This is a genomic window from Pseudomonas brassicacearum (assembly GCF_003732175.1).
Lineage (GTDB): Bacteria > Pseudomonadota > Gammaproteobacteria > Pseudomonadales > Pseudomonadaceae > Aquipseudomonas > Aquipseudomonas brassicacearum_G.
Genome location: NZ_MOBI01000005.1, coordinates 115,344 through 173,014 on the forward strand (window position 1 = coordinate 115,344; position 57,671 = coordinate 173,014).

The following is a 57,671-nucleotide window of genomic DNA, read 5'->3' on the forward strand; positions in this document are numbered from 1 at the left end:
CCGACTCGAAGCCCTCGCGGGTCGCCAGTTCGATGGCGGCAGCGGTGACGTCGTTCTGCAGGTCGACGAATTGCTTCGGCGCCCGTGCGGTAGCCTTTTCATGCGGCACCTGGAACAGCGCCAGGGTCGGTTCTTCCACACGGCTCAGGGCTTTTGGCAGGACGCCTTCGACCGCTTTGAAGCCGGCTTCACTGGCTGCGCGCACGCCGCCTTCAAAACCGTCGGCCAGGGAATCGCCGAGGCTGTAGACGCCATTGATGCCGCCCACGCAGACGCGTTTTTGCGGTGCTTCGCCCGGGATGAAACCGAGGATGTCTTCACGCCAGATCGGTTTGCCGCCCAAGTGCGACGCCAGGTGAACCACCGGGCTGTAGCCGCCGGAGCTGGCGACCAGATCGCATTCAAGCCATTCGCCAGGGCTGGCGACGGTGTGCGCCTTGACGTCGATCGCGGCAACACGAGCAGCGGTTACACGCTTGCTGCCGCGTGCTTCGATGACGGCACTGCCGGTCAGAATACGGATGCCTTTGGCGCGCGCTTCTTCTACCAGCGCACCGCGAGGATTGCTCCGCGCATCGGCGATGGCCACCACTTGCAGGCTCGCGTCGAGCCAGTCCAGCGCCACGCGGTAGGCGTGATCGTTGTTGGTCGACAGCACCAGTTTCTTGCCCGGTGCTACGCCGTAACGGCGTATGTAAGTCGAGACGGCACCGGCGAGCATGTTGCCCGGCACGTCGTTGTTGCCGTAGACCAGCGGACGCTCGTGAGCACCGGTCGCCAGCACCACGCGCTTGGCGCGAACCCGGTGGATACGCTGACGAACCTGGCCGATCGGTGCGCGGTCGCCGAGGTGATCGGTGAGGCGCTCGTGGATGGTCAGGAAGTTGTGGTCGTGGTAACCGTTGACGGTCGCGCGAGGCAACAGCAACACGTCAGGGGTGTTTTTGAGCTCGGCAATGACACTGGCGACCCACTCGGTGGCTGGTTTGCCGTCGAGGCTTTCACGGGAGTCGAGCAGGCTGCCGCCAAACTCTTCCTGCTCATCGGCCAGAATCACTCGGGCGCCGCTGCGCGCAGCCGCCAGGGCAGCCGCCAGACCGGCCGGGCCACCACCGACGATCAATACGTCGCAGTGCTGGTTCATGTAGTCATAGGTGTCCGGATCGTTTTCGGTCGGCGAACGACCTAAACCTGCGGCCTTACGAATGTACTTCTCGTAGGTCATCCAGAACGATTGCGGGTACATGAAGGTTTTGTAGTAGAAACCCGGTGGCATCAGCTTGCCGCCGACCTTGCCGAGAATCCCCATCATGTCGTTGTTCACGCTCGGCCAGCCGTTGGTGCTGGTGGCGACGAGACCCTGATACAACGCTTGCTGAGTGGCGCGCACGTTAGGAATTTGCGTGGCTTCGGTAGCACCGATCTGCAGCACTGCGTTCGGCTCTTCAGCGCCTGCTGCGAAGATCCCGCGAGGACGCGAATACTTGAAGCTGCGACCGATGATGTCGACGCCGTTGGCCAGCAATGCAGCGGCCAGGGAGTCGCCTTCAAAGCCCTTGTAGACCTGACCGTTGAAGGTGAAGCTCAGGACTTTGTTGCGGTCGATCCGTCCACCGTTGGACAGGCGATTGATCTGGCTCATACCTTCGCTCCCAGAGCCTGCGCGGCCGCTTTCGGACTTTCAGTCTTGTCGGTGAACTGCGGCTTGGTGCCGATCTTGTAGGTTTCGAGAATCACGTAGGTCACGGTGTCACGGGTGACGTTGAAATACTGACGGCAACCGGCGACGTGATCCCACAGCTCGTGGTGCAACCCGCGAGGGTTGTCACGGAAGAACATGTAGTCGCCCCACTCCTCGTCGGTGCAGGTGTTCGGGTCCAGTGGGCGCGGGATGTGCGCCTGGCCGGATGCATGGAATTCCTCTTCGGAGCGCAGCTCGCCGCAGTGAGGACAGAAGATGTGCAACATAGGGATTTCTCCTATCAAGCGCCGTGAAAACGTAGCGAGCGAAGGCAAGACAAGGCAAAAACAGGAGAGAAAGCGGAGCTTAGTTTACTAAGTGAGCATTTCGAGCCTGTTTTTAACGCCGTATTGCCGAGCGCAGTAGTTTTCATGGGGCCTTTGTTAGTGGGCGACCGCAGCAGCGCCATGTTCATCGATCAACGCACCGCTGTGGAAGCGGTCGATGGAGAAAGGTGCAGCCAATGGGTGCATTTCACCCTTGGCGAGGCTGGCGGCAAATACGTTGCCCGAGCCTGGAGTCGCTTTAAAACCACCGGTGCCCCAACCGCAGTTGAAGAACATGTTCGGCACCGGTGTTTTCGAGATGATCGGGCAGGCATCCGGGGTGGTGTCGACGATGCCGCCCCACTGACGGTTCATGCGTACGCGAGACAAGACCGGGAACATCTCGACGATGGCCTGGATGGTGTGCTCGATCACCGGGTACGAACCGCGCTGGCCGTAGCCGTTGTAGCCGTCGATACCGGCACCGATTACCAGGTCGCCCTTGTCGGACTGGCTGATGTAGCCGTGTACGGCGTTGGACATGATCACACTGTCGATAATCGGCTTGATCGGCTCGGACACCAGCGCTTGCAGCGGGTGGGATTCGATCGGCAGACGGAAACCGGCCAGTTTGGCCATGTGCCCGGAGTTACCCGCGGTGACTACACCGACGCGCTTGGCGCCGATGAAGCCCTTGTTGGTTTCAACGCCGATGCACACACCGTTTTCCTTGCGGAAACCGATCACTTCGGTCTGCTGGATCAGGTCCACGCCCAAGGCGTCGGCCGCACGGGCAAAGCCCCAGGCCACGGCATCGTGACGGGCCACGCCGCCGCGACGCTGGACGGTAGCGCCCATCACCGGGTAACGAGTGTTTTTCGAGCAGTCGAGGTACGGAATCTCGTCAGCCACTTGCTGAGCGGTGAGCAGTTCGCCATCGACGCCGTTGAGGCGGTTGGCGCTGACCCGACGCTCGGAATCACGGATGTCCTGCAGGGTGTGGCACAGGTTGTAGACGCCACGCTGGGAGAACATCACGTTGTAGTTCAGGTCCTGGGACAGACCTTCCCAGAGTTTCATCGCGTGTTCGTACAGGTGGGCCGACTCGTCCCACAGGTAATTGGACCGCACGATGGTGGTGTTGCGCGCGGTGTTACCGCCGCCCAGCCAGCCCTTCTCGACCACGGCCACGTTAGTGATGCCGTGTTCCTTGGCCAGGTAGTAGGCAGTCGCCAGACCATGCCCGCCGCCGCCGACGATGACCACGTCGTAGACTTTTTTCGGAGTCGGCGTGCGCCACATCCGCTGCCAGTTTTCGTGGTGGCTGAGGGAGTGTTTGAAGAGGCCGAAGCCTGAGTAGCGTTGCATAGTCATTTACTCCAAAACCGCGCTCAGCGATAAACCGGGAAGTCCGCGCACACAGCTGCCACATGCTTGGCAACATTGGCCTCGACATCGGCGTCGCCGAGGTTGTCGAGGATGTCGCAGATCCAGCCGGCCAGTTCAACGCACTGGGTAACCTTAAAGCCGCGAGTGGTGACCGCCGGGGTGCCGATACGCAGGCCGGAGGTGACGAACGGCGATTGTGGATCGTTCGGTACGGCGTTCTTGTTCACGGTGATGTGGGCACGACCCAAGGCGGCGTCGGCTTCCTTACCGGTCAGGCCCTGACGGATCAGGCTCACCAGGAACAGGTGGTTATCAGTACCGCCGGACACTACATCGTAGCCACGTTTGATAAAAACGCCGGCCATCGCCTGGGCGTTATCGATCACTTGTTGCTGGTAAGCCTTGAAACCAGGCTCCAACGCTTCCTTGAAGCACACCGCCTTACCGGCGATCACGTGCATCAGCGGGCCGCCCTGGGCACCGGGGAAGACTGCCGCGTTGAGCTTTTTCTCGATTTCTTCGTTAGCCTTGGCCAGGATCAGGCCGCCACGCGGACCGCGCAGGGTCTTGTGGGTGGTGGTGGTCACCACGTCGGCATACGGCAGCGGGTTCGGGTACAGGCCAGCAGCGACCAGACCGGCAACGTGCGCCATGTCGACGAACAGCAGCGCACCCACCTTGTCGGCGATCTGACGGAAACGTGGGAAGTCCAGAGTCTTGGAGTAAGCCGAGAAGCCGGCAACAATCATCTTCGGCTTGCATTCGACGGCCAGGCGCTCGACTTCGTCGTAGTCGATCAGGCCGGTTTTGGTGTCGATGCCGTACTGCACGGCGTTGTACAGTTTGCCCGAGGACGACACCTTGGCGCCGTGGGTCAGGTGACCGCCATGAGCCAGGCTCATGCCGAGAATGGTGTCGCCGGCTTGCAGCAGGGCCAGGTAAACGGCGCTGTTGGCCGACGAGCCGGAGTGCGGCTGGACGTTGGCGTAATCGGCACCGAACAGCAGTTTGGCACGTTCGATGGCCAGCGCTTCGACCTTGTCGACGTGCTCGCAGCCGCCGTAGTAGCGCTTGCCTGGGTAGCCTTCGGCGTATTTGTTGGTCAGGCCGCTGCCTTGCGCTTCCATGACGCGTTTGCTGGTGTAGTTCTCTGACGCGATCAGCTCGATGTGATCTTCCTGGCGCAGCTCTTCGGCATTCATCGCCGCCAGCAGTGCATCGTCGTAACCCTTGATCTGGTCTTGCTTGCTGAACATCGCGTCTCTCCCAGCGGCGGCTTGTGCGCCTTTCGTCTCGGTGAGGCACGTACCTTACGGCAGTGCCCTTTGGATGCGATGGTATGGCCGGCGCAGACAGGTCAAATGCCTATGGACGCCACGCAAAGGTGCGTTTACGACATACGCCCAAAGAGCGACCACTGACCAGCAGTCGCGACACACTCGACGTAGGAGCTGCCGAAGGCTGCGGCAGCTCCTATAGCAGGTTCAACGCACTGTCGCGTGTAGTCATGTGCATAATTGCCTAACGTCTTTGTATTTTTCTGGCAGACACATCGCGTGTGCTCCGCCACCAATCTTGGGTACAGTGCGCACCATCATCGACCACGGAGCCGGCCATGACCGACAAGAGCCAACAATTCGCCAGCGACAACTATTCCGGTATCTGCCCGGAAGCCTGGGCCGCCATGGAACAGGCCAATCAAGGCCACCAACGCGCCTATGGCGACGATGAGTGGACGGCACGCGCCTCGGACGATTTCCGCAAACTGTTCGAAACCGACTGCGAAGTGTTCTTCGCCTTCAACGGCACCGCGGCCAACTCGCTGGCGCTGTCGTCGCTGTGCCAGAGCTACCACAGCGTGATCTGCTCGGAAACCGCCCACGTCGAAACCGACGAATGCGGCGCGCCGGAGTTCTTCTCCAACGGCTCCAAGCTGCTCATCGCACGCACTGAAAACGGTAAGTTGACCCCGGATTCGATTCGCGAAATCGCCCTCAAGCGCCAGGACATCCACTACCCGAAACCGCGCGTCGTGACCCTGACCCAGGCGACCGAAGTCGGCAGCATCTATACCCCGGAAGAAATCCGCGCCATCAGCGCCACCTGCAAGGAACTGGGCCTGAACCTGCACATGGACGGCGCGCGCTTCTCCAACGCCTGCGCGTTCCTCAATTGCTCGCCTGCCGACCTGACCTGGAAAGCCGGCGTTGACGTGTTGTGCTTCGGCGGCACGAAAAACGGCATGGCCGTGGGTGAGGCGATTCTGTTCTTCAACCACAAGCTGGCCGAAGACTTCGACTACCGGTGCAAACAGGCCGGGCAACTGGCGTCGAAAATGCGTTTCCTCTCGGCGCCATGGGTCGGCCTGCTGGAAAACGACGCTTGGCTCAAACACGCCCGCCACGCCAACTACTGCGCACAGTTGCTGGCCGAGCTGGTGAGCGACATTCCAGGCGTTGAACTGATGTTCCCGGTACAAGCCAATGGCGTGTTCCTGCAACTCTCGGAATCGGCCGTCGCGGCCCTGACCGCCAAGAGCTGGCGCTTCTACACCTTCATCGGCAAAGGCGGCGCACGCTTCATGTGCTCGTGGGATACCGAGGTAGAGCGGGTACGGGAATTGGCGGCGGATATTCGGGAAGTGATGAGCGCCTGATTAGCCTGATCGTTCCCACGCGGAGCGTGGGAACGATCAAACCTCACAACTTTCCAAGACCTTTCCGACAACGTACCCTGTTGCCGCGTCTCAGCGTCGCTCCTATAGTTCGAGCTCGCGGAAAACTCCGCGAATGACCTTGGCCGGTCGAACTCAGGAGCGCATCAGCGTCCCCAACACCCTTGCAGACGCTTTTTTTATGTCTGAAAACTCGTGTTATGGCGGCTGTGCGCGGGACACCTTCGGGTGTGCCGGTGTTCCTGTGGCCGGTCGGCCAACCCTCGCACAGCTGCCACCTATTTCGTTTGGCCGCGAACGGTGAAGGCTCTACTTACAGGAGTTACACCCATGAATGAACAAGTCATGCCTCGCTACCTCCCCGTCGACACCTACGATTCTGCAAACCCCGTGCTCTTCATCAACACCCACAAAGAACTCAGCGACCTGGCCGCCTGCGCCGCACACCGTTTCACGGTGGTTCGCGACCTTATGGACACCTTGACCAGCCTGTCCCTCAAAGGCATTTCCGATTGCGACCTGACCCGCGTCACCCGTGGCGTGCATTTGCTCACACGTGAAGGGTGTGCGGTGCTGGAGGTGATTCAGTTGCGGGTGGGGCAGTTGGAGGAAGGGTACAAAGCCAAGGTTTAGTGGCGCGGCGACATTTCCCACCCATTTCTCCGCGCCCGTCTTCTAGCGCCACCGCCTCACTCCCCGCAACATGATCGTTCCCACGCTCTGCGTGGGAATGCATCCCCGGACGCTTCGCGTCCAGGCCGCGCCACAAGATTCACGGATGAACTCCATGGGCCGAAGCCGCTACACCATCACCGAACCCGACAAACCCCACTTCGTGACCTGCACAATCATGGAGTGGCTCCCGTTATTCATCCGGCCCTACATTGTCGATCACCTGCTCAATTGCTGGCGCTATCAACAATCCCATCAGAACTTACAGCTGTATGGCTACGTCATCCTGGAAAACCATCTGCACTTCGTGGCCGAAGCTCCGAACTTGAGCAAATGCCTCAGCCAGTTCAAGTCCTTCACCGCCCGACAAATCATCGACGATCTGCAAAGCAAAGGCGCAGAACGAGCCCTGCAACGCCTGCGTTTCAGCAAGCGCGCCCATAAGCACGATCGGGTTTATCAGCTATGGCAGGAAGGTTCGCACGCAGAGTTGGTTTACAGCGAAACAGTGATGCGCCAGAAACTGGACTACATCCATCAAAACCCGGTGAAACGCGGGTATGTGGATTTGGCAGAGCACTGGCGGTACTCAAGCGCTCGGAACTATGCAGGGATGGAGGGGGTGATCGAGATTCAGCGCTGGTATTGAAACGGACGACCGGACGACCGCGGCGCGACAGGAACGCGGAGCGTCCCGAGAGGCATTCCCACGCGGAGCGTGGGAACGAGAGTGTGAAACTTCCCAGCCAGTGATGTACTCGTTCCCACGCTCTGCGTGGGAATGCAGCCCGGGACGCTCTGCGTCCCTTCCCCCGGAGTAACGGCTTAGAACTCGATCCGTACATCCCCTTTCGGCACGCTGCAGCATGACAGGATGTAGCCCTCGGCTTCGTCTTCTTCGGTGATCCCGCCGTTGTGCTCCATCTCGACTTCCCCGCCCAGCTTCATCACCTTGCACGTTCCGCAGATCCCCATCCCGCAGGCTTTCGGAATCAGCAGGCCAAGCTTGGCGGCGGCGGCGTGGACGGTTTCACCCGGTGCCACGCGGATGCTTTTGCCGGACGCGGTGAATTCCACTTGATGCAGATCCGCCACGTCGATTTCCGGGGCGTCGGCCGCTTGTTCGGCTTGCTCCACTGCATCGGCACGGGCCTCTGGCGGTGTAGCACCGAAAGATTCTTCGTGGTAACGCTTCATGTCGAAGCCAGCGGCTTCCAGCAGGCGTTTGACCGCGTGCATGTAAGGGGTCGGGCCGCAGCAGAAGACCTCACGCTCAAGGAAGTCCGGTGCCATCAGCTCCAGCATTTTATGATTCAGGTAGCCGCGATAACCGGCCCAAGGCTCACCCAGTCCGTGCTTCTCACAGATCAGGTGCAGGCTGAAGTTATCGATCCGCGATGCCATGTGCTCCAGCTCGCGGTGATAGATGATGTCTTTCGGCGAGCGGGCGCTGTGGATAAACACCATGTCGACGTTGCCGTTGGTGTCGTAGAACCAGCGGGCCATGGACATTACCGGGGTGATCCCGACACCGCCGCTGAGATAGAGCACTTTCGGTGCGGTGAAATCCATCGCGTTGAACAACCCGACCGGCCCGTGCACCGCCAGTTCCTGGCCCTCGTGCAGGGTGTCGTGCAGCCAGTTGGAAACCTTGCCGCCCGGTACGCGCTTGATAGTCACCGAAAAGCTGTAAGGCACCGACGGTGAACTGGAAATGGTGTACGAGCGCATGATCGGCACACCGTCGATCTCCAGCTCCAGGGTGACGAACTGCCCCGGCTTGAAGAAGAACATGATCGGCTGGTCGGCCATGAAGCAGAAGGTCCGCACGTCCCAGGTTTCCTGGATGACTTTGACGCAACGGACAATGTGCCGGCCATTGGCCCAGGTCTGGGTGGTTACCGGGTTCAGGAAACTATTGGACATGCTGATCTCCACGGTCGACTGTCGACCTCATGTTGCCGATTCTGCGTATAGCGCAGATTGCCCATTTACCTATCTGCGACATTCACATGCTTATCGCGACCAGCCCACAACCACCGGGGGTTGAGCGTCGGGAACAGATTGGGCCATGTCGCCCATGGATAAGGTTCCAGCCTGCGCCGGGCCCACACTCGCTTCAACAGATAAACGCTGTTTTCTGCCTTGCGTAGCAACCCTGATTAGCCACTATTCGCCGGCCACACAGATGGTCATGAGGACTTAAACGATGGACGTCACCACTACCTTGAGCTTGGGCGATCCACTGGAACCCGCACGCAAGGCCACCGCGCAGATGCTGCAAGAGCGCGAGCGTACATTTTCACTGCCACAGCCGTTCTACTCTGATGAGCGGTTATTCGATATCGACATGCAGGAGATCTTCCAGAAAGAGTGGCTGATCGCCGGCATGACCTGCGAAATCCCGACCAAGGGCAACTACCTGACCCTGCAGATCGGCAAGAACCCGATCATCGTGATTCGCGGCGCCGAAGGCGTGGTTCACGCCTTCCATAACGTCTGCCGCCACCGTGGTTCGCGTCTGTGCACCAGCGACAAAGGCAAAGTCGCCAAGCTGGTTTGCCACTACCACCAGTGGACCTACGAGCTGGACGGACGCCTGTTGTTCGCTGGCACCGAGATGGGCGACGACTTCGACATGAAGCAGTACGGCCTGAAACCGGTAAACGTGAAGACCGCTGGCGGTTACATCTTCATCAGCCTCGCGGAAAACCCGCCGGCCATCGATGACTTCCTGTCGACACTGAGCCATTACATGGAACCGTATGACATGGAAAACACCAAGGTGGCGGTGCAAACCACCCTGGTGGAACAGGCCAACTGGAAACTGGTGCTGGAAAACAACCGCGAGTGCTACCACTGCAACGCGTCGCACCCGGCACTGCTGAAAACCCTGCTGGAATGGGACGACGTGACCGACCCACGTGCCGACCAGGCGTTCAAGGACCACGTAGCCGCTTCTGCCGCTGCGTGGGAAGCCGAGAAGATTCCTTACGCACACGCCAGTTTCGGCCTGCGTAACCGCATCGTGCGCATGCCGTTGCTCAAGGGCACCGTGTCGATGACCCTGGACGGCAAGCAAGCCTGCAAGAAACTCATGGGCCGGATCCAGAACCCGGACCTGGGCTCGATGCGCATCCTGCACCTGCCGCACTCATGGAACCACTGCATGGGCGATCACATCATTGTGTTCACCGTGTGGCCGATCAGCGCGCAGGAAACCATGGTCACCACCAAATGGCTGGTGCACAAGGACGCTGTCGAAGGCGTGGATTACGACGTCGAGCGCATGCGTGAAGTCTGGGATGCGACCAACAACGAAGACCGTCGCTTGGCCGAAGAGAACCAGCGCGGGATCAACTCCACGGCGTACCAGCCAGGCCCGTACTCCAAGACTTACGAGTTCGGCGTGGTGAACTTCGTGGATTGGTACAGCGAGCGTCTGCTGAGCAATCTGGGGGCCGAGCCTGCGCCTTACCTCAAAGGCGTGCCGGTTCACGGTTAAGATCCAAAAGCATCGCGAGCAGGCTCGCTCCCACATTGATTGATGTTGTTCGTAGCATGTGTGAACACCACCAATCCCCTGTGGGAGCGAGCCTGCTCGCGATGGCGTCCTACCTCACTACATCCCTCCCCCTGAATACACTCCCCTCATCTTTAGAACTGTACGAAATATGATCTATCGCGTTCCAGCCTATAAGGGACGTGGCGTACAGCCTTCCGCGAACAAGTTATCCACACCTCCACCCACAGCTAATGGGGACAACTGTGGAAAGACTGAAAACTTTCTCCACAGAAACTGAAGAAAATCCGTGACTTATTCAATTGACGGGTTTTCGATCGCCATTGTCTATTTTTTGACCAGACGCCTGTAAGCCACGTTATTCATGGCTCACAGAGGATCGCAAACACCTTATCCACAGAAGCGCCAACAGACTTTGGGGGCAACTGTGCAAACTATTCAGTGCGCTGTGGAAAACCACGTCCAGGCTGCATATTTCGTGGGTTTGAGCAGTCAGCAGAGGGCAAAATCCGGTATTTGGTTATTTATTAACCAGAAGCTTGAAAGCCACGATCTATATGGCTTACAGAGGACAGCAAACATCTTATCCACAGAAGCGCCAACAGAGATTGGGGGCAAGTCGTGAGCTACCAATGCCCTTACCCACTGAAAAAAGCTCGAAAAAACACGGGGTTAGCTTGGTCGTTTTTCGTACAAAGGCTTGCAGGGCTTGATCTGCATGGGGTGTAGCGAGGGGTGAACATGTTATCCACAGAAGCGCTAACAGGGATTGTGGGTAACCGCAGCGTGAACGCCCCTCGAATGGCTCGTTCCCACGCTCTGCGTGGGAATGCATCCCGTGACGCTCCGCGTCACCTATGGCCGATACATCAAATAGGCTTCACCCGTGACCCGAATCATCGGGTGGGGTGTGATCTGGCAGGTATCGACGACACGGAAGCCATGTCGCTCGTAAAACCGACGGGCGCCGGTGTTCGCCGCATAGTCGATCAGGCTCAAGCCGTTGAGCCCCAACTGGTTGGCACGGTCATAGGCGTAGGCGAGGAATTGCTGGCCCAAGCCCTGATTGCGCCAACCCTCATGCAGCGCCAGGCTTGAAATATAGAGGGTGTCGGGGATTTCCAGCTTGGCATACGGCGCCAGGACCGGATCGGTGACCGGAGCTGCCAGCGGATCGTGACGCATCACGTAGCTGTGCAGCATGCCAATGACCTTCCCCTCGGCCTGCGCGATCAGGCAGTTCTGATAGGAGAAATCCACATCTTCACGGGCGTAGCGACTGGCACCGACATCCAGCAGGTCCTGGCCGGGCTCTGCCAGCTGGCTCCAGATGTAATCCGCGGCACCTTCTGATGAAATCTGAAACAAGCGAGCAATCTCCCGCGCATCCGCGCGCAAGGCCGAACGAAATTCAACTGCCATTATTTTTCCTTGTGGGAGCGAGCCTGCTCGCGAAAGCGTTGGATCAGCCGACTTCGATGCAGAATGTTAGCCCCCATTCGCGAGCAAGCTCGCTCCCACATTAGATCTGCGCTGATTTTCTGTTAGCGAACCACGCCTTCTTCAATCAGCAACTTGAGAATCGCTTCAGCCCCGGCTTCGGCACTCAAGCCTTTGAGCACTTGCCCACCGCCACCGCTGGCCTTGGCCGTTGCAGCTTTCATCCGGTCGGCGCCGCTCTTGGCCTTGATCACTTTCAAGCGTTTTGGCCGTGGCTTGGCCGGCTGCAACGTCGCAACCGCCAGCAATTCATCATCGATGACCTCAACGTCTTCCGCCTGCAACACTCCGCGCCGCGCCGGGCCGAAGGCGCTTTGCCGTGGCTTGGGCGCCGCGTTATCCACAGTGGCGAGAAACGGCAGGCGCACCTTCAAGCGTCGACGTTGGCCACGGGGCAAGGCTTGCAGCACCAGGGCCGAATTGCCGTCGATGGACTCGACCTGCGCCAGCCCGACCACCAGCGGCCAGCCGAGGCTTTCCGCCAGCAGGAACGGCAACATGCCCGAGCCTTCACCGGTTTCCGCCTGCCTGCCGGTCAGCACAACCTGCGCGCCAGCATCGCGCAAATAAGCGGTCAGCGCTGGCAGCGCATCTGCGCCTTGGGGCTGTTCGAGCACATGCAGCTGTTCCAGGCCCATGCCCAGATAAGCCCGCAGCGCAGGCTCCTCGACATCACCGGCGTGCAGCACTTGCAGGTTATCCCCGGCCAATTGAAGACCGAGCTCAACCGCCCGCGCATCCTGCTCGGCGCGGCGTGGCCGGCCCGAGGTCGGGTGGGCGCCGATCGACACCAGGCTGATGACATTCGTACTCATAACCCTTTCCTTCTCTTAAGCCGCATCGCGCTTGGCGTCGTTGCGGTAAGCCTCTACCGCCGCGATCAAGGCCTGAAGAATTTCTGCGCTTTCACCTATCACCGACAGGTCGGCGCGCTTGATCATGTCGCAGCCAGGATCGAGGTTGATCGCCACCACCTTGTCGCAGGCACCAATGCCTTGCAGGTGCTGGATCGCCCCGGAAATTCCCACCGCCACGTACACCCGCGCCGTGACCCAGGTACCGCTGGCGCCGACCTGACGGTCGCGGGCCATGAAGCCATCGTCCACGGCCACCCGCGATGCGCCTTCGGTCGCGCCCAACGCCGCTGCCGTCCTGTGGAAAAGATTCCAGTCCTTGACCCCGTTGCCGCCCGAGAAAATGAACTCGGCTTCGGCCATCGGAATCGCTGCCGGGTCGACTGCTACCGCGCCCAGGTCCTCGATCCGCGACAGGCTGCGCGCAACCGCTGTGGATAACTCCACCGGCAACGCTTCATGACGGGTTTCGCTGACCGGTTCGGCGCATTCCACCGCCGCCAGAATCAAGCGTGCAACAGGACGCGCCAAGTCTTGCAGACCGGCACCGGCGCGGCCGATGCACTCTTGATCCTTGACCTGCCAGACCCGTGTGGCCGGGCGTTCGCCGAGTGCCGCGGCAAAGCGCCGACCCAGTTCACCGCCACCGGTGCGGCTGTCCGGCAGCAACCAGTGACGAGGGCTGAACTGGTTATCCACAGCCCGTAGACCCTGCACCCGCTGTTCCGGTGCATAACCCTCGAATTCTTCGCCATCCAGCACCAGCAGGCGGTCGACGCCCGCAGTAGCGAAGGCGTTTTCCTTGTGTTCGCCAAAGACCACCGCCAACACGGCACCGTCCTTGCCGGCCAATTGATGGGCCAGGCCCAGCAGGTCGCGGTCGTGGCTGCTCAAACGGCCGCCGACCATGTCCGGCACCACACTGATGTAGAACGCAGGTGTAGCCACCTGATGCAGCGGCAGTTGCACTTCAACGGCGGCCGTACGCTTGGTCGCCCCGCCCTGCTGTGCACCACTGCGGTCAATCCGCTTGATGCCATTGGGGCCGATGAAACCAATTCCATGAGGATTCTTGCGAATGATCCCGTTGGGACCCATCCAGCTGTGTTCCACCGGTTGCATGGCGGCATGCAGCGGATGCAGACGGTTGCGGGCGATCCATTCGGCGCGCGGATCGCGGCGGATAATGTCGCTCATCAGTGGGCCTCCGCGGGTTGACGTTTAGTCGGTGCCGGTGACTTGCTGGGCGCCGCGTCTTCGAGCAGCGCGTCGGCCACCAACTCGGCGATGTCCTTGATCAGCGGCCGTGGCTCGACCACGCCTTCGAGCATCGCAGTGCACTGTGGACAACCCACAGCCACCAGTTCAGCACCGGTTTCGCGGATGTCTTCCATGCGCATGTCGGGGATCCGTTGCTTGCCCGGAATGTCGGTGATCGGCGCACCGCCGCCGCCACCGCAGCAGCGCGAGCGGAAACCGGAACGTTGCATTTCCTTGACCTCGATCCCCAGCGCACGCAGTACCTGGCGCGGCGCCTCGTATTCGCCGTTGTAACGACCGAGGTAGCACGGGTCGTGATAGGTCACGCTGTTGCCTTTGTGCTGACCCAGATTGAGTGCGCCAGCGTCGATGATTTCCGCCATGTAGGTGCTGTGGTGCTGCACCAGGTAGTTGCCATCGAAGGCGCCGTATTCATTCTTCAGCACGTGGAAGCTGTGCGGATCGCAGGTGACGATGCGGTTGAAGCTGTATTTGGCCAAGGTCTGGATGTTGCGTTTGGCCAACAACTGGAAGGTCGCTTCGTCGCCCAGACGGCGTGCCACATCGCCGCTGTCACGCTCTTCAAGACCGAGCACGGCAAAGTCGACTTTCGCGGCTTTCAGTACTTTGACGAAGGCGCGCAAGGTGCGCTGGTTGCGCATGTCGAACGCACCGTCGCCAACCCAGAACAGCACGTCGGTGGATTTCTTCTCGCTGAGCAGTGTCAGGTTCAAGTCCGCCGCCCAGTTCATCCGCCCACCCGGGGCGAAACCGCCCGGGTTGTCGGTGGCAATCAGGTTTTCCAGGACTTCGGCGCCCTTGTTCGGCGTCGCGCCTTTTTCCAGGGTCAGATGGCGGCGCATGTCGACGATGGCGTCAACGTGCTCGATCATCATCGGACACTCTTCAACGCACGCGCGGCAAGTGGTGCAAGACCAGAGGGTTTCCGCGTCCACCAGACCGTTGACGATCGGCTGATGCGGATTACCCGCGTGTTCACCGATAGCTTTGCCTGGGTACAGACTGCCAGCGAACTTGGCATCGGTGCCGCCGGCCAGGCCGACGACCATGTCCTGAATCAGTTTTTTCGGGTTCAGTGGCTGACCAGCGGCAAACGCCGGGCACGCCGCTTCGCATTTACCGCACTGCACGCAGGCGTCGAAGCCGAGCAGTTGGTTCCAGGTGAAATCCTTGGGTTTTTCCACACCGAGCGGCGCGCTTGGGTCGTTGAGATCCAGCGGTTTCAAACCGGTGGAGCGACCACCACCAAAACGTTCGGCGCGACGGTGCCAGGCCAGGTGCAAGGCACCGGCGAAGGCATGCTTCATCGGCCCACCCCAGGTCATGCCGAAGAACAACTCGGATACGCCCCACAGCACGCCAACACCGAGGATCGCTGCCAACAGCCAACCGCCGAAGTTTTCCGGAAGGATGCCCGCCACCGGCAAGGTCACCAGGAAGAACGACGCCGAGAATGCCAGCAAGCTTTTCGGCAGGCGCATCCACGGACCTTTGGATAAACGCGCTGGCGGGTTGCGCCGACGCAGGTAAACAAAGATCGCACCGACGAACATCACTGCCGTCATCAACAACAACGCATAACCGAGGAAGCGGTTATGCAGGCCAAAACCGTGAACCAGGATCGCCAGCACGATGGACGCCACCGCGCCACCCGCCGTGGCGACGTGGGTGTTGGCGATGTATTTGTCCCGCGCCACCACGTGGTGCAGATCGACCATGTAGCGTTTGGGCATGGCCAGCAGGCCGCCGATCAAGTCGACCTTGGACGCACGGCCCCGGCGCCACATAGCCACCCGCCGCAACGCGCCCAGGACAGCCAGGCCCAGGGCGGCAAACAGCAGGATGGGAAGAAGGGTGTTTAGCATGGTGGAGCTCCCAAAGACCTCGGGGTCTATGATCGTTCCCACGCTCTGCGTGGGAATGCAGCCCGTGACGCTCCGCGTCACATCAAAAGCGGACGCGGAGCGTCCATTGAGGCATTCCCACGCGGAGCGTGGGAACGATCAATTCGGTACTTAAAAATCCTTGCAAAGCCGCAGTGCGTCGTAGATCGCCGCGTGCGTGTTGCGCTGGGCCACGCAGTCACCGATGCGGAACAGCAAGTAGCCGTCACCCGCCTGGCTCAACGATGGCTGAGGCTTGATCGCGAACAAGGCTTCGATGTCCATCTGGCCTTTGTTGCGCGAGCCTTCCTTCAGCGCGTAATAGATTTCTTCGTCCGGCCGCACGCCGTTCTCGACCACGACCTGGTCGACCACCCGCTCCTCTTTGGCGCCGGTGTATTCGTTCTCCAGCACCGCCACCAGCTTGTCGCCTTCGCGGTAGACCTTCTCCAGCATCATGTCCCCGGTCATGATCACTTCTTTCGGGTACATGCTGCGGTAGTACGTCGGGAACGATGTGCCGCCAATAGCCACACCCGGCTTGATGTCGTCGGTGACGATCTCGACCTGGCTGCCTTTGTCGGCGAGGAAGTCCGCCGTCGACATCCCGGTGAACTCGCAAATGGTGTCGTAGACCAGTACGTTCTTGCCCGGCGCAACCTTGCCGTCGAGGATGTCCCAGCTGCTGACCACCAAGCCTTCAGCTGCGCCCCAGTGTTCGTTCTGCTCAAGGAACGGATGACCGCCAACAGCGAGCACTACCACGTCCGGACGCAGGTCGAGAATGGTCGCTGCATCGGCCGCCACGCCCAGGCGCAGGTCTACTTTCAAACGCGCCAGCTCCAGCTGGAACCAACGGGTGATACCGGCGATCTGGTCCCGTTGCGGGGCTTTCGAGGCGGTAGTGATTTGCCCACCGATGAATTCTTTCTTCTCGAACAAAGTCACGTCGTGGCCACGTTCGGCCGACACGCGCGCAGCTTCCATCCCGGCAGGGCCGGCACCAACCACCACGACTTTGCGTTTCACACCGGTCGATTTCTCGATGATGTGCGGCACGCCCATGTATTCACGGGAGGTCGCGGCGTTCTGGATGCACAGTACGTCCAGACCCTGGTACTGACGATCGATGCAGTAGTTGGCGCCCACACACTGTTTGATCTGGTCGATCTGGCCCATCTTGATCTTGGCGATCAGGTGCGGGTCGGCAATGTGCGCGCGGGTCATGCCGACCATGTCGACGTAACCGCCTTCCAGAATACGGGTTGCCTGGTTCGGGTCCTTGATGTTCTGCGCGTGCAGCACCGGGGCCTTGACCACTTCCTTGATACCGGCCGCCAAGTGCAGGAACGGCTCCGGTGGATAACTCATGTTGGGGATAACGTTGGCCAGGGTGTTGTGGGTATCGCACCCCGAGCCCACGACGCCGATGAAATCGATCATGCCGGTGTCGTCGTAGTACTTGGCGATTTGCTTCATGTCCTCATGGCTCAGGCCATCAGGGTGGAATTCATCACCGCAGATACGGATGCCGACGCAGAAGTCCGGACCGACTTCCTTGCGCACAGCCTTGATCACTTCCAGGCCGAAACGCATGCGGTTCTCGAAGCTGCCGCCCCATTCATCGGTACGTTTGTTGACGCGCGGGCTCCAGAACTGGTCGATCATGTGCTGGTGCACGGCCGACAGTTCAACGCCGTCCAGGCCACCGGCCTTGGCACGCGCAGCGGCGCTGGCGTAGTTGCCGATCACCCGCCAGATTTCTTCCGGCTCGATGGTTTTGCAGGTCGCGCGGTGCACCGGCTCACGGATACCCGACGGCGACAGCAGGGTCGGCCAATGCTCGCCGTCCCAACGCGAGCGACGGCCCATGTGGGTAATCTGGATCATGATCTTGGCGCCATGCTTGTGCATGGCATCGGCCAGGTTCTGGAAGTGCGGAATAATCCGGTCGTCGGCCAGGTTGACCGATTTCCACCAGCCTTGCGGGCTGTCGATGGCCACGCTGGAAGAACCGCCGCAAATCGCCAGGCCGATCCCGCCCTTGGCTTTCTCTTCGTAGTACTTGACGTACCGATCGGTGGTCATCCCGCCGTCGGTGGCGTAAACCTCGGCGTGCGCGGTGCTGAGCACGCGGTTGCGGATGGTCAGTTTGCCGATTTGAATCGGCTGGAACATTGCTTCGAAAGCCATGGCAGGATCCTCGACTTACAACGGCTTGACGGTGAACAAGCCGTCGTCGTGGCCTTCTTCAGAGCCACCGTATACCTGTTCGGCGACGGTGCGAATCTTGCTGCCGCGCGCTTGCAGGATCTGGTCCATGGCACCGGCAAACCAGCCAGTGAACATGTAGTCGACCTTGCGTCCGACCTTGCCGTAGACGTAGACGAACGCCGAGTGTTCGAGCTTGACGCTGGCGGTGCCTTTTTCGAGGTCGATGTCCTGGATCTTGAACAGGCCCCAGCCACGTTGCGATAGGCGCTTCATGTAGTGCTCGAACACCGCAACGCCTTCCAGGCCGTGGCATTCAGCTTCTTTTTCACACCAGTGCCAGGCGGACTTGTAGCCAGCCTTGTAGAGGATCTCGGCATAGCCGTCAGCGCCCAGCACTTCCTCGATACCCATGTGGTTGTTGACGAAGAAGTGACGCGGCACATACAGCATCGGCAGGGCGTCAGAGGTCCAGACACCGGTTTCGCTGTCGACTTCGATTGGCAATTGAGGGGCGATTTTGGCCATGGAAACTTAACTCCGGAAAATTCGTTTTTAGTACCTAGCAAAGCCTTGGCTTTGCATTAATAAAAAGCTGTGTGAATGCCTTTGGAGCCGTAGCGAGCACGTCGAGAGCAAGGAAGGACCGGAGCGACAAGCGAGACAGTACGGGACGTACGGCGAGCTTGGCGCGAGGACCTGACGCAGCTATCGGCGAGCGGAGTAGGCTCCAGAGGTATTCACTCGCCCCAGACGTCTTTCAGGACGCTCACCCAGTTTTCGCCCATGATCTTGCGCACTACGCGCTCGGAATGGCCGCGCTTGAGCAGCGTCTCGGTCAGGTTCGGGAACTCGCCCACGGTGCGGATGCCCAGCGGGTTGATGATCTTGCCGAAGTTGGTCAGACGACGGGCATAGCCCTTGTCGTGGGTCAGCATTTCGAAGAAGTCCTGGCCATGACCCTGGGTGAAGTCGGTGCCGATACCGATCGCGTCTTCACCGACGATGTTCATGGTGTATTCGATGGCTTCGGCGTAGTCGTCGATGGTCGAATCGATGCCTTTGGCGAGGAACGGTGCGAACATGGTCACGCCGACAAAACCGCCATGGTCGGCAATGAATTTCAGTTCTTCATCGGACTTGTTGCGCGGGTGCTCTTTGAGACCCGACGGCAGGCAGTGGGAGTAGCACACCGGTTTTTTCGATTCGAGGATGACTTCTTCGGACGTCTTGGAGCCGACGTGGGACAGATCGCACATGATGCCGGCGCGGTTCATTTCCGCGACGATTTCACGACCGAAACCGGACAGGCCGCCGTCACGTTCGTAGCAACCGGTGCCCACCAGGTTCTGGGTGTTGTAGCACATCTGTACCACGCCAACCCCGAGTTGCTTGAAGATCTCGACGTAGCCGATCTGATCCTCAAAAGCATGGGCATTCTGGAAGCCGAAGATGATCCCGGTCTTGCCCTGTTCCTTGGCGAGACGGATGTCGGCGGTGGTCTTGACCGGAATCACCAGGTCGCTGTTCTCACGGATCAGCTTCTGGCTGGCGGCGATGTTGTTGATGGTCGCCTGGAACCCTTCCCACACCGACACGGTGCAGTTGGCCGCGGTCAAGCCGCCTTTGCGCATGTCTTCAAACAGCTCGCGGTTCCACTTGGCAATAATCAGCCCGTCGATAACGATGCTGTCGGCGTGCAATTCGGCTGGGCTCATCAGGCAGTCCCCTATTAGCGATTCATGCGCCGAATCGTCTGCCGGCGCTTTGGGTCAGCATATGCTTGAGGGACGGGGCAGCCGGGTGCAAAAACGACAGGGGAATTGCCGAAAGCGTCAATACGCGACAAAGGGTCTCACCGCAGGCCCTTTGCCCTCCTGTTCTTTCCCGAATAGTTGGGCCAGAATTCGCCGTATCACTGGATGCATCACTGGAACAAGGGGCGGCAGCGCAATGAAATCGATCTTCCTGGCTTTGGCACTGATAGCGACCGGCGTACAGGCGGCAGAAGAAGCCGACAAAAACCCGTGCGATGCGGTCGAAAACGACGTCCAGACCCTGGAATGCTCGACCTATAGCAAAAACACCGCCGAACAACTGCTCAAGGACAATTTCCAGGGATTGCTGGATCGGATGAAAACCCAATACGCGAACAACAAGGCGCAGTTGGCAGACATCACCGGCAAACTCCAGACCGCCGAGCAGCTCTGGATGAAATCGCGGGATGCCGATTGCGCGATTGCAGCGTTCCCTGCAGCGGTGGGCAGCAAGACCTACACCATGGACCTGAACGATTGCCTGTCGAGCAAGAGCGACGAACGGTCGGAGTTTCTGGAGTCGATCGGTCAGCAGTAACGGACAGCATGCTGTCCGTTATGGCGCTAAAAGGACGATAAGAGACAACATGTTGTCTTTTATCGCCCGTCACTCAACGCATCCCTCCAAGGCGAGTCCATGAAAATCTGCGGCATCGAAATCAAAGGCAGCGAGGCGATCTTCGCCGTCGCCTCCCTCGACAATCAGGTGCTGACTCACGTCGCCCTGAACACCAAGAAAGTCGCCCTCGACGATGATGACGAAGCCACCAACGTCAAAGCCTTCGCTGCACAGATCAGCGCGTTTGTTCGCGATAACGGCATCGATCGCATCGCAATCAAGAAACGCAGCAAAAAAGGCGAGTTCGCCGGCGGCCCGACCACCTTCAAGATCGAAGGGGTTTTCCAGTTGCTGGACAACTGCGAGGTGACGCTGCTGTCACCGCAGACCATTAACGCCCAGAACAAGAAGTTCGACTTTGCCCTGCCAGCGACGCTGAACAAGTATCAGCATGAGGCGTACAAGGCGGCGTGTTCAGGGTTGATGAAGAAGTAATCCAACTGATCGTTCCCACGCTCCCGCGTGGGAATGCATTCCGTGACGCTCTGCGTCACATCTCGAAGCGGACGCAGAGCGTCCATGGCGGCGTTCCCACGCAGAGCGTGGGAACGATCATGCCTTGACGGTACGTCGGTCCTCGCGCGGGCAGCGGGCAAACCGCGTCCGATAACTGCGGGTGAAATAAGACGGCGATTCGAACCCGCAGGCGATGCTCACTTCCAGCACGCTCATGTCAGTCTGGCGCAGCAGCTGCCGGGCTTTTTCCAGCCTTAGCCCCAGATAGAAGTTGCTCGGCGTGTCGTTGAGGTGCAAGCGGAACAGCCGCTCAAGCTGACGTCGCGTCACCTTGATCGAATCCGCCAGTTCCAGGGTGCTGAGCGGCGGCTCGCTGTGCTGCTCCATCTCGCCAATCACCTGCACCAGTTTCTTGTTGCTGATGCCATAGCGCGTGGCGATCTGCATGCGCTGGTGGTCTTTGCGCGGGCGAATGCGCCCGAGCACAAACTGTTCGCTGACCTGAACCGCCAACTCGGGGCCGTGAGCCTGGGCGATCAGGTCGAGCATCAGGTCGATGGACGCTGTGCCGCCGGCCGAAGTGATGCGGCGCCGGTCGATTTCGAACAGCTCCTGGGTCACGCTGATCTGTGGATAAGACTCCTTGAACGCGTCGATGGCTTCCCAGTGCAGGGTCACGCGGTGGCCGTCGAGCAGCCCCGCTTCGGCGAGGACAAAACTGCCGGTGTCGATGCCGCCGAGGATCACGCCATCGTGATCCAGGCGACGCAGCCAGTGTTCCAGAGTCGGGTTGACGAACTTCAGCGGTTCGAACCCCGCGACCACCAGCAGGGTCGCACCCTTTTTCAGCGGTTCCAACGCCGCGTCGGCGTTGAGCGACATGCCGTTGCTGGCCAATACCGGGCCGCCGTCGGCGCTCAGCACATGCCAGCGGTACAGTTCGCCGCGAAAGCGGTTGGCCACCCGCAACGGTTCGATCGCCGAGATGAAACCGATAGCCGAGAAACCCGGCATCAACAGAAAGTAGAAATCCTGGGACATGGAACTCACTCCGATGCGTCGGGCAGCGTGTGGACGTTGATACGCCACTTGCAAGCGACAGACAAGAGCACAGGTCGCTGCAGTGCAAGAGCTGGTCGCCGCTGTGCGTTTTCCGCCAGGTTCAGCTGCGTAACGTGACATCACCGGCACAGGGGTATCCGGTCTTGAAAATAGCTGCTCAATTTTGGCGGCGTCTGTTGTCCTCAGGCTGCGTTGCCGCTCCTCGTCATAGCGGGCTATGACTCGTCGCGGCGCCTTGCCTGAGGACAACAGCCACTCGCCAAAATATGAGCGTATTTCCAAGACCGGATACAGACGCCGGACCCCACAATAACGACCTGCCGAGGATCCCACCATGAAACGACTGATCAGCAGCTGCGTTCTCGCACTCAGTGGTACCGCTTTCTTGAGTTCCGGCGCGATGGCTGCCGACCCTGCCGCATGCCAGAACGTGCGCATGGGTGTGGTGAACTGGACCGACGTGATCGCCACCAGCGCCATGACCCAGGTTCTGCTCGATGGCCTCGGCTACAAGACCAAACAAACCAGTGCTTCCCAGCAAATCATTTTCGCCGGCATCCGCGACCAGCGCCTGGACATGTTCCTCGGCTACTGGAACCCGTTGATGACCCAGACCATCACCCCGTTTGTCGCCGGCAAGCAAGTGACCGTCCTGAGCGAACCTAGCCTCAAGGATGCCCGCGCCACCCTGGCCGTGCCGACTTACCTCGCCGACAAGGGCCTGAAAACCTTCGCTGATATCGCCAAGTTCGAAAAAGAACTGGGCGGCAAGATCTACGGCATCGAGCCAGGTTCGGGCGCCAACACCCAGATCAAGGAAATGATCGCCAAGAACCAGTTCGGCCTGGGCAAGTTCCAGCTGGTCGAATCCAGTGAGGCCGGCATGCTCGCGGCAGTGGATCGTGCCGTACGCCGCAACGAAGCCGTGGTGTTCTTCGGCTGGGCGCCGCACCCGATGAACGTCAACGTGAAAATGACCTACCTCACCGGCAGCCAGGACGCCTTGGGCCCGAACGAAGGCTCGGCCACCGTCTGGACCGTGACCGCCCCGAACTACGCCAGCCAGTGCCCGAACGTCAGCCGTTTGCTGAGCAACCTGACCTTCACCGCCGAAGACGAGAGCCGGATGATGCAACCGCTGCTCGATCACAAGGACGCTTTCGAATCAGCCAAGCAATGGCTCAAGGATCACCCGCAAGACAAGCAACGCTGGCTTGAAGGTGTGACTACGTTCGACGGCAAACCGGCTGCCGAGAATCTGCAACTGAGCAGTAAATAACCCTGAAATGAACCCATCTTCGCAGCCGACATCGGTTGCGAGCGGGCCCGCTACGCCCAAAAATCATGTCTGAAGGAAACCGCACCATGAACCACGACGTCATCATCACCTGCGCACTCACCGGTGCTGGCGACACGACCGCCAAAAGCCCACACGTGCCGGTCACCCCAAAACAGATCGCGGCCGCTGCGGTGGAAGCCGCCAAAGCCGGCGCCACCGTGGTCCACTGCCACGTGCGCAACCCTGAAACCGGGAAGTTCAGCCGCGATGTGGCGCTGTACCGTGAAGTGATGGAGCGTATTCGCGAAGCGGACGTCGACATCATCGTCAACCTCACGGCTGGCATGGGTGGCGACCTGGAAATCGGCGCTGGCGAGAACCCGATGGAGTTTGGCCCGAACACCGACCTCGTCGGTCCGTTGACCCGTCTGGCCCACGTTGAAGAGCTGCTGCCGGAAATCTGCACGCTCGATTGCGGCACTCTGAATTTCGGCGACGGCGACACCATTTACGTCTCCACCCCGGCTCAGCTGCGCGCTGGCGCCAAACGCATCCAGGAGTTGGGCGTAAAAGCCGAGTTGGAAATCTTCGACACCGGTCACCTGTGGTTTGCCAAACAGTTGATCAAGGAAGGCCTGCTCGACGACCCGCTGTTCCAGCTGTGCCTGGGCATCCCATGGGGCGCTCCGGCTGATACCACCACCATGAAAGCCATGGTCGACAACCTGCCGGCCAATGCGGTCTGGGCCGGGTTCGGCATCGGTCGCATGCAAATGCCGATGGCGGCTCAAGCGGTGCTGCTGGGCGGCAACGTGCGGGTCGGGCTGGAAGACAATATCTGGCTGGATCGCGGCGTACTGGCGACCAACGGCCAACTGGTCGAACGTGCCAGCGAAATCCTCAGCCGCCTCGGCGCCCGCGTTCTGACCCCAGCCGAAGGCCGGGTGAAGATGGGCCTGACCAAGCGCGGTTAAACCAACTTACACCTCACCTGTGGGAGCGAGCTTTTGTGGCGAGGGGGCTTGCCCCCGTTCGGCTGCGAAGCAGTCGTAAAACTTTGCATGCGGTGTGCATGACACACCGCGGTTGCAGGTTTTGGGGCCGCTTCGCGACCCAACGGGGGCAAGCCCCCTCGCCACAAAGGCCCGCTCCCACATTGGATCACCGAATACTTTCAGGAATTTGCCATGAGCTTTATCACCGAAATCAAAACATTCGCCGCGCTGGGCAGTGGTGTCATCGGCAGCGGTTGGGTATCCCGTGCCCTCGCCCATGGCCTTGATGTGGTGGCTTGGGACCCGGCGCCCGGCGCCGAAGCCGCGCTGCGCAAACGCGTCGCCAATGCCTGGGGCGCACTGGAAAAACAGGGCCTGACACCCGGCGCTTCGCAAGATCGCCTGCGCTTTGTCGCGACCATCGAAGAATGCGTGCGGGATGCCGACTTCATCCAGGAAAGCGCCCCGGAACGCCTTGAACTGAAGCTCGAACTGCACAGCAAAATCAGCGCGGCGGCCAAACCCAATGCACTGATCGGTTCCAGCACTTCAGGGCTGTTGCCGAGCGAGTTCTACGAGGGCTCGACCCACCCGGAACGCTGCGTAGTCGGCCATCCGTTCAACCCGGTTTACCTGCTGCCACTGGTGGAAGTGGTGGGTGGCAAGAACACTGCGCCAGAAGCGGTGCAGGCGGCCATGAAAGTTTACGAATCGCTGGGCATGCGACCGCTGCATGTGCGCAAGGAAGTACCGGGCTTTATCGCGGATCGTCTGCTCGAAGCGCTGTGGCGCGAGGCACTGCACCTGGTCAACGACGGCGTGGCGACCACCGGCGAAATCGACGATGCAATTCGGTTTGGCGCCGGGCTGCGCTGGTCGTTCATGGGCACGTTCCTGACCTACACCCTGGCCGGCGGCGATGCCGGTATGCGGCACTTCATGGCGCAATTCGGTCCGGCACTGCAACTGCCATGGACGTACCTGCCCGCACCGGAACTGACCGACAAGCTGATCGACGATGTGGTCGACGGCACCAGCGATCAACTGGGCAGACACAGCATTTCAGCGCTGGAGCGCTATCGTGATGATTGCTTGCTGGCGGTGCTGGAGGCGGTGAAGACCACCAAGGCCAAACATGGGATGACCTTCAGCGAATAACGCGCCAGCAGGTACGCCGCCATCGCGAGCAGGCTCGCTCCCACATTCAACCGCATGCCTTTGATAGAACTCAGCCACCTGTGGGAGCGAGCCTGCTCGCGATAGCGGCAGTCCAGTCACCATCAATGTCGGAACCTGAACCATGCCAACCCTCACCACCTACACAACCACCATCATCCCCGACTGGGTCGACTACAACGGCCATCTGCGCGATGCGTTTTACCTGCTGATCTTCAGCTACGCCACCGATGCGCTGATGGATCAACTGGGCATGGACAGCAACAGCCGCGAAGCCAGCGGCAACTCGCTGTTCACCCTCGAACTGCACCTCAATTACCTGCACGAAGTGAAGCTCGGCGCCGAGGTCGAGGTGCATACCCGGATCATCGGTCACGACCGCAAACGCCTGCACCTTTACCACAGCCTGCATCTGGTCGGCGACGCGCAGGAACTGGCGGGCAACGAACAAATGCTGTTGCACGTCGACCTGGCCGGTCCGCGTTCGGCACCGTTCAGCGAACCGGTACTGAACAAACTGCTGGCCATGACTGCACTGCAATCGGACTTGCCCACACCGGCCTATATCGGCCGAGTGATCGCACTACCGCCGGAAAAATAACAATCAAAAAAGGAGCTCGCATGAACACCGCCGCCGCTGTTGCCGACTTCCGCAGTTATCCGTTGATCAGTGCATTGACCGCCGTGCAAACCCTGGCGGATCACGTGCAAGTGAACTGGGCCGATGGCCGGGTCAGCCCCTTTCATCATCAATGGCTGCGCGACAACTGTCCGTGCCCGGTTTGCGTGTATGCCGTGACCCGCGAACAGGTGTTGGAAATCGTCGATGTCGCTGAAGATCTGTGCCCCGTCGTGGCCCAAGTGGATGCGCAGGGCTGTCTGTCTATCGACTGGCTGGACGGCCATACCAGCCGCTTCGATCCAGGCTGGTTACGTGCTCACGCCTATGACGATGAATCCCGCGCCGAGCGTAGCGCCGGCAAACCGAAAAGCCAGCTGTGGAACAGCCAACTGAAGCTGCCGGTGTTCGAATATCAGGCGGTAATGGAGGATCCCAAAGCCTTGCTGCAATGGCTTCTGGCACTGCGCGATATCGGCCTGACCCAAGTACGCGGCGTCCCCACCGAGCCCGGCTCGCTGACGCACATCGCCAAGCGGATTTCGTTTATTCGCGAGAGCAATTTCGGCGTGCTGTTCAACGTGCAATCCAAGGCTGACGCCGACAGCAACGCTTACACCGCATTCAACCTGCCGCTGCACAGCGACCTGCCGACGCGCGAGTTGCAACCGGGGCTGCAATTTCTGCATTGCCTGGTCAATGACGCGGACGGTGGCGAGAGCATTTTTGTCGACGGTTTCGCCATTGCCGACGCCTTGCGTCAGGAAGACCCCGAGGCCTTCCGTGCGCTGTGCGAGATCCCCGTGGAGTTTCGCAACAAGGACCGCCACAGCGACTACCGCTGCCTGGCGCCGATCATCGCCCTCGATACGCTGGGGCAAGTGTCGGAAATCCGCATGGCGAACTTCCTGCGGGGGCCGTTTGATACATCGGTCGAGCAGATGCCCAAGCTGTATCGGGCCTATCGACGCTTTATCGCCATGACCCGCGAAGCGCGCTTCCGGCTCATCACCCGGCTCAATCCTGGTGAAATGTGGTGCTTCGACAACCGCCGAACCCTCCACGCCCGCAACGCTTTCGACCCCACCAGCGGCGCCCGGCATTTTCAGGGCTGCTACATCGATCGCGATGAGCTGCTGTCGCGGATATTGGTGTTGCAACGCTAAGTCAAAAGATCGCAGGCTGCGCCAGCTCCTACGGGAAAATGTGTTCGGCGTAGGAGCTGCCGCAGGCTGCGATCTGTTGCTCTTCAACAGACAAAAAAAGCCCCGATCAAGCCGTGACAGGATCGGGGCAGAAGTTACTGTTGAGGAGCTGTTGCGCGAGGGTGACCAAACCTTCGTGAAGCCAGCTGAATCCAGTGTGCCCACTCCTCTGCCCCGCAAGTTAGCCGAAAACGACCTGTTCATAGGTATAGCGGCCATTGCGACAAATCGTCCTTGCCCCGCCCCATCACCCCTACCAGAATCGAACCACGACACCGTTCCCTGAAGAAGGATTGCGTCATGATGCACGCTGATTTGATTGACCAGGAAGACCTGTTGGGCCAGCTCAAGGCGCTTGGATTTGAAGTTCCGAGTGGGGCCACTGCAGAGCAGGCCTGTGAATGCGCAGTACGTGGTTTGAACGATGTGCGGGCCTCGACCCTGAGGACCATGGTCAAGCAGATGTACACCAGCAGCGCAACGATTCTGCCCACCGTGCGCCAGGCGATCGACAAGCAACTGCTGCCGGCGTTGGCGCAATACCAGCAAAGCCGTAGCGCCTGATTTTCAGGATGTAATCAACCTGTGGCGAGGGGGCTTGCCCCCGTTGGGTCGCGAAGCGGCCCCAAAAGCTTTGCGACTGCTGCGCAGCCGAACGGGGCGGTGCGGCGTTCCGACAAGCCCCCTCGCCACAAAGGTTTAGAGCCTTACGCTAGCGAAAGTCGACTCGTTTCGCGCCTGACTCAACGCCGACATCGGTCCGGACAACGGTGCCAACACCAGTGCCTGCGGGATCGGCATCATTGCCACCTGTTGGGTGGTGTTGGAACCGACGCGTTCGTCACGCGGTGGAATACCGAAGTATTCGCGGTAGCACTTGGAGAAGTGCGGGGTCGATACGAAGCCGCAGACCGAGGCCACTTCGATGATCGACATCGGCGTTTGCTTGAGCAATTGCCGGGCGCGGATCAGCCGCAGCTTGAGGTAGTAACGCGACGGCGAGCAGTGCAGGTATTTCTGGAACAGCCGCTCCAGCTGACGACGTGACACGGCGACGTACACCGCCAGTTCATCGAGGTCGATCGGCTCTTCAAGGTTGGCTTCCATCAGCGCGACGATTTCCTGCAACTTCGGCTGATTGGTGCCCAGCATGTGTTTGAGCGGCACGCGCTGGTGATCCTGTTCGTTACGAATGCGCTCGTAGACAAACATCTCCGAGATTGCTGCCGACAGTTCACGGCCGTGGTCGCGGCTGATCAGGTGCAGCATCATGTCCAGTGGCGCGGTGCCGCCGGAGCTGGTGAACCGGTTACGGTCGAGGGTGAACAAACGAGTGCTCATGGCCACACGCGGGAAAGCTTCCTGCATCGACGCCAGACATTCCCAGTGCACGCTGCAATCGAAACCGTCCAGCAGACCAGCACACGCCAGGGCCCAGCTGCCGGTGCAGACGGCGCCAAGACGGCGCGACTGGCGGGCTTGGCTTTGCAGCCACGACACGTGCTCACGGGTCACCGTGCGTTGAATGCCGATGCCACCGCAGACAATCACGGTGTCCAGGGCCGGGGCTTTGTGCATGGAGGCGTCGGGGGTGATTTGCAGACCGTCACTGGCCCAGACCTGGCCGCCGTCAACGGTGAGCGTGCTCCAGCGATACAGCTCGCGACCGGACAATTGGTTGGCCATGCGCAGGGGTTCTACTGCGGAGGCCAGAGAAATCAGCGTGAAATTGTCCAGCAGCAAAAAGCCGATGGATTGAGGCGCACGGTTCTGGGGTTGAGCCCCTGAGTTGAACGTCGTCATCGCGGTATCTCCTCACACAAAGCGGGTGATGGCCTCAGGCGGAGGCTCTTGTTATGGCCATCGTTCTCTTGCGTGAGACGGGGCTTTGTTATGACAGAGCAATTGCCATGCCTAAAGTTGAATGCGCATTCAATAACTCCTGAAAACGACGTCGCGATGTGTCTATATGTGTCTATAGAGCTCAGTCGACGAGTAAGGGTTATTTGGCTGGCAGGTGCCCTACCCCGCAGGGTTTGAGCAAATCGGTAGCACTTTTCGGAAACGCATCAAAAGGTGCCTGGAAAGAGTGTCACCCCAGGCACAGGTGACGAGCGGTCAGAGCCCGGAATGACGTCCGACCGCAGGAGATTTTTGTTGCCTATTTGCGACGCGCTAAAAGGTGGCGCGTTTTCGATTAGGTGTTCACTTAGCGCGCAGTTTTGATCATCCCTGTGGCGAGGGGGCTTGTCGGAACGCCGCACCGCCCCGTTGGGCTGCGAAGCGGCCCCAAAATCTGCATCCCTGTTCCCTCAGGCATACCGCACTCGCTGGATTTGCGCCCGCTACGCGGTCGAACGGGGGCAAGCCCCCTCGCCACAGGTTTTTACAGAATCCTGATCAACATTCAACCGCGCTGACCGCCAACCCACCGCGCGATGTCTCTTTGTATTTGTCGTGCATGTCAGCGCCGGTATCGCGCATGGTGCGGATCACCCGGTCCAGCGAGATGAAGTGCTGACCGTCACCGCGCAAGGCCATTTGCGCCGCATTGATCGCCTTCACCGCGGCAATCGCATTGCGCTCGATGCACGGCACCTGCACCAGCCCGCCGACAGGGTCGCACGTCAGGCCAAGGTTGTGCTCCAGGCCGATTTCCGCCGCGTTGCAGAGTTGCTCCGGCGTCGCACCAAGAATCTCCGCCAACCCGGCCGCCGCCATCGCGCAAGCCGAACCGACTTCGCCCTGGCAGCCGACTTCAGCGCCGGAAATCGAGGCGTTCTTTTTACACAGAATCCCGACCGCTGCCGCACCGAGGAAATAGTCGACGACGTTAGCGTCCGTCACCACCTCGCTGAACTTCATGAAGTAGTGCAACACCGCCGGGATGATCCCTGCCGCACCGTTGGTCGGTGCCGTGACCATCCGCCCGCCCGCCGCATTTTCTTCGTTGACCGCAAGGGCGAACAGGTTGACCCACTCCATGGCGCTCAAGGTCGAGCCGATCACATTGGGCTTGTTCAGTTCTTGCAGGCTGCGATGCAATTTAGCGGCGCGGCGCCGCACATTCAGACCGCCAGGCAGGATGCCTTCGTGCTTGAGGCCCTGCTCGACGCAGTCCTGCATGGCGCGCCAGAGCTTCATCAGGCCGTTGCGGATTTCCTCTTCCGAACGCCAGACCTTCTCGTTCGCCATCATTAGCTCGGCGACGCGCAGGTTGTGCTTCTGACACAGGGCAAGCAGCTCCGCCGCACTGGAAAAATCGTAAGGCAACACGGTGCGATCCAGATCGACCACGCCGCTTGAGGCCTGTGCCTCATCGACGACAAAACCACCGCCGACCGAATAGTAGGTGTCGCGATGCAACTCGCCGTGCTCACCTTCAGCCACCAGGGTCATCGCATTGGGATGGAACGGCAGGTTCTCGTCGATCAGGCGCATGTCCCGCGCCCAGATGAAGGGCACCGGCAAGCGACCGTCGAGCAACAGGGTGTGGGTTTCACGCAAGGTGTCGATGCGAATGCCGATTTGCGACGGGTCAATCGCATCCGGCCATTCACCCATCAAGCCCATGATCACCGCGTTGTCGCTGCCGTGACCGATGCCGGTAGCCGACAACGAACCGAACAGCTGGACCTCGATCCGGCGCACCTGCTCCAGCAGCCCCTTCTCGCGCAACGATTCGACGAACAACGCCGCAGCGCGCATAGGCCCCACCGTGTGCGAGCTAGAGGGGCCAATACCGATTTTGAACAGGTCGAAAACACTGATAGCCATGACGTGCGAGACTCCTCGATATGCAGATTCCAGGCGTCAAAGCACCCGGTGACGGAGCTGCTACGCTGAAGCTGCAATCCGCCGAGATGACCGCATCATCGGGCTTTTGCGATGTCGCTCGACGTCTCACACCGACGTACCCATGCCCACCAACGCCGCCAGCCGCAGACGTTACGTTTTGGCCGTTTTTTTACAGTTCAGAGGACTAAAAAGCGCTGAATAAAGCTGTAAACGACCTCACCGACACTGGATGCGACCATCCCTGTACTGGATACGACGCACCCTGTAGGCGTCAGAATTTCACTGGTCCATGATCAGTCTCGACTCGATTGCACGGCGCCGTGGCAGAGCAGTCGTCACACGCCCTCCAACCGCAACACCCATAAGTGCGGTCAGAACACCGCCAAAAAAACACTCAGGAGTCCACCCATGAAAATAGGTTCCCCGTCGTTGTTGTTGGCCGCCATGCTGAGTCTGCCGCTTCTGGCTCACGCCACAGAACCGGCACAGTGCAGTACCGTGAACTTCTCCGATGTCGGCTGGACCGACATCACCGCCACAACGGCGACCACCAGCGTCGTGCTCGACGCCTTGGGCTACAAGACCAAGACCACCATGATTTCCGTACCGGTGACTTACAAGTCCCTGGCTGACGGCAAGAACATGGACGTGTTCCTCGGCAACTGGATGCCGACCATGGAAAACGACATCAAGGCCTACCGCGATGCCGGCACCGTAGAAACCGTGCGCACCAACCTCAAAGGCGCCAAGTACACCCTGGCGGTGCCGCAAGCGCTTTACGACAAAGGCCTGCATGACTTCAAGGACATTGCCAAGTTCAAGAAAGAGCTGGACGGCAAGATCTATGGCATCGAGCCGGGTAACGATGGCAACCGCCTGATCCAGAGTATGATTGACAAGAACGCCTTCGGCCTCAAAGACGCTGGTTTCAAAGTGGTCGAGTCCAGCGAAGCGGGCATGCTCTCGCAAGTCGACCGCGCTCAGAAGCGCGATACCGCAGTGGTGTTCCTGGGCTGGGCACCGCACCCGATGAACAAGCGCTTCAAGATTCAGTACCTCACCGGTGGTGACGACTATTTCGGTCCGGATTTCGGTGCGGCGACAGTCCTGACCAACACCCGCAAAGGCTATACCCAGGAATGCAGCAACGTAGGCCAGTTGCTGAAAAACCTGGAGTTCACCGTGGACATGGAAAGCTCGCTGATGGGCAACATCCTGGACGACAAGATGAAGCCTGAAGCCGCCGCCAAGGCCTGGCTGAAAAAGAACCCACAGGTACTCAATACCTGGCTCGCTGGCGTGACCACCATTGACGGTAAACCTGGCCTGGAAGCCGTGAAAGCCAAGCTTGCACAGTAATTGTTGACGCCGGGCGAGTTCGCTCGCCCGGGCTGTTTTTTTCCTCGCATGCGGACGTTCACTACCATGCTGATTGATCAGAAAATCCCTTTAGGCCAGTACATCGCTGCCTTCGTTGAATGGTTGACGCAACACGGCGCCAGCACATTCGATGCGATCGCCACGACACTGGAAACGATGATCCACGGCGTGACGTTTGCGCTGACCTGGTTCAACCCGCTGGCACTGATCGGATTGATCGCATTGCTGGCTCACTTCATTCAACGCAAATGGGGCCTGACCGCTTTCGTCATCGCCTCCTTCCTGCTGATCCTCAATCTGGGTTACTGGCAGGAAACCATGGAAACCCTCGCCCAGGTGCTGTTCGCCACCTTCGTCTGCGTGATCATTGGCGTGCCGTTGGGCATCGTCGCCGCGCACAAACCGATGTTCTACACGCTGATGCGTCCGGTGCTCGATCTGATGCAGACCGTACCGACGTTCGTGTACCTCATTCCTACCCTGACCCTGTTCGGTCTGGGTGTGGTCCCGGGTCTGATTTCAACGGTAGTGTTCGCGATTGCCGCGCCTATCCGTCTGACCTACCTGGGCATCCGCGATGTGCCGCAAGAACTGATGGACGCCGGCAAGGCCTTTGGCTGCTCGCGCCGTCAACTGCTCTCGCGTATTGAACTGCCCTACGCCATGCCAAGCATCGCGGCCGGTATCACCCAGTGCATCATGCTGTCGTTGTCGATGGTGGTGATCGCGGCACTGGTGGGCGCCGATGGCCTGGGCAAACCCGTGGTCAACGCACTGAACACTGCTGATATCGCCCTGGGCTTCGAAGCCGGGTTGGCGATCGTACTGCTGGCGATCATGCTCGACCGTATCTGCAAACAACCCGACGCTAAAGTAGTAAGGGGTGACGCATGAGCATAATTCGGTTCGACAAGGTCGACGTGATCTTCTCCAAAGACCCGCGTGAAGCCCTGAAACTGCTCGACCAGGGCATGACCCGCGACCAGATCCTGAAAAAAACCGGGCAAATCGTTGGCGTTGAAAAAGCCAGCCTGGACATCGAGAAAGGCGAAATCTGCGTGCTGATGGGCCTCTCCGGCTCTGGCAAATCCAGCCTGCTGCGCTGCATCAACGGCTTGAACACGGTCAGCCGTGGCAAGCTGTTCGTCGAGCATGAAGGCCGCCAGATCGACATCGCCTCCTGCACCCCGGCCGAGCTGAAGATGATGCGCACCAAGCGCATCGCCATGGTGTTCCAGAAGTTCGCCCTGATGCCTTGGCTGACGGTGCGCGAGAACATCAGCTTCGGTCTCGAAATGCAGGGTCGTCCCGAGAAGGAACGTCGCCAGCTGGTCGACGAAAAACTCGAACTGGTCGGCCTGGCCCAATGGCGCAACAAGAAGCCCGACGAACTCTCCGGCGGCATGCAGCAACGTGTGGGCCTGGCCCGCGCGCTGGCGATGGACGCCGACATTCTGCTGATGGACGAACCCTTCTCGGCACTGGACCCGCTGATTCGCCAGGGCCTGCAAGACGAACTGCTGGAACTGCAACGCAAGCTGCACAAGACCATCGTCTTCGTCAGTCACGACCTCGATGAAGCGCTGAAACTCGGCAGCCGTATCGCAATCATGAAAGACGGCCGGATCATCCAGTACAGCAAGCCGGAAGAAATCGTCCTCAACCCGGCCGATGACTACGTGCGGACCTTCGTCGCGCACACCAACCCGCTGAACGTACTGTGCGGTCGCAGCCTGATGCGCACGCTGGACAACTGCAAACGCATCAACGGCTCGGTATGCCTGGATCCGGGCGGCGATTCGTGGCTGGACCTGGCCGAAGGCAACACCATCAAGGGTGCACGCCAGAACGGCTCAAGCCTGGACCTGCAGAACTGGGTACCGGGGCAAGCAGTGGAAGGCCTGGGCCGTCGCCCAACGCTGGTGGACTCGAACATCGGCATGCGCGACGCGTTGCAGATTCGTTATCAGACCGGCAACAAGCTGGTGCTGCATGACAACAATCATGTGGTGGGGATTCTCGGCGACAGCGAGCTGTACCACGCGCTGCTCGGCAAGAACCTGGGGTAAGACAGCAGACACAAAAACGCCGCGTAGATCGCGGCGTTTTTGTTAGTGCAACAGTTGGACTGCAAACACCGATTACTGTGGCGAGGGGGCTTGCCCCCGTTGGGTCGCGCAGCGGCCCTGATACTCGCGACCCGGTTCTTGCAGATAACCGCGCTTCATGGATTTGCGGTTGCTACGCAACCGAACGGGGGCAAGCCCCCTCGCCACAATAGTGCTGCGGTGCATTCACTGCACCGCATCACCTCAAGCGTTAGCTATAGACACGGCCCAGGAGCTGCCGATGGCTTTCAAACTGATCGAGCACATCACGGGTGATCTGATCCTGAGTGAAGCCCATCAAGTCGTACTCCTGGCTGCCGTTGTGCAGGTACACCTCGGCGCGGTAGTAACGCGTGCGCGCTTCATCCGGGTTCGGCGACTCGCTCGGCGCTGCCAGATAGCCGTCCAGGCTCACTTCGTAGACAAACGGGTTGCCCTCTTCCATCTCGATCCGCACGCCCATGCAACGCTTGGCTTTACCCAGCAACGTTTGCACGTCCAGACCCTGGGTACGCAATTGCGCCGCCGCATCTTCCAGCGCCGGGCTGACGTGTTTGTCCATGAAGCGCTGAACGATCGACTGGCTCGGTTGCAGGTCCAGCTGGGTCAAACGCTCGCTGAAACCACGACGACCACGTGCCGCCAGCTCGGCTTGTTCCTGCTCGATCTGCACGTCCTGGCGCATGGCCTTGTGCAAGCCGAACATGAAGAACACCAGCACCACCGAGAACGGCAGACCGGCCAGCACCACCATGGTTTGCATGGCTTCGAAGTTACCGGCGAACAGCAGGCCGATGGTCACCAGCGTGATCACCACCGACCAGAAGATCCGCAGCCAGTGCGGGGCGTCTTCGTCGACGTTGCCGCCCTTGCAGGACAGGTTCGCCATCATCACCGCGCCAGAGTCGGCCGGGGTCAGGAACAACACGAAGCCGACAAAAATCGACACACCGATCACGATCTTCGACGCCGGGTAGTGCTCAAGCAGTTGATAGATCGCCATGGACGGCTGTTCCAGCGCCGTCTTCCCAAGCTCCACCGCCCCGTGGTTCATCACCAGATCCAGCGCCGAGTTACCGAAGATCGACAGCCAGGCCAAGGTGAAGCCCAGCGGAATCAGCAGCACGCCGGCCACCAGTTCACGCACGGTACGACCGCGAGAAATACGCGCGATGAACATGCCTACGAATGGCGCCCAGGAAATCCACCAGGCCCAGTAGAACAGGGTCCACAGGCCCAACCAGCGCTCGGATTTGGCGTTGTCGGCTTCGTACACGTACAGGTCGAAGGTTTTCAGCACCACGCCATTCAGGTAGTCGCCGATGTTCTGCACGAAGCCGTTGAGCAGGTGCAGGGTCGGGCCGAACAGCAGGACGAAAATCAGCAGGCCGCTGAACAGCACGATGTTCAGGTTGGACAGACGGCGGATGCCGTTTTCCACGCCCGACACGGCAGCAATGGTCGCCACGGTGCTCATCACGATGATCACGATCAGCAGGTTGGTGTTGCTGTGCTCCATGCCGAACAGATTCTCAAGACCCGACGACACTTGCAGCGAACCAATCCCCAGGTTGGTCACCAGCCCCAACAGGGTCACGAACATGCCAAAGCCATCCACCGCATGACCGGCCGCGCCTTTGACCCAACGCTCGCCCACCAGCGGATACAGCGCCGAACGCAACGCCAGCGGCTGGTTATGACGGTAAGCAAAGTACGCCACGGCCAGACCGACCAAGGCGTAGATCGCCCAGCCATGCAGGCCCCAATGCAGGAACGTCAGCTGCACCGCCTGGCGCGCTGCCAGGTTGCTGCCCGCCACGCCTTCCGGCGGATTGAAGTAGTGATCCAGCGGTTCGGATGCACCGAAGTACAGCAGCGAGATGCCGATACCGGACGAGAACAACATCCCGGCCCAGGCGCCATAGCTGAAGTCCGGGGTATCGTCCTTGCTGCCCAGCTTGAGCTTGCCGTAGGACGAGAACGCCAGGCCGACGACGAATACCAAATAGGCGGCGATCACCACCATGTAGTACCAGCCGAAGCTGCGCGACAACCAGGCCTGAGCGATCCCCAGCATTCTCCCGGCTTCTTGCGGCGCGGCGATGAGGATGGCGGTCAGCAGCAGGATCAATGCGGTCGAGGTGTAGAACACCCAACCGTTGACCGTCACCTTATCGGGTGGGGTCTTTATAAGAGAGGCAGAACTCATTGCACAGATGCTCCAGGCAGTGCGAGAGAAAGACACAAGGCAAAGCAGTACCCGACCAATCGGTTAGTTGGCAGCCGACCTGCGGGTGATATAAAGACACCCCGAAAAAAGCCCGAAACCGCGGCAGCCGTGTTGAAAACCGACCTCGATGATCGCGCGCGCGTACATGACGCAGCGCATGACCCTGAGCGTCTTGCCCATACAACGCGTCCATTGAAATCGGTTCGCAGCATGCCCCGTGCGGGTTTCGAGCATTTTTCGGATGTCGTTTTTCCGCCAACCACATGTAGGAAAAACCTGTAGGCAGCGACGATTTGTCGCAGATCTTATTCTTTGTTGATTGAACGTTCAATCAAAACAAAATAGACTGGCCCTCAATCCGGTAGCCGTTTTTCGTCCACCGGGAGGCCTAAGGAGATGTGCAAGATGCCCAAGGTCGGTATGCAACCCATCCGCCGTCAGCAGTTGATCGAAGCCACATTGCAGGCCGTCGATCAGGTCGGGATGGGGGACGCCAGCATTGCGCTGATCGCCCGTTTGGCCGGTGTCTCGAATGGCATCATCAGTCACTATTTTCAGGACAAGAATGGCCTGATCGCCGCCACGATGCGGTATCTGATGAGCGTCCTCAGCGAGAACGTCACCGCGCGCCGCCTGGCGCTGGGAGATAACAGCCCGCGGGCTCATCTTCAGGTGATTATCGAAGGCAACTTCGACGCCAGCCAGGTCAATGGCCCGGCAATGAAAACCTGGTTGGCCTTCTGGGCAACCAGCATGCACCAACCGTCTTTACACAGGTTGCAGCGGATCAACGATCACCGCCTGTATTCCAACCTGTGCTGCGAGTTCCGCCGAGTGCTGCCGCTTGATCAGGCACGCAGCGCAGCACGCGGGCTGGCGGCCCTGATTGATGGTTTGTGGTTGCGCGGCGCGCTGTCGGGAGACGCTTTCGACACCGAGCAGGCACAACGAATCGCTTACGAATATATGGATATCCAACTGGCTAAGCAGGAGTTGCTGGAGCACACATAACCGCTCGGCCCCTGAACGGCTACTGATCAACGTGCCCAGGCTTTACGGCACGCCCAGTGGCTGACGCCAATAACTAAATGCACTTGCGAGGACTCTATGGCCCGTTTCGAACTGCAAAAACTTTACATCGACGGCGGTTACTCCGACGCCAGCGGCGACGCCACCTTCGAAGCCATCAACCCGGCTAACGGTGAAGTTCTCGCCACAGTGCAACGTGCAACCTTCGCCGACGTCGAGCGCGCTGTCGTCAGCGCCGAAAAAGGCCAGAAAATCTGGGCCGCGATGACCGCCATGGAGCGTTCGCGCATCCTGCGCCGTGCCGTTGAAATCCTGCGCGAGCGCAACGATGAACTGGCCGCACTGGAAACCCTGGACACCGGCAAGGCGTACTCCGAAACCCGCTACGTCGACATCGTTACCGGCGCTGACGTACTGGAATACTACGCAGGCCTGGTGCCAGCCATCGAAGGCGAACAAATCCCGCTGCGTACCACGTCGTTCGTTTACACCCGTCGCGAGCCACTGGGCATCGTGGCCGGTATCGGCGCGTGGAACTACCCGATCCAGATCGCCCTATGGAAATCCGCTCCAGCCCTGGCGGCCGGTAACGCGATGATCTTCAAGCCGAGCGAAGTCACTTCCCTGACCACCTTGAAACTGGCTGAGATCTATACCGAAGCGGGCCTGCCAGCGGGCGTGTTCAACGTTCTGACCGGTAGCGGCCGTGAAGTCGGCACCTGGCTGACCGAGCACCCACGCATCGAAAAAATCTCCTTCACCGGCGGCACCGACACCGGCAAGAAGGTCATGGCCAGCGCTTCCGGCTCGTCCTTGAAAGACGTGACCATGGAACTGGGCGGCAAATCCCCGCTGATCATTTTCGACGACGCCGACCTCGATCGCGCCGCCGACACCGCCATGATGGCCAACTTCTACAGCTCCGGCCAGGTCTGCACCAACGGCACTCGCGTGTTCGTACCGAGCCACCTGAAAGCGGCTTTCGAAGCCAAGATCGTGGAACGCGTTGCGCGCATCCGCGTCGGCAACCCGCAAGACGAAAACACCAACTTCGGCCCGCTGGTCAGCTTCGCCCACATGGAAAGCGTATTGGGCTACATCGCCAAAGGTAAGGAAGAAGGTGCTCGCCTGCTGTGCGGCGGCGATCGTCTGACCGACGGCGAATTCGCCAAAGGCGCTTTCGTGGCGCCGACCGTGTTCACCGACTGCACCGACGAGATGACCATCGTTCGTGAAGAAATCTTTGGCCCGGTGATGAGCATCCTCACCTTTGATACCGAAGAAGAAGTGATCCGCCGCGCCAACGACACCGAGTTCGGCCTGGCCGCCGGCGTCGTCACCAAGGACCTCAACCGCGCTCACCGCGTGATTCATCAACTGGAAGCCGGTATCTGCTGGATCAACGCCTGGGGCGAGTCCGACGCCAAGATGCCGGTCGGCGGCTACAAGCAATCGGGTGTGGGCCGTGAGAACGGCATCAGCTCGCTGAACAACTTCACCCGCATCAAATCGGTACAGGTCGAGCTGGGCGATTACGCCTCGGTTTTCTGATCTGACGCACAACCTGTGGCAGGGGCCTTTTGTGGCGAGGGAGCTTGCTCCCGCTGGGCCGCAAAGCGGCCCCAACCCAGGCACTGTGTTTCTTCAGACAAACCACAGTCGCTGATTTTGCGACTGCTGCGCAGCCGAACGGGGGCAAGCCCCCTCGCCACAATTGGGTGGCGCCAGGCTCGCGACCTGACCACATTTCAAGAGGGTGCATTCAATGTCCCAGGAATACGACTACATCATCATCGGGGCCGGCTCTGCCGGTAACACCCTGGCGACCCGTCTGACTGAAGACGAAGGCGTCACCGTCCTGCTGCTCGAAGCCGGCGGCCCGGACTACCGTTTCGACTTCCGCACGCAAATGCCTGCGGCACTGGCGTTCCCGCTGCAAGGCCGTCGCTACAACTGGGCCTACGAGACCGATCCAGAGCCACACATGGACGGCCGCCGGATGGAATGCGGTCGCGGCAAGGGCCTCGGCGGTTCTTCGCTGATCAACGGCATGTGCTACATCCGCGGTAACGCCATGGACTACGACGGCTGGGCGAAAAACCCTGGCCTGGAAGACTGGAGCTACCTGGACTGCCTGCCGTATTTCCGCAAAGCCGAAACCCGCGACATCGGCCCGAACGACTACCACGGTGGCGAAGGCCCGGTCAGCGTGACCACGCCTAAAGCCGGCAACAACCCGCTGTTCCACGCGATGGTTGAAGCAGGCGTGCAGGCCGGTTACCCGCGTACCGAAGATTTGAACGGCTACCAGCAGGAAGGTTTCGGCCCGATGGACCGTACCGTGACGCCTAAAGGCCGTCGCTCCAGCACCGCACGCGGCTACCTGGACATCGCCAAAAAGCGTTCGACCCTGAACATCGTCACCCACGCCCTGACCGACAAGATTCTGTTCGAAGGCAAGCGTGCGGTCGGCGTACGTTACCTGGTGGGCAGCGCCGAAGAGCCCGTTGAAGCCCGTGCACGCAAAGAAGTGTTGCTGTGCAGCGGCGCGATCGCTTCGCCGCAAATCCTCCAACGCTCCGGCGTCGGCCCGGCCAAGCTGCTCAAGAGCCTCGACATTCCTGTGGTTCACGACCTGCCTGGCGTCGGCGAGAACCTGCAGGACCACCTGGAGCTGTACCTGCAATATGCGTGCACCCAGCCGGTTTCGCTGTACCCGTCGCTGCTCTGGTACAACCAGCCGGCCATTGGTGCCGAGTGGCTGTTCAACGGCACCGGCATCGGTGCCAGCAACCAGTTCGAGGCCGGTGGTTTTATCCGTACCCGTCCGGACTTCGAATGGCCGAACATTCAGTACCACTTCCTGCCGGTGGCGATTAACTACAACGGCAGCAACGGTGTGAAAGAGCACGGCTTCCAGGCGCACATGGGTTCCATGCGCTCGCCAAGCCGCGGCCGCATCCAGGTCAAATCCAAGGATCCGCGCCAGCACCCGAGCATCCTGTTCAACTACATGGCCACCGAGCAAGACTGGCAGGAGTTCCGTGACGGCATCCGCCTGACCCGTGAAATCATGCAGCAGCCGGCACTCGACGCGTTCCGTGGTCGCGAGCTGAGCCCAGGCATCGAGGTACAAACTGACGAGCAACTCGACAAGTTCATCCGTGAACACGCCGAAACCGCGTTCCACCCGTCCTGCTCGTGCAAAATGGGCACCGACGAAATGGCCGTGGTCGATGGCCAGGGTCGCGTCCACGGGATGCAAGGTCTGCGCGTAGTCGATGCCTCGATCATGCCGCTGATCACCACCGGTAACCTGAACGCGCCAACGATCATGATCGCCGAGAAAATCGCCGACAAGATCCGTGGTCGTCAGCCATTGCCTCGCAGCAAGGCCAAGTACTACGTCGCGGGCGATGCCCCGGTGCGTGGCAAGCCGTTGCGTGAAGTGGGCCCTACCGCGCAGTAACACCACACTGATCGTTCCCACGCTCCGCGTGGGAATGCATCCTGTGACGCTCCGCGTCACGCCTGCAAAGGGACGCGGAGCGTCCCGGGCGGCATTCCCACGCAGAGCGTGGGAACGATCCGTATCAACACCTTCCTGCTGCACACCCGCTTCACCCTTGATCCCACCCCCCGCGCAGGCCTAATCTAGTCACCGCGCAAACGTTTCACCCCCCGCCCCATCGACAAGCCGCCACCTGGCTGGCCACGAGGCTTACTCATGTTTGATGTCGTGTCTTCGAGCAAATGGCCCACCGGCTACCTGATCAATCCAAACGTAGAACCCCTCGATCCGAAATGGCTTCAGGCATTCAGCAAGATCCCCGCCGCCGCCGTCAGCGACTGCCTGGGCCGCAACGTCGGTGGCCTGGGCTTGAAAGCCTTCCACGGCAATGCGCCGATGCTGGGCAGTGCGCTGACTGTTCGCGTGCGTCCCGGTGACAACCTGATGATTCTCAAAGCCATGCAGATGGCCCGCCCGGGCGACGTGCTGGTGATCGACGGCAGTGCCGACCTGACCCGCGCCGTGTTCGGCGGCATCATGCGCGCCATGGCCCTCAAGGCCGGGATCGTCGGCGTGGTAATCAACGGCGCCCTGCGAGACCTCGATGAATGGCAAACCGGTGAACTGCCGGCCTACGCCATCGGCGGCGTACACCGTGGCCCGAGCACCGACGGTGGCGGCGAAATCAACGTGCCGATCTCCTGCGCCGGCATGCTGGTTGCCCCTGGCGACCTGATGATTGGCGACGGCGACGGCGTGGTGGCGGCATCGCGCAGCGAACTGCCGGAGCTGCTGGTGCGCTGCCACGACCTGCTGGCTCGCGAAAAGGCTACGCTTGCGGCTATCGAAGCCGGAACGCTGGACCCGGATCGTTTCGACGCCATCCTGCGCGCCAAGGGTTGCCCGGTCTAAACACCTTACCACCTGATCGTTCCCACGCTCTGCGTGGGAATGCCTCAATGGACGCTCTGCGTCCGCTTTGGATGTGACGCAGAGCGTCACGGGCTGCATTCCCACGCGGAGCGTGGGAACGATCTAACTACGGAGGTTCTTCAATGTTCGATTTCCACCCCCAGCTCAAGCAGCGTTTCGCTGCCTTGCGCACGGGCGCCGAGTTTTTTTCGCTGCGCTATGTGCGCGAGTCGGGTCAGTACCTGTCGGTACGCAAAAACGTTGCCGAGCCTCCAAGCCTGAGTCGTGACGAAGGGGCGATGCTGACTGCACGGGTCAATGGCGTCGAAGCCTATGCCGCGACCAACGACCTGTCGCCATCAGGTCTGCAAGCCGCCCTCGACCGCGCCGAACGACAGGCCCGCTCGATGGCCGCCCACGCCCTGCTCGACCTGCGCCAGCAGCCGGTTTCCAGCGAGCGCGCCGACTACCTGTCACCGAACCTTGCACAACCGTTCCCGTCCCTCAGCGATTGCTACCAACTGCTCGGCGCCGAATCCGCCGCCGTGCCCAAGGACGAGCGACTGGTGAACTGGCAGGTCAGCATCGGCATCACCCATGTCGAGCAGATCTACCTCAACAGCGCAGGCGCCGAATTGCGCCAGGCGCAACGTTTCGTCTACCCGGGGCTGGACGTCACCGCCTACGACGGCAACGACAGCCAGACCCGCAGCCTGGGCCGCGAAAACTTCGGCCAGCAAGGCGGCGCGGACGTAATCAGCCGTTGCGGGCTGATTGGCGCCGGCCCGCACGTCGCCGATCAGGCGCTGCAATTGCTGCTGGCACCGAACACGCCGCAAGGCAAACGCGACCTGCTGCTGATGCCGGACCAGATGATGCTGCAGATCCACGAGTCCATCGGTCACCCGCTGGAGCTCGACCGCATCCTCGGCGACGAGCGCAATTACGCCGGCACCAGTTTCGTCAAAACCAGCGATTTCGGCAGCCTGCAATACGGCTCCAAACTGCTCAACGTGACCTTCGACCCAGACATTCCCGAGCAGCTCGCCAGCTACGGTCATGACGACGACGGCTCGGCGGCGAGCAAACAATTCCTGATCCACGAAGGCTTGCTGATCCGTCCGTTGGGTGGTGCGCTGTCGCAATTTCGCGCAGGCCTCGACGGCGTCGCCAACAGTCGCGCCTGCGGCTGGAACCGTCCGCCCATCGACCGCATGGCCAACCTCAACATCGAGCCTGGCGACCAGTCGCTCGAACAGTTGATCGGAGGCATTGAACACGGCGTGCTGATGTCGACTAACCGCTCATGGTCAATTGACGATGCGCGGAATAAATTCCAGTTCGGCTGCGAGTGGGGTCAGTTGATTGAAAACGGTGAACTCAAAGGCGTGGTGAAAAACCCGAACTACCGGGGTATCTCTGCGCAATTCTGGCGCAACCTCAGTGCCGTTGGCGACACCAGCACCTTCAAGGTGCTGGGCACGCCGAACTGCGGCAAGGGCGAGCCGAACCAGGTGATCCGCGTCGGCCACGCGTCGCCGGCCTGCGTGTTCAGCAACATTGATGTGTTTGGAGGAGACGCCTGATGAGTACGACGTTGAGTCAGGTCGAGCAATTCAAAGGACTGGTGGCCTGGTTGCGCAGCGCGGTGCGCGAGCCTGAGCAGTTCACCCTGAGCTACGCCGCCGAATCGTCGGCGTTTGTGCGCTTCAACCACGCCAAGGTGCGTCAGGCTGGCCAGGTCCAGCAGGCCAGTGTCGGTTTCAAACTGATCAATGACGGCCGGCATGCGGACCTCAGCATCACCTTCGCCGGTGATCCCGAGGTCGACCTTCAGCGCCTGGCCGAAGGTCTGCAACAGCTGCGCGAAACGCTGCCGTTGTTGCCGCAGGATCCGTATCTGCTGCTCAACCACACGGGTTGGCAGAGCAAGAACGTGCAGGATCACCCGTTGCCGGACACCGAGCAGGTGGTCGCCGAAATCGCCCGCGCCGCCGAAGGGCTCGATCTGGTCGGCTTCTACGCCGCCGGGCCGATTAGCCGAGGGTTCGCCAGTTCGTCCGGCGCCTTTGGCTGGCATCAGGCCAACAGCTTCAATTTCGACTTCAGCCTGTTCCACGCCAATGGCCAAGCGGTGAAAGCCAGCTACGCCGGGCACGACTGGAACAGCGAAGGTTTCGCCAAACGCTTTCAGCAGGCCCGCGAGCAACTGGAGTTCCTGGGGCGGCCACTGCGCACGCTGGCGCCGGGTCAGTACCGCGCCTATCTGGCGCCAGCTGCTTTGGAAGAAATCGTCGGCATGCTCTGCTGGGGTGGTTTCTCCGCACAGTCGATTGCCAGCAAAAGCAGCCCGCTGCAAAAACTCTACGCCGGTGATAGCGCGTTCAGCCCATTGCTCTCGCTGGATGAAAAAGTCAGCGGTTCCCTGAGTCCGGCGTTTTCCGGCGAAGGCTACCCGCGCAGCGATCTCGGGTTGATCGTTGCGGGCAAGGCTGGCGAGCGGCTGGTGGGCTCGCGCAGCGCCGCCGAATATGGCCTGACCGCCAATGGTGCCGGTGGCGGCGAGTCGCCAAGTGCCTTGAACATGGCCGCCGGAGTGTTGCCGGAAGCCGAGATTCTCAAGCAACTCGGCACCGGTCTGTATATCAGCAACCTGTGGTACCTGAATTACTCGGACCAACCGGCCGCACGCTTGACCGGCATGACCCGTTTCGCGACCTTCTGGGTCGAAAACGGCGAGATTCAGGCACCGGTCAGCACCATGCGCTTCGATGACAGCGCCTACAGCCTGCTCGGTTCGCAGCTGGAAGCACTGACCCGTGAGCGTGAACTGATTTTGTCGCCCAGCACCTACAGCCAGCGGGCCACGGCTTCGGCGGTGTTGCCGGGAGCGCTGGTCAGCCGCCTGACGTTGACGCTGTAAACACAATTGATCGCTCCCACGCTCTGCGTGGGAGTGTATCCATGGACGCTCTGCGTCCCGCTCTTGAACTGTGACGCGGAGCGTCACGGGCTGCATTCCCACGCAGAGCGTGGGAACGATCATTTCCAAACACGAGGTCCCATGCCCAACCGTCCGGCTCTTGATGCAATCACCGCCCGTTGGGTCCCCTGGGTGGTGGCGATTGCGTTTTTCATGCAGTCCCTCGACGGGACCATCCTCAACACCGCCCTGCCCGCCATGGCCCTCGATCTGGCAGAAGACCCACTGCGCATGCAAGGCGTGATCATCGCCTACATGCTCACGGTCGCCTTGCTGATTCCGGCGTCGGGCTGGGTCGCCGACCGCTTCGGCACCAAGAAAATCTTCTTCGGCGCGATCCTCTTGTTCAGCCTCGGCTCTTTGCTCTGTGCGCTCTCCAGCACCTTGACCATGCTGGTCGGCGCCCGGGTGATTCAGGGACTGGGCGGCGCATTGATGCTGCCGGTCGGGCGACTGGTGGTGCTGCGCGCTTACCCGCGTTCGGAACTGGTGCGGATCATGGGCTTCATCACTATTCCCGGTCTGCTCGGGCCGTTGATCGGTCCGACCATGGGCGGCTGGATGGTGCAATACCTGACCTGGCACTGGATCTTCCTGATCAACCTGCCGGTCGGGCTGATCGGCTGCTACGCGGTCTGGAAATTCATCCCGGACCTGCGCGGCACCGAGCGCACGCGCTTCGACGGCTTGGGTTTCCTGCTGTTCGGCGCGGCGATGGTGCTGATCACCATTGCCATGGAAGGCTTGGGCGAGTTGCACCTGCCACATTTGCGGGTGATGTTGCTGCTGTTTGGCGGTATGGCGTGCCTGGCGGCTTATTGGCTGCGGGCCGGGCATATCGACAATCCGTTGTTCGCACCGGCGCTGTTCAAGACCCGGACTTTTGCCGTGGGCATTCTCGGCAACCTGTTCGCCCGGCTCGGCAGCGGCGCCCTGCCGTTTCTGGTGCCATTGCTGCTACAGGTCGCCTTGGGCTACTCACCCTCCCTGGCGGGGATGAGCATGTTGCCACTGGCAGCAGCAGCGATGTTCGCCAAGTCGATCGCGCGACCGCTGATCGAGCGCCTGGGTTATCGCATCGTGCTTACCGGCAACACCCTGGCGCTGGGGATCATGCTGGCGAGCATGGGCCTGGTCAGCGAGCAGACGCCTTATTGGTTGCTGCTGGTGCAACTGGCGATACTCGGGGCAATCAACTCCTTGCAGTTCACGGCGATGAACACCGTGACCCTGATCGACCTCGACGACGCCAGCGCCAGCAGCGGCAACAGCCTGCTGTCAGTGGTCGCGCAGTTGTCGCTGAGTCTCGGCGTTGCCTGCGCCGGCGCCCTGCTGGGCGGCTTCACGGCGGAGGCCGGCAATGATGGCGTGGACACGGTGCTGGGCGCGTTCCAGCTGACCTTTGTGACCGTCGGCATCATGGCGATGCTCGCCGCGACGATCTTCTCGCAACTGTCGAGAGAAGACGGACGGCGCGTCAAGCGTCCGGAATCGCACATAGAGCCTTAGGGCGAATGGCCACTGGGCTGGTACACTGCGCGACATTTTGTTTTGCAGGCCAGTCCCGTGACCACCATCGCCACCGCTTTTAATACTTTGCCGCTGTCCGCCGCCATGCTGGCTAACCTCGACTCCCTCGGTTATGCCCAGATGACGCCGATCCAGGCGCAAAGCTTGCCGGTGATCCTCAAGGGGATGGACCTGATCGCCCAGGCCAAGACCGGCAGCGGCAAAACCGCCGCCTTCGGTATCGGCCTGCTGAACCCGATCAATCCGCGCTTCTTCGGCTGCCAGGCACTGGTGATCTGCCCGACTCGTGAGCTGGCTGACCAGGTCGCCAAGGAAGTCCGTCGTCTGGCCCGCGCCGAAGACAACATCAAGGTCCTGACCCTGTGTGGCGGCGTGTCGTTCGGTCCACAGATCGGTTCGCTGGAGCACGGCGCCCACATCATCGTCGGCACCCCGGGACGCATCCAGCAGCACCTGCGCAAGGGTTCGCTGGTGCTCCACGGCCTGAACACGCTGATCCTCGACGAAGCCGACCGCATGCTCGACATGGGTTTCTACGACTCCATCGAAGAAATCATCGCCCAGTGCCCTGAGCGTCGCCAGACCCTGCTGTTCTCCGCCACGTACCCGGTGGGCATCAAGCAACTGGCGTCGAAGTTCATGCGCAATCCGCAGCAAGTGAAGGCCGAGGCGTTCCACGACGACACGCAGATCGAACAGCGTTTCTTCGAGATTTCGCCGGAAGAACGCATGGACGCGGTGGTCAAGGTCCTCGCGCATTTCCGTCCGCAATCGACAGTCGCTTTTTGCTTTACCAAGCAGCAAGTGCAGGAAACCGTCGACCACCTGACTGCCAAAGGCATCTCGGCCGTTGGCCTGCACGGTGACCTGGAACAGCGTGATCGCGACCAGGTACTGGCAATGTTCGCCAACCGCAGCACATCCGTATTGGTCGCTACCGACGTCGCCGCCCGTGGTCTGGACATCGATGCGCTGGACATGGTGGTCAACGTCGAACTGGCCCGCGACTCGGAAATCCACATCCACCGCGTTGGCCGTACCGGTCGTGCCGGTGAGAAAGGCATCGCCATCAGCCTGGTAGCGCCGTCCGAAGCGCATCGCGCCCAAGCCATCGAGCAACTGCAGAAGTCGCCGCTGAGCTGGGGTCAGTTGGACAACCTGACCTCACAGGGCGGCGCCCCGCTGCTGCCAGCCATGAGCACCCTGTGCATCGGTGCTGGTCGTAAAGACAAGGTTCGCCCGGGTGACATCCTCGGCGCACTGACCGGCGATGCCGGTGTTCCTGGCGCCCAGGTCGGCAAGATCGCGATCTTCGACTACCAGGCCTACGTCGCCGTGGAGCGCGGGATCGCCAAGCAAGCCTTGCAGCGCCTGAACGACGGCAAGATCAAAGGCCGCTCGCTGCGCGTACGGATTCTCTGATCCTGATCGTTCCCACGCTCTGCGTGGGAATGCATCCCGTGACGCTCCGCGTCACAAAGCGGACGCAGAGCGTCCATGGCGGCGTTCCCACGCAGAGCGTGGGAACGAGCTGAACACAGTTGAGGACACCGTTTTGCGCTCTACCGAAGTCGTGATCATTGGCGCTGGCGCCGCTGGGTTGATGTGTGCACTGACCGCCGCCGGGCGCGGGCGCAAGGTGATGTTGCTCGACCACGCAAACAAGGCCGGCAAGAAAATCCTCATGTCCGGTGGTGGCCGCTGCAATTTCACCAACATGTACACCGAGCCGAGCAATTTCCTTTCGCAAAACGCACACTTCTGCAAATCCGCGCTGGCGCGCTACACCCAGTGGGATTTCATCGGGATGGTGGCCAAGCACGGCGTGCCGTACCACGAGAAAAAGCTCGGCCAGCTGTTCTGCGATAACAAATCCAGCGACATCCTCGGCATGCTCCTCGACGAGTGCGATCAGGTCGGCGTCAGCCTGCACCTCGACACCTCGATCCAGCAGATCGAAAAACTCGACAGCGGCTACCTGCTGGAAACCACGTTGGGCCAACTCACCTGCGAATCGCTGGTGATCGCCACCGGCGGCCTGTCGATTCCGACCCTGGGCGCCACCGGTTTCGGTTATCAAGTGGCCAAGCAGTTCGGCCACCAGTTGCTGCCCACCCGCGCCGGCCTGGTGCCGTTCACCATTACCGACCAGCTCAAAGAGCTATGCACCGAGCTCTCCGGTACGTCGGTAGATTGTCTGGTGAGCTGCAACGATCAGAGCTTTCGAGAGAACATCCTGTTCACCCACCGCGGCCTCAGCGGCCCGGCGATCTTGCAGATTTCGTCATTCTGGCAATCCGGTGACGCGGTTGAAATCAATCTGATGCCCGACCATGACGTGCCGAGCTGGCTGCAACAGCAGCAAGCCGAGCGCCCGAACAGCGAACTGAAAACTCTGCTCGGCGAAATCTTCACCAAGAAGATGGCCAATCTGCTGGCCGACAACTGGTTCGTCTCCAAGCCGATGAAGCAGTACACCCATGCGGAGCTTGCCGATATCGCCGCCAAACTGGCGAGCTGGACACTGGTCCCGGCCGGTACCGAAGGCTATCGCACGGCCGAAGTCACGCTCGGTGGCGTCGACACCCACGAAGTCTCGTCCAAAACCATGGAATCGCTGAAAAGCCCTGGCCTGTACTTCATCGGCGAAGTGCTGGACGTCACCGGACACCTGGGCGGCTTCAACTTCCAATGGGCCTGGGCCTCGGGTTACGCGGCGGCGCAGTACGTCTGACACTCTCGAATACGTGATCGGGCTTTTGTGGCGAGGGGGCTTGCCCCCGTTGGGCTGCGAAGCGGCCCTAAAACCTGTTGCCGCATTCTGTCTGGCGTACCGCATTTGCAGTGTTTACGACTGCTACGCAGCCGGACGGGGGCAATCCCCCTCGCCACAGGATTAATTGCAGCTCTTGCACTTGTACAAGGAAGGAACAGTTTTTGCTGTCAGATGTGATCGGCGCCATTGCGTCGTCGTCATTACTGGCTCAATTTAGCTGCATTGCCCCGGAAGGCCTCCGTACTTCATGCCATCAACCTCGTTTCGTCAGACTCTGCGTCGCCTTTGGGCGCTGGATAAATTCAGCTACAGCGTACGGGTGTTCATCGCCCTGACCGGTACCATGGCGCTGTGTTGGTATCAAAATGAAATGGGCCTGCTGATCCCGCTGTTCCTGGGGATTATCGCCAGCGCCCTGGCCGAAACCGACGACAGCTGGCAAGGCCGGCTCAATGCGTTGGCCGTGACGCTGGTGTGCTTCAGCGTTGCCGCGTTCTCGGTCGAGCTGCTATTCCCCTACCCGTACATTTTCGTGTTCGCCCTGGCTCTGGCCAGTTTCGGCCTGACCATGCTCGGTGCCTTGGGCGAACGCTATGGCGCGATTGCCTCGGCAACGTTGATTCTGTCGGTGTACACCATGATTGGTGTGGACCAGCGCGGCGGCGCGGTCACCGATTTCTGGCATGAACCAGTGTTGCTGGTAGCCGGTGCCGCCTGGTATGGCTTGCTCTCGGTGCTGTGGCAGGCGCTGTTTTCCAACCAGCCGGTGCAGCAGAGCCTGGCGCGGTTGTTTCGCGAGCTGGGGTTTTACCTGAAGCTCAAATCATCGCTGTTCGAGCCGATCCGCCAGATGGACGTCGAAGCCCGCCGGCTGGAACTGGCGCAGCAGAATGGCCGAGTGGTCGCGGCGCTCAATGCTGCCAAGGAGATCATCCTGCACCGGGTCGGCAACGGTCGACCGGGGTCGAAAGTCAGCCGTTACCTGAAGCTGTATTTCCTCGCCCAGGACATCCACGAACGCGCCAGCTCTTCGCACTATCCGTACAACGCCCTGGCCGAAGCCTTTTTCCACAGCGACGTGCTGTTCCGCTGCCAACGCCTGCTGCGCCAGCAAGGCAAAGCCTGCCGGGCATTGGCCGAGTCGATCCAGATGCGCCAGCCGTTCGTCTATGACGACAGCTTTGCCGAAGCCCTGAGCGACCTGCACGCCTCCCTCGAACACCTGCGTATCCAGAGCAACCCGGCCTGGCGCGGCTTGCTGCGCTCATTGCGTGCACTGGCAGCCAACCTCGGCACCCTTGACCGCTTGCTCAGCGACGCGAGTAATCCCGACAGCCTGGCCGACGCCACCGACAGCAGCCTGCTCGACCGTTCACCGCGCAACCTCAAGGACGTCTGGACACGCCTGCGCACGCAGCTGACGCCGACCTCGTTGCTGTTTCGCCACGCCCTGCGCCTACCTCTGGCGCTGACCATCGGCTACGGCATGGTGCACTTGATCCACCCATCGCAGGGCTATTGGATCATCCTCACCACACTGTTTGTCTGCCAACCGAACTACGGCGCCACACGGCGCAAACTCGGTCAGCGGATCCTTGGCACCGCGATCGGCCTGACCCTGGCCTGGGCGTTGTTCGATCTGTTTCCCAACCCGCTGGTGCAATCGTGTTTCGCGATTGCCGCTGGCGTGGTGTTCTTTATCAACCGCACCACCCGCTACACGCTGGCGACTGCAGCAATCACCTTGATGGTGCTGTTCTGCTTCAACCAGGTCGGCGACGGCTACGGGCTGTTCCTGCCAAGACTCCTCGATACCTTGCTTGGCGGTCTGATTGCGGGGCTCGCGGTGCTGCTGTTCCTGCCGGACTGGCAAGGTCGACGACTGAACAAAGTGCTGGCCAACACCCTGACCTGCAACAGCATTTACCTGCGCCAGATCATGCAGCAATACGCTGTCGGCAAACGTGATGACCTGGCCTATCGGCTGGCTCGACGCAATGCCCACAACGCCGATGCGGCGCTGTCGACTACCTTGGCCAACATGCTCATGGAACCGGGGCATTTCCGTAAGGAGGCTGACGTTGGTTTCCGTTTCCTGGTGCTTTCCCACACCTTGCTCAGCTACCTCTCGGGCCTCGGCGCACACCGCGAAATCCAGCTACCTGCTGACATTCGGGAACAGTTGATCAACGGTGCCGGCGTCAGTCTGGCGACCAGCATCGACGAAATCGCCCAAGGGCTGGCAAGCAAATCGCCGATTGCGATTCAGAGCGACGAAGAAGAAGCCCTGGCCGCCGGGCTTGAGCAAATGCCTGACGAAATCGATGAGGGTCAGCGTCTGGTGCAAACCCAACTGGGGTTGATCTGCCGGCAACTGGGACCGTTAAGAACGTTGGCGGCGCATTTGATCAAGGATACGAGCGAGGATTGAGCTCTTCAGGGCCTGCCTGGCCCCCATCGTCGGATCGCCGCCCGGAGCCGGCTCGCTCCCATTGGGGATCTTCGTCGTGCCGCAGATCAGTGTGGGAGCGAGCCTGCTCGCGATGGGGCCGTCAGAATCAATATAAAGCTTGGTTCAGCCTTCAAACCCTACATCCCATGCTGCCTGAGCAATCGCTCATAGCTGCCATCCTCCTTCATCGCTGCAATCTCGCGGTCGAAACCGGCAACAATCTGCTCATGGTCGGGATTCTTCAGGCTGACCAGTATGTGCAGGCTGTTTTCACTGAGAGGATTGGGCAGGAACTCCACAGCATTGCGCACCTTGGAGGATTCGCGCGCCAGGTAATAGCGGGCAACGTATTCGTCTTCCAGGGTCAGCTTCACCCGGTCAGCGGCGAGCATGCGCACCGCCATGGGGAAGTTGTGCACCTGGACTTTCTGCAAGGCGGCATCGCCGTCAAACTCGGGCGAATAGGCATAACCACGCACCACGGCAACCGGATAGGTGTGCAGCTGCTGCAAGTTGTTGTATTCGATCGGCGTGTCTTTACGCTTGAGGAAACGTATCCGGTTGAGCAGGTACTCACTGGAAAACTGCCCGATGTGGGTGCGCTCCTCGTTGAACCAGGCATTGACCAGCACGTCGTAACGCCCTTCGCCCACACCCAGCAAAGCCCTGGCCCAAGGCACCTGCTCGAAATCACTGGCATAACCCGCCCGCGCCAGCGCAGTACTGACAATGTCAGTTGCCACCCCGCCATTGACCAGCGTGGCATCGGTAAAGGGGGGCCAGGCATCGGCCACCAGCCGCAGTTTTTCTGCTGTGGCGGTCTGGCTCAGCAACAGCAATCCAACCAAAGCAACAGCTCGATGCAATCGCGGCATGCTAAAAAATCCTTAGCGGGCGGGCAGCCCAGCGTGTTTTTAGCCAAAACTCGAAGGCCGATGTGCCGAATCACGGCCACAACCCAGGCCCTAACAGTAGCTCATTGAAGCCACAACAAACCGCTAACAATCAGATTACACAAAGAAGACAACGTCGCGAGAAATGAATGGTGGCATTTTGGCCTTTGTCACAGTTTTTTATGCCGCAAGACATCCGCTAACGGGACGCTTAGTATCGGAGCAACGTTGTTCAAGGAATGTGAAGATGACAATTGATTGGGTCTGCAAACACCACAGCGATCTGGGCAAAGAGCAGTTGTACGCCATTTTGCAGTTGCGCACGCAAGTGTTCGTCGTTGAGCAGAAATGCGCCTATCAGGAAGTCGATGGGCTGGATCTGGACGGTGACACCTGCCACTTGATGGCCTGGGACGGCGATCAGCTGGTGGCCTACCTGCGTTTGCTCGACCCGATTTCACAGGGCGGAGACGTGGTGATTGGGCGGGTGGTGATTGCTCCCCAGGTACGAGGCCAGGGCCTGGGTCATGAGTTGATGGCGCAGGGGCTCAAGCAGGCTGAGAAATACTGGCCTGAAGTGCCGATCTATCTGTCGGCCCAGGCACATTTGCAGGGGTATTACGGGAGGTACGGGTTTGTCGTGGTGGGCGAGGAATACCTGGAGGATGACATTCCGCATATCGGGATGCGTCGTCCCTAGTGATCGTTCCCACGCTCTGCGTGGGAATGCCGCCATGAACGCTCTGCGTCCGCTTCGGGATGTGACGCAGAGCGTCACGGGATGCATTCCCACGCAGAGCGTGGGAACGATCAAGCACCTCCGTCAGGGATACTCAAGCACTGCTTTGATCTGCTGCAGATTGCGCTCGATCCAGCGCGGATCAATCGCCCCCCAGCCCAGGATCCGATAACGCCCGGCATGGTTGCGCGCGCCCTCTTCCTGCTCGAACTCGCACACAATATCCAGATCGGCCAACGCGGCAATGGTGTCCTGGGCTGTACGCCGCGGCATGCCGGTGACGTCGGTGAGTGCCGGGACGTTGCTGGCCAGACCGCGGTCGATCAGGTACGCCACGTACAGGCGGCGGTAGAAGCTGCTTTTGGTCTTGCTAACGTCCATTCACCCGCTCCATGTTTAAAAGATCTGCTATTGCATATCCCGCCACGTCAGGTACACCCGCAAGTCGAACTCCAGCTGGTGATAGCCCGGCAGCATATGCTCGCACAGCTTATAGAAAGCCTTGTTGTGATCGGACTCTTTGAAGTGCGCGAGTTCATGCACCACGATCATTTTCAGAAACTGCGGCGCGGCGTCCTTGAATAACGAGGCGATGCGGATTTCTTTCTTGGCCTTGAGCTTGCCGCCCTGCACCCGCGAGATCGCTGTGTGCAGGCCGAGGGCACGGTGGGTCAGGTCGAGACGGTTGTCGAACAGCACTTTGTCGATGGCCGGCGCATTGCGCAGGTATTCCTGTTTCAACTCCAGCGCATAGCTGTACAGCGCCTTGTCACTCTGCACCGCGTGCTTGTCCGGGTAACGCTGGCTCAGGTAGTCGCCCAGCCGATCCTGATCGATCAACTGGCGCACTTGATCTTGCAAGGCAGCGGGATAAGCCTGGAGGTACTTCAGCGCGGTCATGGGTCAACAACAGAGTGACGAAAGACCGCCAGTGTAGCGAATTCAGGCGGTCAGCGCGCTCCAGTCAAACGGCTGTGCAAAGCCACCGGCATCCTCGGCCATCAGCGGCCTGGCCACCAGGAACCCTTGCACATACTGGCAACCGTTGGCCTCAAGCCATTGATACTGCGCAACGGTCTCCACGCCTTCGGCGATCACCAACATCCCGAATTGCTTGCACAGCCCGATGACGCTGCGCGCCAGCGCTGCATCCCGAGGCGAATCGAGTATCCGGGCAATCAGGTGCCGGTCGAGCTTGAGCGTGTCCAACTCCAGATCGCGTAAGTGCGCCAACGAGCACGGCCCCGAACCAAAGTCATCCAGCGCTACCCGCACCCCGAGGTGACGCAACAGACGCAGCTGTTTACGTGACTCATCAACATTTTGTATCAAGGCGTCTTCGGTGATTTCAACTTCCAGCTGAGACGGCTGCAGCTCATGTCGCTCCAGCACCTGACGCAATTCGGTGACCAGGTTCGGCATGCCGAACTGGGTGCCACTCAAGCTCACACCAAGTACCAGATCCTTGGCAAACAGGGTTTCCCAAGCTTTACGCTGCTTGGCGCCGCGATGGTAAATCCAGCTGCCGAGACGACTGATCAGCCGCGCCTCTTCCAGCAGTGGTAAAAACAACCCCGGCGGGACATCGCCGACACTCGGATGCTGCCAGCGCAGCAAGGCTTCAAACCCGCGAATGCGACCGTCGACAATCGCCACCTGAGGTTGATAGACCAGGTTGAAATCCTGATTTTCAATGGCCGTGCGCACGCTTTCTTCGAGCATCAGCCGCGAGCGCGCGCGACCGTTCATTTCATGGTCGTAGAAGCGATATTGCTGACGCCCGGCACGCTTGGCCTCGTACATCGCGATGTCTGAGGCGCGCAACAAGCCGTCAAGGCTGGAACCACAATCGGGATAGGTCGCAATGCCGATGCTCGCGCCGAGCGCCACATCCAGCCCTTCAATCTGCTGACAGATCGAGATTCGCTCGATGAGCTTCTCGGCAATCTTCGCCGCTTGCTCGGGAAACTCCAGATCGAGCAACGCAGTGAATTCATCGCCGCCCATGCGCGCCAGAATGTCGAACGGCCGAAGACAGGCTTTCAACTGCTCCGACACCCAACGCAGCACCCGGTCACCGGCATCGTGCCCCAAGGAATCGTTGACCCGTTTGAAGCCATCAAGGTCCAGGTACAACAAGACCCACGCGCTGTCAGAACGCTCACCGCGCAACAGCAGGTTTTCCGCCGTCTGGTAAAAACCACGGCGATTGAGCAGCCCGGTCAGCGGGTCTGTGACAGCCTGGAACTCCAGCTGCTGATGCAGATGGCGGACCACCGACATGTCGAGCACGGTCACCACCATGGCCCGCTGTTCGGACGGCAATGGCGCACAGGACAACGCCACCGGCACTTGCTGACCCGGCGCGGTGCGCAGGATTGCATCGTGCACGCGCCAGGTCTCACCCCGTTGATAACCGGCATAAATGTCAGAATCAGCCCACACCGGCACGTGCGGTTTTTGCAGGAAGTCCACAAACTCCGTGCCTTGCAATTCGGTGACCGTCGCATTGAGCAGGCGGGACATGGCTGGATTGGCAAAGCGAATGAGGCCATCCTCGCCCACCACCAGAATCCCTTCGGCAGCGTTATCCAGCACCGAGGCATTAAAGGCGCGTGCGGCTTCCAGATCCTGGCTCAACCGCTGCAAGGCCCGGCGATTGCGCTGGTGTTCAAGCAGGGCCTGGACTTTGGGTTTGAGGATTTGCGGGTCAAACGGTTTGAACAGGTAATCCACCGCGCCACTGGCATAGCCCTTGATCACCGCATCCTGGGACTGTTCGTTGGCGGTCAGGAAAATGATCGGGGTCAAACGGGTACGCTGGCTACCGCGCATCAAACGCGCCACTTCAAAACCGTCCATCCCTGGCATCTGCACATCGAGCAGCACCAGGTCGATTTCATGTTCGAGCAATAGGCTCAAGGCTTCAAAGCCGGAAGCCGCGGTCATCACCTGCCAGTCCTGGCGCTGTAACAACGCACGCATGCTGATCAGGTTTTCAGGGTAATCATCCACGATTAATAGAACTGAGCTGCCTTCAACTGGCTTGGGTTGCGCGCATTCCATGCTGCTTCTCTTTTGGTGACGTCAGGCCGGTACCGTCGAAAAAAACCGGACACATACTTCGACTCCACTCTAGACCGGGATCTGCCAAAGCAGTAGGTGTCATCACGCCATCACCAATGGCAAAGCCTCAGACTCCGACTAACGGTCAGTGCCAAAGCCAGCAAGACCGGGAAAAGTCGCCATTTGACAGAACGTTGACGCCAGTTATCCGCCAGACGGGCATTAACAAGCACCCGTTCTACGCTTATAAAGACTGCCCTCTAACGCGCGGGCTAGAGCTTCTGGCACGTTCGTTCAGCTAGAATTCGCGGATGCTTTGACCATGATCGATCTCGCAACCTGGAACCTCAGCGTTCCTGTCGGCACCCCTCCGTACACCGTTGATACCGCCAAACTGGTGGACGGTTTCAAGGATCAATACTTCCACTCCGACACCGGCACGCTGTTCTTCTGGGCACCGGTGACCGGCTCGCGCACGGAAAACGCGATTTACCCGCGCACCGAGCTTCGCGAAACCTACAGCAACGGCACCTTGCGCAACTGGCTCTACCCCGAGGCCGATAACGTGCTGCAAGCGACCCTGGCGGTGAACCAGGTACCGAGCTCGGGCAAGATCGTCATCGGCCAGATCCACGCCTACAACAGCCAAAAACCCTTGGTAAAAGTCGAGTACCAGTACAAAACCAGCACCTCGACTGGCAACATCGTGGCCAAGGTACGCATGCACCCGGACGATAACGAAGGTAGGGTGATTACCATCGCCACGGGGGTGAAACTGGATCAGGAATTCTCCTACCTCATCCACCTCAGCTCCGGCGGTGCCCTGGGTATCAGCGCTGCGGGCTTCCAATGGGACACCCAGATCAGTGCCACCTGGCGCGACAAACCGCTGTACTTCAAGGCCGGGGTGTATGTGCAGGACAACACCGGATACACCAGCGAGGGCGGGAAAGTGACGTTCAGCAAGCTGGATATTGATCACAATAAAACCTGACGGAGCTGACTCCTGATCGCTCCCACGCTCCGCGTGGGAACGATCAGT

At 60.3% G+C, this 57,671-nt stretch carries 48 protein-coding genes (1 of these 48 only partly in view); 27 read left to right on the forward strand and 21 right to left on the reverse strand.

All coding sequences use genetic code 11. The features are described from left to right. The 4 genes from BK658_RS04555 to glyA all read right to left on the reverse strand — a co-directional run. Positions 1 to 1,642 carry the 5' portion of a sarcosine oxidase subunit alpha gene (locus tag BK658_RS04555; RefSeq protein ID WP_123581245.1) on the reverse strand. It extends 1,376 nt beyond the left edge of the window, so 1,642 of the gene's 3,018 nt are visible here — the first part of the coding sequence; it begins with the start codon at positions 1,640 to 1,642; its stop codon lies beyond the left edge, outside the window. Further along, entirely contained in the window at positions 1,639 to 1,968 is a 330-nt protein-coding gene (locus BK658_RS04560) for a sarcosine oxidase subunit delta (protein WP_123581246.1), read from the reverse strand. The genes BK658_RS04555 and BK658_RS04560 overlap by 4 nt, the downstream gene beginning before the upstream one ends. Before the next feature lie 156 nt (positions 1,969 to 2,124). Then, on the reverse strand, positions 2,125 to 3,375 hold the full coding sequence (locus tag BK658_RS04565; RefSeq protein WP_019693993.1) for a sarcosine oxidase subunit beta: 1,251 nt from the start codon (positions 3,373 to 3,375) through the stop codon (positions 2,125 to 2,127). A 23-nt stretch (positions 3,376 to 3,398) separates the two neighbouring features. Next, positions 3,399 to 4,652, reverse strand: coding sequence for a serine hydroxymethyltransferase (gene glyA / locus BK658_RS04570; protein ID WP_123581247.1), 1,254 nt, complete (start codon positions 4,650 to 4,652; stop codon positions 3,399 to 3,401). 359 nt (positions 4,653 to 5,011) lie between these two features. On the opposite strand from glyA, the gene BK658_RS04575 reads away from it, so the two are divergent. The 3 genes from BK658_RS04575 to BK658_RS04585 all read left to right on the forward strand — a co-directional run bounded on the left by BK658_RS04575 (position 5,012) and on the right by BK658_RS04585 (position 7,391). Further along, a complete protein-coding gene (locus BK658_RS04575; RefSeq protein WP_123581248.1) occupies positions 5,012 to 6,052 on the forward strand; it encodes a threonine aldolase family protein in 1,041 nt (346 codons plus the stop codon). A gap of 348 nt (positions 6,053 to 6,400) precedes the next feature. Next, positions 6,401 to 6,703, forward strand: coding sequence for a hypothetical protein (locus BK658_RS04580; RefSeq protein ID WP_123581249.1), 303 nt, complete (start codon positions 6,401 to 6,403; stop codon positions 6,701 to 6,703). Positions 6,704 to 6,857: 154 nt separating this feature from the next. Then, positions 6,858 to 7,391, forward strand: coding sequence for an REP-associated tyrosine transposase (locus BK658_RS04585; protein ID WP_123581250.1), 534 nt, complete (start codon positions 6,858 to 6,860; stop codon positions 7,389 to 7,391). 176 nt (positions 7,392 to 7,567) lie between these two features. Here the strand turns inward: BK658_RS04585 and gbcB are convergent, their stop codons facing one another. After that, a complete protein-coding gene (gene gbcB, locus BK658_RS04590) occupies positions 7,568 to 8,668 on the reverse strand; it encodes a glycine-betaine demethylase subunit GbcB (protein ID WP_123581251.1) in 1,101 nt (366 codons plus the stop codon). A gap of 283 nt (positions 8,669 to 8,951) precedes the next feature. Between gbcB and gbcA the strand changes: the two genes are divergently transcribed. Beyond that, positions 8,952 to 10,247 carry a glycine-betaine demethylase subunit GbcA gene (gbcA, locus tag BK658_RS04600; protein WP_123581253.1) on the forward strand — a complete coding sequence of 432 codons (1,296 nt, stop codon included), beginning with the start codon at positions 8,952 to 8,954 and terminating at the stop codon, positions 10,245 to 10,247. Positions 10,248 to 11,120: 873 nt separating this feature from the next. On the opposite strand, the gene BK658_RS04605 is transcribed toward gbcA, so the two are convergent. The 7 genes from BK658_RS04605 to BK658_RS04635 all read right to left on the reverse strand — a co-directional run bounded on the left by BK658_RS04605 (position 11,121) and on the right by BK658_RS04635 (position 19,712). Then, complete coding sequence (locus BK658_RS04605; protein ID WP_123581254.1) at positions 11,121 to 11,687, reverse strand: GNAT family N-acetyltransferase; 567 nt, start codon at positions 11,685 to 11,687, stop codon at positions 11,121 to 11,123. Positions 11,688 to 11,809: 122 nt separating this feature from the next. Then, positions 11,810 to 12,580, reverse strand: a complete 771-nt coding sequence (gene etfB, locus BK658_RS04610; RefSeq protein WP_123581255.1) for an electron transfer flavoprotein subunit beta — start codon at positions 12,578 to 12,580, stop codon at positions 11,810 to 11,812. A 15-nt stretch (positions 12,581 to 12,595) separates the two neighbouring features. Next, a complete protein-coding gene (gene etfA / locus BK658_RS04615; RefSeq protein WP_123581256.1) occupies positions 12,596 to 13,816 on the reverse strand; it encodes an electron transfer flavoprotein subunit alpha in 1,221 nt (406 codons plus the stop codon). Then, the gene (gene dgcB / locus BK658_RS04620; protein ID WP_123581257.1) at positions 13,816 to 15,765 is read right to left on the reverse strand and encodes a dimethylglycine demethylation protein DgcB; all 1,950 of its coding nucleotides are present in this window, start codon (positions 15,763 to 15,765) and stop codon (positions 13,816 to 13,818) included. Before dgcB ends, etfA begins: the two co-directional genes overlap by 1 nt. Before the next feature lie 150 nt (positions 15,766 to 15,915). Then, a complete protein-coding gene (gene dgcA, locus BK658_RS04625; RefSeq protein ID WP_123581258.1) occupies positions 15,916 to 17,976 on the reverse strand; it encodes a dimethylglycine demethylation protein DgcA in 2,061 nt (686 codons plus the stop codon). Between the two features lie 15 nt (positions 17,977 to 17,991). Then, positions 17,992 to 18,522, reverse strand: coding sequence for a DUF5943 domain-containing protein (locus BK658_RS04630; protein WP_123581259.1), 531 nt, complete (start codon positions 18,520 to 18,522; stop codon positions 17,992 to 17,994). A gap of 212 nt (positions 18,523 to 18,734) precedes the next feature. Continuing rightward, the gene (locus BK658_RS04635) at positions 18,735 to 19,712 is read right to left on the reverse strand and encodes a dipeptidase (protein WP_123581260.1); all 978 of its coding nucleotides are present in this window, start codon (positions 19,710 to 19,712) and stop codon (positions 18,735 to 18,737) included. A 235-nt stretch (positions 19,713 to 19,947) separates the two neighbouring features. Between BK658_RS04635 and BK658_RS04640 the strand changes: the two genes are divergently transcribed. After that, a complete protein-coding gene (locus BK658_RS04640; RefSeq protein WP_123581261.1) occupies positions 19,948 to 20,349 on the forward strand; it encodes a lysozyme inhibitor LprI family protein in 402 nt (133 codons plus the stop codon). 99 nt (positions 20,350 to 20,448) lie between these two features. Next, positions 20,449 to 20,865 (forward strand): DUF3010 family protein, encoded by a 417-nt coding sequence (locus BK658_RS04645; RefSeq protein WP_123581262.1) that lies wholly within the window; start codon positions 20,449 to 20,451, stop codon positions 20,863 to 20,865. A 117-nt stretch (positions 20,866 to 20,982) separates the two neighbouring features. Here the strand turns inward: BK658_RS04645 and BK658_RS04650 are convergent, their stop codons facing one another. After that, the gene (locus tag BK658_RS04650) at positions 20,983 to 21,927 is read right to left on the reverse strand and encodes a GlxA family transcriptional regulator (protein ID WP_123581263.1); all 945 of its coding nucleotides are present in this window, start codon (positions 21,925 to 21,927) and stop codon (positions 20,983 to 20,985) included. Between the two features lie 355 nt (positions 21,928 to 22,282). Between BK658_RS04650 and choX the strand changes: the two genes are divergently transcribed. The 6 genes from choX (at position 22,283) to BK658_RS04690 (ending at position 27,786) form a co-directional block, all read left to right on the forward strand. Then, the gene (gene choX, locus BK658_RS04655) at positions 22,283 to 23,227 is read left to right on the forward strand and encodes a choline ABC transporter substrate-binding protein (RefSeq protein ID WP_123581264.1); all 945 of its coding nucleotides are present in this window, start codon (positions 22,283 to 22,285) and stop codon (positions 23,225 to 23,227) included. Positions 23,228 to 23,313: 86 nt separating this feature from the next. After that, positions 23,314 to 24,201: a 3-dehydrocarnitine:acetyl-CoA trimethylamine transferase CdhC gene (gene cdhC, locus BK658_RS04660; RefSeq protein WP_123581265.1), complete on the forward strand. Its 888-nt coding sequence runs from the start codon at positions 23,314 to 23,316 to the stop codon at positions 24,199 to 24,201. Between the two features lie 213 nt (positions 24,202 to 24,414). Further along, a complete protein-coding gene (locus BK658_RS04670) occupies positions 24,415 to 25,380 on the forward strand; it encodes an L-carnitine dehydrogenase (RefSeq protein ID WP_123581267.1) in 966 nt (321 codons plus the stop codon). Positions 25,381 to 25,522: 142 nt separating this feature from the next. Beyond that, positions 25,523 to 25,999, forward strand: a complete 477-nt coding sequence (locus BK658_RS04675; protein ID WP_123581268.1) for a thioesterase family protein — start codon at positions 25,523 to 25,525, stop codon at positions 25,997 to 25,999. Positions 26,000 to 26,019: 20 nt separating this feature from the next. After that, positions 26,020 to 27,183: a gamma-butyrobetaine dioxygenase gene (locus tag BK658_RS04680; RefSeq protein ID WP_123581269.1), complete on the forward strand. Its 1,164-nt coding sequence runs from the start codon at positions 26,020 to 26,022 to the stop codon at positions 27,181 to 27,183. A 339-nt stretch (positions 27,184 to 27,522) separates the two neighbouring features. Continuing rightward, on the forward strand, positions 27,523 to 27,786 hold the full coding sequence (locus tag BK658_RS04690; protein WP_123581271.1) for a hypothetical protein: 264 nt from the start codon (positions 27,523 to 27,525) through the stop codon (positions 27,784 to 27,786). A 135-nt stretch (positions 27,787 to 27,921) separates the two neighbouring features. Here BK658_RS04690 and gbdR read toward each other — a convergent pair whose 3' ends face one another. Together gbdR and BK658_RS04700 are read right to left on the reverse strand one after the other, a co-directional pair. Further along, entirely contained in the window at positions 27,922 to 29,025 is a 1,104-nt protein-coding gene (gbdR, locus tag BK658_RS04695; RefSeq protein WP_123581272.1) for a choline metabolism transcriptional regulator GbdR, read from the reverse strand. Between the two features lie 597 nt (positions 29,026 to 29,622). Next, the gene (locus BK658_RS04700) at positions 29,623 to 30,999 is read right to left on the reverse strand and encodes an L-serine ammonia-lyase (protein WP_123581273.1); all 1,377 of its coding nucleotides are present in this window, start codon (positions 30,997 to 30,999) and stop codon (positions 29,623 to 29,625) included. A gap of 429 nt (positions 31,000 to 31,428) precedes the next feature. Here BK658_RS04700 and BK658_RS04705 point away from each other — a divergent pair, with 429 nt between their 5' ends. The 3 genes from BK658_RS04705 (at position 31,429) to choV (ending at position 34,469) form a co-directional block, all read left to right on the forward strand. Continuing rightward, positions 31,429 to 32,379, forward strand: a complete 951-nt coding sequence (locus BK658_RS04705; protein WP_123581274.1) for a choline ABC transporter substrate-binding protein — start codon at positions 31,429 to 31,431, stop codon at positions 32,377 to 32,379. Between the two features lie 66 nt (positions 32,380 to 32,445). Then, positions 32,446 to 33,294 carry a choline ABC transporter permease subunit gene (choW, locus tag BK658_RS04710; protein ID WP_123581397.1) on the forward strand — a complete coding sequence of 283 codons (849 nt, stop codon included), beginning with the start codon at positions 32,446 to 32,448 and terminating at the stop codon, positions 33,292 to 33,294. Beyond that, entirely contained in the window at positions 33,291 to 34,469 is a 1,179-nt protein-coding gene (choV, locus tag BK658_RS04715) for a choline ABC transporter ATP-binding protein (protein WP_123581275.1), read from the forward strand. The genes choW and choV overlap by 4 nt, the downstream gene beginning before the upstream one ends. A 250-nt stretch (positions 34,470 to 34,719) precedes the next feature. On the opposite strand, the gene BK658_RS04725 is transcribed toward choV, so the two are convergent. Beyond that, the gene (locus BK658_RS04725) at positions 34,720 to 36,660 is read right to left on the reverse strand and encodes a BCCT family transporter (protein WP_259740050.1); all 1,941 of its coding nucleotides are present in this window, start codon (positions 36,658 to 36,660) and stop codon (positions 34,720 to 34,722) included. Positions 36,661 to 36,780: 120 nt separating this feature from the next. Next, complete coding sequence (locus tag BK658_RS29915) at positions 36,781 to 36,918, reverse strand: hypothetical protein (RefSeq protein ID WP_185019776.1); 138 nt, start codon at positions 36,916 to 36,918, stop codon at positions 36,781 to 36,783. A 225-nt stretch (positions 36,919 to 37,143) separates the two neighbouring features. Here BK658_RS29915 and betI point away from each other — a divergent pair, with 225 nt between their 5' ends. The 10 genes from betI (at position 37,144) to yccS (ending at position 51,910) form a co-directional block, all read left to right on the forward strand. Next, positions 37,144 to 37,749 carry a transcriptional regulator BetI gene (gene betI, locus BK658_RS04730; RefSeq protein WP_123581277.1) on the forward strand — a complete coding sequence of 202 codons (606 nt, stop codon included), beginning with the start codon at positions 37,144 to 37,146 and terminating at the stop codon, positions 37,747 to 37,749. A gap of 96 nt (positions 37,750 to 37,845) precedes the next feature. Further along, positions 37,846 to 39,318 carry a betaine-aldehyde dehydrogenase gene (gene betB / locus BK658_RS04735; protein ID WP_123581278.1) on the forward strand — a complete coding sequence of 491 codons (1,473 nt, stop codon included), beginning with the start codon at positions 37,846 to 37,848 and terminating at the stop codon, positions 39,316 to 39,318. A 214-nt stretch (positions 39,319 to 39,532) separates the two neighbouring features. Further along, complete coding sequence (gene betA / locus BK658_RS04745) at positions 39,533 to 41,236, forward strand: choline dehydrogenase (protein WP_123581279.1); 1,704 nt, start codon at positions 39,533 to 39,535, stop codon at positions 41,234 to 41,236. Between the two features lie 258 nt (positions 41,237 to 41,494). Beyond that, the gene (locus BK658_RS04750) at positions 41,495 to 42,190 is read left to right on the forward strand and encodes an RraA family protein (protein WP_071552994.1); all 696 of its coding nucleotides are present in this window, start codon (positions 41,495 to 41,497) and stop codon (positions 42,188 to 42,190) included. Positions 42,191 to 42,333: 143 nt separating this feature from the next. Further along, the gene (locus tag BK658_RS04755; RefSeq protein ID WP_123581280.1) at positions 42,334 to 43,776 is read left to right on the forward strand and encodes a TldD/PmbA family protein; all 1,443 of its coding nucleotides are present in this window, start codon (positions 42,334 to 42,336) and stop codon (positions 43,774 to 43,776) included. Further along, positions 43,776 to 45,113 (forward strand): TldD/PmbA family protein, encoded by a 1,338-nt coding sequence (locus BK658_RS04760; protein WP_123581281.1) that lies wholly within the window; start codon positions 43,776 to 43,778, stop codon positions 45,111 to 45,113. The genes BK658_RS04755 and BK658_RS04760 overlap by 1 nt, the downstream gene beginning before the upstream one ends. Before the next feature lie 141 nt (positions 45,114 to 45,254). After that, on the forward strand, positions 45,255 to 46,682 hold the full coding sequence (gene mdtD / locus BK658_RS04770) for a multidrug transporter subunit MdtD (protein WP_221178591.1): 1,428 nt from the start codon (positions 45,255 to 45,257) through the stop codon (positions 46,680 to 46,682). A 105-nt stretch (positions 46,683 to 46,787) separates the two neighbouring features. Beyond that, positions 46,788 to 48,125 carry an ATP-dependent RNA helicase DbpA gene (gene dbpA, locus BK658_RS04775; RefSeq protein WP_259740051.1) on the forward strand — a complete coding sequence of 446 codons (1,338 nt, stop codon included), beginning with the start codon at positions 46,788 to 46,790 and terminating at the stop codon, positions 48,123 to 48,125. A gap of 133 nt (positions 48,126 to 48,258) precedes the next feature. Continuing rightward, the gene (locus tag BK658_RS04780) at positions 48,259 to 49,437 is read left to right on the forward strand and encodes a BaiN/RdsA family NAD(P)/FAD-dependent oxidoreductase (RefSeq protein WP_054594403.1); all 1,179 of its coding nucleotides are present in this window, start codon (positions 48,259 to 48,261) and stop codon (positions 49,435 to 49,437) included. Positions 49,438 to 49,726: 289 nt separating this feature from the next. Further along, a complete protein-coding gene (gene yccS / locus BK658_RS04785) occupies positions 49,727 to 51,910 on the forward strand; it encodes a YccS family putative transporter (RefSeq protein ID WP_123581283.1) in 2,184 nt (727 codons plus the stop codon). A 158-nt stretch (positions 51,911 to 52,068) separates the two neighbouring features. On the opposite strand, the gene BK658_RS04790 is transcribed toward yccS, so the two are convergent. Next, positions 52,069 to 52,806, reverse strand: coding sequence for a substrate-binding periplasmic protein (locus BK658_RS04790; RefSeq protein ID WP_123581284.1), 738 nt, complete (start codon positions 52,804 to 52,806; stop codon positions 52,069 to 52,071). A 265-nt stretch (positions 52,807 to 53,071) separates the two neighbouring features. On the opposite strand from BK658_RS04790, the gene BK658_RS04795 reads away from it, so the two are divergent. After that, entirely contained in the window at positions 53,072 to 53,524 is a 453-nt protein-coding gene (locus tag BK658_RS04795) for a GNAT family N-acetyltransferase (protein WP_123581285.1), read from the forward strand. A 123-nt stretch (positions 53,525 to 53,647) separates the two neighbouring features. Here the strand turns inward: BK658_RS04795 and BK658_RS04800 are convergent, their stop codons facing one another. The 3 genes from BK658_RS04800 to BK658_RS04810 are packed head-to-tail and all read right to left on the reverse strand — an operon-like array spanning position 53,648 to position 56,629. After that, entirely contained in the window at positions 53,648 to 53,944 is a 297-nt protein-coding gene (locus BK658_RS04800; protein ID WP_123581286.1) for a winged helix-turn-helix domain-containing protein, read from the reverse strand. Between the two features lie 27 nt (positions 53,945 to 53,971). Then, positions 53,972 to 54,463 carry a M48 metallopeptidase family protein gene (locus BK658_RS04805; protein WP_019694032.1) on the reverse strand — a complete coding sequence of 164 codons (492 nt, stop codon included), beginning with the start codon at positions 54,461 to 54,463 and terminating at the stop codon, positions 53,972 to 53,974. Between the two features lie 42 nt (positions 54,464 to 54,505). After that, positions 54,506 to 56,629, reverse strand: a complete 2,124-nt coding sequence (locus BK658_RS04810; protein ID WP_123581287.1) for a putative bifunctional diguanylate cyclase/phosphodiesterase — start codon at positions 56,627 to 56,629, stop codon at positions 54,506 to 54,508. A gap of 322 nt (positions 56,630 to 56,951) precedes the next feature. Between BK658_RS04810 and BK658_RS04815 the strand changes: the two genes are divergently transcribed. Then, entirely contained in the window at positions 56,952 to 57,623 is a 672-nt protein-coding gene (locus tag BK658_RS04815; protein WP_123581288.1) for a polysaccharide lyase family 7 protein, read from the forward strand. Positions 57,624 to 57,671: the final 48 nt, after the last annotated feature.

Bases quoted from the DNA above. Each gene is read 5' to 3' on its own strand.
- etfB (WP_123581255.1), bottom strand. From the start codon at position 12,580: ATGAGTACGAATGTCATCAGCCTGGTGTCGATCGGCGCCCACCCGACC.
- BK658_RS04690 (WP_123581271.1), top strand. From the start codon at position 27,523: ATGATGCACGCTGATTTGATTGACCAGGAAGACCTGTTGGGCCAGCTC.
- choV (WP_123581275.1), top strand. From the start codon at position 33,291: ATGAGCATAATTCGGTTCGACAAGGTCGACGTGATCTTCTCCAAAGAC.
- BK658_RS04630 (WP_123581259.1), bottom strand. From the start codon at position 18,522: ATGGCCAAAATCGCCCCTCAATTGCCAATCGAAGTCGACAGCGAAACC.
- BK658_RS04580 (WP_123581249.1), top strand. From the start codon at position 6,401: ATGAATGAACAAGTCATGCCTCGCTACCTCCCCGTCGACACCTACGAT.
- BK658_RS04645 (WP_123581262.1), top strand. From the start codon at position 20,449: ATGAAAATCTGCGGCATCGAAATCAAAGGCAGCGAGGCGATCTTCGCC.
- cdhC (WP_123581265.1), top strand. From the start codon at position 23,314: ATGAACCACGACGTCATCATCACCTGCGCACTCACCGGTGCTGGCGAC.
- gbcA (WP_123581253.1), top strand. From the start codon at position 8,952: ATGGACGTCACCACTACCTTGAGCTTGGGCGATCCACTGGAACCCGCA.
- BK658_RS04605 (WP_123581254.1), bottom strand. From the start codon at position 11,687: ATGGCAGTTGAATTTCGTTCGGCCTTGCGCGCGGATGCGCGGGAGATT.
- betA (WP_123581279.1), top strand. From the start codon at position 39,533: ATGTCCCAGGAATACGACTACATCATCATCGGGGCCGGCTCTGCCGGT.
- BK658_RS04575 (WP_123581248.1), top strand. From the start codon at position 5,012: ATGACCGACAAGAGCCAACAATTCGCCAGCGACAACTATTCCGGTATC.
- BK658_RS04675 (WP_123581268.1), top strand. From the start codon at position 25,523: ATGCCAACCCTCACCACCTACACAACCACCATCATCCCCGACTGGGTC.
- BK658_RS04585 (WP_123581250.1), top strand. From the start codon at position 6,858: ATGGGCCGAAGCCGCTACACCATCACCGAACCCGACAAACCCCACTTC.
- betB (WP_123581278.1), top strand. From the start codon at position 37,846: ATGGCCCGTTTCGAACTGCAAAAACTTTACATCGACGGCGGTTACTCC.
- BK658_RS04790 (WP_123581284.1), bottom strand. From the start codon at position 52,806: ATGCCGCGATTGCATCGAGCTGTTGCTTTGGTTGGATTGCTGTTGCTG.
- BK658_RS04795 (WP_123581285.1), top strand. From the start codon at position 53,072: ATGACAATTGATTGGGTCTGCAAACACCACAGCGATCTGGGCAAAGAG.
- BK658_RS04670 (WP_123581267.1), top strand. From the start codon at position 24,415: ATGAGCTTTATCACCGAAATCAAAACATTCGCCGCGCTGGGCAGTGGT.
- betI (WP_123581277.1), top strand. From the start codon at position 37,144: ATGCCCAAGGTCGGTATGCAACCCATCCGCCGTCAGCAGTTGATCGAA.
- BK658_RS04750 (WP_071552994.1), top strand. From the start codon at position 41,495: ATGTTTGATGTCGTGTCTTCGAGCAAATGGCCCACCGGCTACCTGATC.
- BK658_RS04560 (WP_123581246.1), bottom strand. From the start codon at position 1,968: ATGTTGCACATCTTCTGTCCTCACTGCGGCGAGCTGCGCTCCGAAGAG.
- dgcB (WP_123581257.1), bottom strand. From the start codon at position 15,765: ATGCTAAACACCCTTCTTCCCATCCTGCTGTTTGCCGCCCTGGGCCTG.
- BK658_RS04755 (WP_123581280.1), top strand. From the start codon at position 42,334: ATGTTCGATTTCCACCCCCAGCTCAAGCAGCGTTTCGCTGCCTTGCGC.
- BK658_RS04705 (WP_123581274.1), top strand. From the start codon at position 31,429: ATGAAAATAGGTTCCCCGTCGTTGTTGTTGGCCGCCATGCTGAGTCTG.
- gbdR (WP_123581272.1), bottom strand. From the start codon at position 29,025: ATGACGACGTTCAACTCAGGGGCTCAACCCCAGAACCGTGCGCCTCAA.
- dgcA (WP_123581258.1), bottom strand. From the start codon at position 17,976: ATGGCTTTCGAAGCAATGTTCCAGCCGATTCAAATCGGCAAACTGACC.
- etfA (WP_123581256.1), bottom strand. From the start codon at position 13,816: ATGAGCGACATTATCCGCCGCGATCCGCGCGCCGAATGGATCGCCCGC.
- yccS (WP_123581283.1), top strand. From the start codon at position 49,727: ATGCCATCAACCTCGTTTCGTCAGACTCTGCGTCGCCTTTGGGCGCTG.
- dbpA (WP_259740051.1), top strand. From the start codon at position 46,788: ATGCTGGCTAACCTCGACTCCCTCGGTTATGCCCAGATGACGCCGATC.
- BK658_RS04680 (WP_123581269.1), top strand. From the start codon at position 26,020: ATGAACACCGCCGCCGCTGTTGCCGACTTCCGCAGTTATCCGTTGATC.
- BK658_RS04800 (WP_123581286.1), bottom strand. From the start codon at position 53,944: ATGGACGTTAGCAAGACCAAAAGCAGCTTCTACCGCCGCCTGTACGTG.
- choW (WP_123581397.1), top strand. From the start codon at position 32,446: ATGCTGATTGATCAGAAAATCCCTTTAGGCCAGTACATCGCTGCCTTC.
- BK658_RS04565 (WP_019693993.1), bottom strand. From the start codon at position 3,375: ATGCAACGCTACTCAGGCTTCGGCCTCTTCAAACACTCCCTCAGCCAC.
- BK658_RS04635 (WP_123581260.1), bottom strand. From the start codon at position 19,712: ATGAGCCCAGCCGAATTGCACGCCGACAGCATCGTTATCGACGGGCTG.
- BK658_RS04760 (WP_123581281.1), top strand. From the start codon at position 43,776: ATGAGTACGACGTTGAGTCAGGTCGAGCAATTCAAAGGACTGGTGGCC.
- choX (WP_123581264.1), top strand. From the start codon at position 22,283: ATGAAACGACTGATCAGCAGCTGCGTTCTCGCACTCAGTGGTACCGCT.
- BK658_RS04810 (WP_123581287.1), bottom strand. From the start codon at position 56,629: ATGGAATGCGCGCAACCCAAGCCAGTTGAAGGCAGCTCAGTTCTATTA.
- BK658_RS04805 (WP_019694032.1), bottom strand. From the start codon at position 54,463: ATGACCGCGCTGAAGTACCTCCAGGCTTATCCCGCTGCCTTGCAAGAT.
- BK658_RS29915 (WP_185019776.1), bottom strand. From the start codon at position 36,918: ATGGGCAAGACGCTCAGGGTCATGCGCTGCGTCATGTACGCGCGCGCG.
- gbcB (WP_123581251.1), bottom strand. From the start codon at position 8,668: ATGTCCAATAGTTTCCTGAACCCGGTAACCACCCAGACCTGGGCCAAT.
- BK658_RS04650 (WP_123581263.1), bottom strand. From the start codon at position 21,927: ATGTCCCAGGATTTCTACTTTCTGTTGATGCCGGGTTTCTCGGCTATC.
- BK658_RS04700 (WP_123581273.1), bottom strand. From the start codon at position 30,999: ATGGCTATCAGTGTTTTCGACCTGTTCAAAATCGGTATTGGCCCCTCT.
- glyA (WP_123581247.1), bottom strand. From the start codon at position 4,652: ATGTTCAGCAAGCAAGACCAGATCAAGGGTTACGACGATGCACTGCTG.
- BK658_RS04640 (WP_123581261.1), top strand. From the start codon at position 19,948: ATGAAATCGATCTTCCTGGCTTTGGCACTGATAGCGACCGGCGTACAG.
- BK658_RS04815 (WP_123581288.1), top strand. From the start codon at position 56,952: ATGATCGATCTCGCAACCTGGAACCTCAGCGTTCCTGTCGGCACCCCT.
- mdtD (WP_221178591.1), top strand. From the start codon at position 45,255: ATGCCCAACCGTCCGGCTCTTGATGCAATCACCGCCCGTTGGGTCCCC.